The 45,363-nt window shown below is 71.9% G+C and carries 42 protein-coding genes and 1 pseudogene; 21 read left to right on the forward strand and 22 right to left on the reverse strand.

Annotated features, from left to right (window positions below):
• Nucleotides 1–55: 55 nt before the first annotated feature.
• Complete coding sequence (locus tag ACWCQ6_RS23040) at nt 56–1,381, reverse strand: ribonuclease catalytic domain-containing protein (protein ID WP_451091994.1); 1,326 nt, start codon at nt 1,379–1,381, stop codon at nt 56–58.
• A 129-nt stretch (nt 1,382–1,510) separates the two neighbouring features.
• Here ACWCQ6_RS23040 and yaaA point away from each other — a divergent pair, with 129 nt between their 5' ends.
• Both yaaA and eda read left to right on the forward strand, forming a co-directional pair.
• Complete coding sequence (yaaA, locus tag ACWCQ6_RS23045; protein WP_451091996.1) at nt 1,511–2,311, forward strand: peroxide stress protein YaaA; 801 nt, start codon at nt 1,511–1,513, stop codon at nt 2,309–2,311.
• A gap of 96 nt (nt 2,312–2,407) precedes the next feature.
• Entirely contained in the window at nt 2,408–3,028 is a 621-nt protein-coding gene (gene eda / locus ACWCQ6_RS23050) for a bifunctional 4-hydroxy-2-oxoglutarate aldolase/2-dehydro-3-deoxy-phosphogluconate aldolase (protein ID WP_451091998.1), read from the forward strand.
• 123 nt (nt 3,029–3,151) lie between these two features.
• On the opposite strand, the gene ACWCQ6_RS23055 is transcribed toward eda, so the two are convergent.
• From ACWCQ6_RS23055 to ACWCQ6_RS23070, 4 genes are all read right to left on the reverse strand, one after another.
• The gene (locus tag ACWCQ6_RS23055) at nt 3,152–4,411 is read right to left on the reverse strand and encodes a bifunctional RNase H/acid phosphatase (RefSeq protein WP_451092000.1); all 1,260 of its coding nucleotides are present in this window, start codon (nt 4,409–4,411) and stop codon (nt 3,152–3,154) included.
• A complete protein-coding gene (locus ACWCQ6_RS23060; RefSeq protein ID WP_451092074.1) occupies nt 4,411–5,154 on the reverse strand; it encodes a zinc ribbon domain-containing protein in 744 nt (247 codons plus the stop codon). The genes ACWCQ6_RS23055 and ACWCQ6_RS23060 overlap by 1 nt, the downstream gene beginning before the upstream one ends.
• Nucleotides 5,151–5,993, reverse strand: coding sequence for a Nif3-like dinuclear metal center hexameric protein (locus tag ACWCQ6_RS23065; protein WP_451092002.1), 843 nt, complete (start codon nt 5,991–5,993; stop codon nt 5,151–5,153). The genes ACWCQ6_RS23060 and ACWCQ6_RS23065 overlap by 4 nt, the downstream gene beginning before the upstream one ends.
• Before the next feature lie 83 nt (nt 5,994–6,076).
• The gene (locus ACWCQ6_RS23070; RefSeq protein WP_451092004.1) at nt 6,077–7,117 is read right to left on the reverse strand and encodes an ABC transporter substrate-binding protein; all 1,041 of its coding nucleotides are present in this window, start codon (nt 7,115–7,117) and stop codon (nt 6,077–6,079) included.
• Between the two features lie 199 nt (nt 7,118–7,316).
• Here ACWCQ6_RS23070 and ACWCQ6_RS23075 point away from each other — a divergent pair, with 199 nt between their 5' ends.
• Both ACWCQ6_RS23075 and ACWCQ6_RS23080 read left to right on the forward strand, forming a co-directional pair.
• Nucleotides 7,317–8,621 carry a hypothetical protein gene (locus tag ACWCQ6_RS23075; protein WP_451092006.1) on the forward strand — a complete coding sequence of 435 codons (1,305 nt, stop codon included), beginning with the start codon at nt 7,317–7,319 and terminating at the stop codon, nt 8,619–8,621.
• Nucleotides 8,622–8,743: 122 nt separating this feature from the next.
• Nucleotides 8,744–8,911 carry a hypothetical protein gene (locus tag ACWCQ6_RS23080; RefSeq protein ID WP_451092008.1) on the forward strand — a complete coding sequence of 56 codons (168 nt, stop codon included), beginning with the start codon at nt 8,744–8,746 and terminating at the stop codon, nt 8,909–8,911.
• A gap of 94 nt (nt 8,912–9,005) precedes the next feature.
• Here ACWCQ6_RS23080 and ACWCQ6_RS23085 read toward each other — a convergent pair whose 3' ends face one another.
• The 3 genes from ACWCQ6_RS23085 to ACWCQ6_RS23095 all read right to left on the reverse strand — a co-directional run bounded on the left by ACWCQ6_RS23085 (nt 9,006) and on the right by ACWCQ6_RS23095 (nt 12,022).
• Nucleotides 9,006–9,947, reverse strand: coding sequence for a 3-oxoacyl-ACP reductase (locus tag ACWCQ6_RS23085; RefSeq protein ID WP_451092010.1), 942 nt, complete (start codon nt 9,945–9,947; stop codon nt 9,006–9,008).
• 39 nt (nt 9,948–9,986) lie between these two features.
• The gene (locus ACWCQ6_RS23090; RefSeq protein ID WP_451092012.1) at nt 9,987–11,063 is read right to left on the reverse strand and encodes a Zn-dependent alcohol dehydrogenase; all 1,077 of its coding nucleotides are present in this window, start codon (nt 11,061–11,063) and stop codon (nt 9,987–9,989) included.
• An 86-nt stretch (nt 11,064–11,149) separates the two neighbouring features.
• Nucleotides 11,150–12,022: a MaoC/PaaZ C-terminal domain-containing protein gene (locus ACWCQ6_RS23095; RefSeq protein WP_451092014.1), complete on the reverse strand. Its 873-nt coding sequence runs from the start codon at nt 12,020–12,022 to the stop codon at nt 11,150–11,152.
• A 231-nt stretch (nt 12,023–12,253) separates the two neighbouring features.
• Here ACWCQ6_RS23095 and ACWCQ6_RS23100 point away from each other — a divergent pair.
• Nucleotides 12,254–12,367: pseudogene (locus tag ACWCQ6_RS23100) on the forward strand (DNA-binding response regulator); the annotation flags it as partial.
• A gap of 27 nt (nt 12,368–12,394) precedes the next feature.
• Here ACWCQ6_RS23100 and ACWCQ6_RS23105 read toward each other — a convergent pair.
• From ACWCQ6_RS23105 to ACWCQ6_RS23115, 3 genes are all read right to left on the reverse strand, one after another.
• Nucleotides 12,395–13,816 (reverse strand): MFS transporter, encoded by a 1,422-nt coding sequence (locus ACWCQ6_RS23105; RefSeq protein ID WP_451092016.1) that lies wholly within the window; start codon nt 13,814–13,816, stop codon nt 12,395–12,397.
• 170 nt (nt 13,817–13,986) lie between these two features.
• Nucleotides 13,987–15,207 (reverse strand): thiolase C-terminal domain-containing protein, encoded by a 1,221-nt coding sequence (locus tag ACWCQ6_RS23110; RefSeq protein ID WP_451092076.1) that lies wholly within the window; start codon nt 15,205–15,207, stop codon nt 13,987–13,989.
• A 47-nt stretch (nt 15,208–15,254) separates the two neighbouring features.
• Nucleotides 15,255–17,435 carry an acyl-CoA dehydrogenase gene (locus ACWCQ6_RS23115; protein ID WP_451092018.1) on the reverse strand — a complete coding sequence of 727 codons (2,181 nt, stop codon included), beginning with the start codon at nt 17,433–17,435 and terminating at the stop codon, nt 15,255–15,257.
• A 259-nt stretch (nt 17,436–17,694) separates the two neighbouring features.
• Between ACWCQ6_RS23115 and ACWCQ6_RS23120 the strand changes: the two genes are divergently transcribed.
• The gene (locus ACWCQ6_RS23120) at nt 17,695–19,485 is read left to right on the forward strand and encodes an MFS transporter (protein WP_451092020.1); all 1,791 of its coding nucleotides are present in this window, start codon (nt 17,695–17,697) and stop codon (nt 19,483–19,485) included.
• On the opposite strand, the gene pepE is transcribed toward ACWCQ6_RS23120, so the two are convergent.
• Together pepE and ACWCQ6_RS23130 are read right to left on the reverse strand one after the other, a co-directional pair.
• Entirely contained in the window at nt 19,448–20,176 is a 729-nt protein-coding gene (gene pepE, locus ACWCQ6_RS23125) for a dipeptidase PepE (RefSeq protein ID WP_451092022.1), read from the reverse strand. The genes ACWCQ6_RS23120 and pepE overlap by 38 nt on opposite strands.
• Before the next feature lie 26 nt (nt 20,177–20,202).
• The gene (locus ACWCQ6_RS23130; protein ID WP_451092024.1) at nt 20,203–21,033 is read right to left on the reverse strand and encodes an IclR family transcriptional regulator; all 831 of its coding nucleotides are present in this window, start codon (nt 21,031–21,033) and stop codon (nt 20,203–20,205) included.
• A 150-nt stretch (nt 21,034–21,183) separates the two neighbouring features.
• On the opposite strand from ACWCQ6_RS23130, the gene ACWCQ6_RS23135 reads away from it, so the two are divergent.
• Genes ACWCQ6_RS23135 through ACWCQ6_RS23145 form a run of 3 tightly spaced genes read left to right on the forward strand, consistent with a single transcriptional unit; the run spans nt 21,184 to nt 24,850 of the window.
• Nucleotides 21,184–22,137, forward strand: coding sequence for a DUF1177 domain-containing protein (locus ACWCQ6_RS23135; protein ID WP_451092026.1), 954 nt, complete (start codon nt 21,184–21,186; stop codon nt 22,135–22,137).
• Nucleotides 22,137–23,525, forward strand: a complete 1,389-nt coding sequence (locus ACWCQ6_RS23140) for a cytosine permease (RefSeq protein WP_451092028.1) — start codon at nt 22,137–22,139, stop codon at nt 23,523–23,525. Before ACWCQ6_RS23135 ends, ACWCQ6_RS23140 begins: the two co-directional genes overlap by 1 nt.
• Nucleotides 23,522–24,850 carry a M20/M25/M40 family metallo-hydrolase gene (locus ACWCQ6_RS23145; RefSeq protein ID WP_451092030.1) on the forward strand — a complete coding sequence of 443 codons (1,329 nt, stop codon included), beginning with the start codon at nt 23,522–23,524 and terminating at the stop codon, nt 24,848–24,850. Before ACWCQ6_RS23140 ends, ACWCQ6_RS23145 begins: the two co-directional genes overlap by 4 nt.
• 165 nt (nt 24,851–25,015) lie before the next feature.
• Here the strand turns inward: ACWCQ6_RS23145 and ACWCQ6_RS23150 are convergent, their stop codons facing one another.
• Together ACWCQ6_RS23150 and ACWCQ6_RS23155 are read right to left on the reverse strand one after the other, a co-directional pair.
• Nucleotides 25,016–26,263, reverse strand: coding sequence for an MFS transporter (locus tag ACWCQ6_RS23150; protein ID WP_451092032.1), 1,248 nt, complete (start codon nt 26,261–26,263; stop codon nt 25,016–25,018).
• 50 nt (nt 26,264–26,313) lie between these two features.
• Nucleotides 26,314–27,066 carry a GntR family transcriptional regulator gene (locus tag ACWCQ6_RS23155; protein ID WP_451092034.1) on the reverse strand — a complete coding sequence of 251 codons (753 nt, stop codon included), beginning with the start codon at nt 27,064–27,066 and terminating at the stop codon, nt 26,314–26,316.
• 435 nt (nt 27,067–27,501) lie between these two features.
• Here ACWCQ6_RS23155 and ACWCQ6_RS23160 point away from each other — a divergent pair, with 435 nt between their 5' ends.
• The 4 genes from ACWCQ6_RS23160 (at nt 27,502) to ACWCQ6_RS23175 (ending at nt 31,275) form a co-directional block, all read left to right on the forward strand.
• Nucleotides 27,502–28,164: a class I SAM-dependent methyltransferase gene (locus ACWCQ6_RS23160; RefSeq protein WP_451092036.1), complete on the forward strand. Its 663-nt coding sequence runs from the start codon at nt 27,502–27,504 to the stop codon at nt 28,162–28,164.
• 34 nt (nt 28,165–28,198) lie between these two features.
• A complete protein-coding gene (locus tag ACWCQ6_RS23165) occupies nt 28,199–29,137 on the forward strand; it encodes an N-acetylmuramoyl-L-alanine amidase (protein ID WP_451092038.1) in 939 nt (312 codons plus the stop codon).
• Between the two features lie 183 nt (nt 29,138–29,320).
• Nucleotides 29,321–30,145, forward strand: coding sequence for a DUF5336 domain-containing protein (locus tag ACWCQ6_RS23170; RefSeq protein ID WP_451092040.1), 825 nt, complete (start codon nt 29,321–29,323; stop codon nt 30,143–30,145).
• A 122-nt stretch (nt 30,146–30,267) separates the two neighbouring features.
• Nucleotides 30,268–31,275: an LLM class F420-dependent oxidoreductase gene (locus ACWCQ6_RS23175; protein ID WP_451092042.1), complete on the forward strand. Its 1,008-nt coding sequence runs from the start codon at nt 30,268–30,270 to the stop codon at nt 31,273–31,275.
• A gap of 44 nt (nt 31,276–31,319) precedes the next feature.
• Here ACWCQ6_RS23175 and ACWCQ6_RS23180 read toward each other — a convergent pair whose 3' ends face one another.
• The 7 genes from ACWCQ6_RS23180 to ACWCQ6_RS23210 form a co-directional block, all read right to left on the reverse strand.
• Nucleotides 31,320–31,913, reverse strand: a complete 594-nt coding sequence (locus ACWCQ6_RS23180; protein WP_451092044.1) for a VOC family protein — start codon at nt 31,911–31,913, stop codon at nt 31,320–31,322.
• A 4-nt stretch (nt 31,914–31,917) separates the two neighbouring features.
• Complete coding sequence (locus ACWCQ6_RS23185; RefSeq protein WP_451092046.1) at nt 31,918–32,994, reverse strand: PHP domain-containing protein; 1,077 nt, start codon at nt 32,992–32,994, stop codon at nt 31,918–31,920.
• Nucleotides 32,995–33,082: 88 nt separating this feature from the next.
• The gene (locus tag ACWCQ6_RS23190) at nt 33,083–33,859 is read right to left on the reverse strand and encodes a maleylpyruvate isomerase family mycothiol-dependent enzyme (RefSeq protein ID WP_451092048.1); all 777 of its coding nucleotides are present in this window, start codon (nt 33,857–33,859) and stop codon (nt 33,083–33,085) included.
• Nucleotides 33,860–33,899: 40 nt separating this feature from the next.
• A complete protein-coding gene (locus ACWCQ6_RS23195; RefSeq protein WP_451092050.1) occupies nt 33,900–34,466 on the reverse strand; it encodes a hypothetical protein in 567 nt (188 codons plus the stop codon).
• 311 nt (nt 34,467–34,777) lie between these two features.
• The gene (locus ACWCQ6_RS23200) at nt 34,778–35,851 is read right to left on the reverse strand and encodes a prenyltransferase (protein ID WP_451092052.1); all 1,074 of its coding nucleotides are present in this window, start codon (nt 35,849–35,851) and stop codon (nt 34,778–34,780) included.
• Complete coding sequence (locus tag ACWCQ6_RS23205) at nt 35,848–36,612, reverse strand: class I SAM-dependent methyltransferase (protein WP_451092054.1); 765 nt, start codon at nt 36,610–36,612, stop codon at nt 35,848–35,850. Before ACWCQ6_RS23205 ends, ACWCQ6_RS23200 begins: the two co-directional genes overlap by 4 nt.
• A 60-nt stretch (nt 36,613–36,672) precedes the next feature.
• Nucleotides 36,673–38,001 carry a glycosyltransferase family 4 protein gene (locus tag ACWCQ6_RS23210; protein WP_451092056.1) on the reverse strand — a complete coding sequence of 443 codons (1,329 nt, stop codon included), beginning with the start codon at nt 37,999–38,001 and terminating at the stop codon, nt 36,673–36,675.
• A gap of 230 nt (nt 38,002–38,231) precedes the next feature.
• On the opposite strand from ACWCQ6_RS23210, the gene ACWCQ6_RS23215 reads away from it, so the two are divergent.
• The 8 genes from ACWCQ6_RS23215 to ACWCQ6_RS23250 all read left to right on the forward strand — a co-directional run bounded on the left by ACWCQ6_RS23215 (nt 38,232) and on the right by ACWCQ6_RS23250 (nt 45,310).
• Nucleotides 38,232–38,855: a TetR family transcriptional regulator gene (locus ACWCQ6_RS23215; RefSeq protein WP_451092058.1), complete on the forward strand. Its 624-nt coding sequence runs from the start codon at nt 38,232–38,234 to the stop codon at nt 38,853–38,855.
• Nucleotides 38,856–38,969: 114 nt separating this feature from the next.
• Complete coding sequence (locus ACWCQ6_RS23220; RefSeq protein ID WP_451092060.1) at nt 38,970–39,317, forward strand: DUF4190 domain-containing protein; 348 nt, start codon at nt 38,970–38,972, stop codon at nt 39,315–39,317.
• 222 nt (nt 39,318–39,539) lie between these two features.
• The gene (locus ACWCQ6_RS23225) at nt 39,540–40,787 is read left to right on the forward strand and encodes a substrate-binding domain-containing protein (protein WP_451092062.1); all 1,248 of its coding nucleotides are present in this window, start codon (nt 39,540–39,542) and stop codon (nt 40,785–40,787) included.
• Nucleotides 40,788–40,790: 3 nt separating this feature from the next.
• On the forward strand, nt 40,791–41,582 hold the full coding sequence (locus tag ACWCQ6_RS23230) for an ABC transporter ATP-binding protein (RefSeq protein ID WP_451092064.1): 792 nt from the start codon (nt 40,791–40,793) through the stop codon (nt 41,580–41,582).
• Complete coding sequence (locus ACWCQ6_RS23235) at nt 41,579–42,325, forward strand: ABC transporter ATP-binding protein (protein ID WP_451092066.1); 747 nt, start codon at nt 41,579–41,581, stop codon at nt 42,323–42,325. The genes ACWCQ6_RS23230 and ACWCQ6_RS23235 overlap by 4 nt, the downstream gene beginning before the upstream one ends.
• Nucleotides 42,325–43,212: a branched-chain amino acid ABC transporter permease gene (locus tag ACWCQ6_RS23240; RefSeq protein WP_451092068.1), complete on the forward strand. Its 888-nt coding sequence runs from the start codon at nt 42,325–42,327 to the stop codon at nt 43,210–43,212. Before ACWCQ6_RS23235 ends, ACWCQ6_RS23240 begins: the two co-directional genes overlap by 1 nt.
• Nucleotides 43,209–44,321 carry a branched-chain amino acid ABC transporter permease gene (locus tag ACWCQ6_RS23245; RefSeq protein WP_451092070.1) on the forward strand — a complete coding sequence of 371 codons (1,113 nt, stop codon included), beginning with the start codon at nt 43,209–43,211 and terminating at the stop codon, nt 44,319–44,321. Before ACWCQ6_RS23240 ends, ACWCQ6_RS23245 begins: the two co-directional genes overlap by 4 nt.
• Before the next feature lie 104 nt (nt 44,322–44,425).
• Nucleotides 44,426–45,310: an alpha/beta hydrolase gene (locus tag ACWCQ6_RS23250; RefSeq protein ID WP_451092072.1), complete on the forward strand. Its 885-nt coding sequence runs from the start codon at nt 44,426–44,428 to the stop codon at nt 45,308–45,310.
• Nucleotides 45,311–45,363 lie beyond the last annotated feature (53 nt).

A 45,363-nucleotide genomic window follows, 5' to 3' on the forward strand; every position in this document is an offset into this window, starting at 1 on the left:
GGGTTGCGCAGGTCGACCTTGGCGTGCAGCCAGATCTGGGCGCCGAGGAGGCCGATCATGCCGTAGAGGATGACGGTCCGGTGGTGGGTTCCTGCTCCGACACGTCGACCACGTACGCGTCGAAGACCTCGCCGATCCGGTCCTTGAGCAGCGCGGCCTCGGCCAGGTCGACGCACTCGCGCTCGACGGTGTTGGCACGCCTGGCCCCGTCCGCCATCTCCTTCGGCAGGCCGGGCAGCGCGGCGCCGACCCACTCGGGCGGGTCCTGTTCCGCGACGGCGGCCAGGCACAGCTCGGCCGCGTACCGGTCGACGAGGCGGCGCAGCGGGGCGGTGCAGTGCGTGTAGAGGTCGGCAACGGCGGCGTGGACGGCAGGGGTGGGGAGTTCGCCGTGTTCGAAGACGGTGTAGCCGGCACCGCGCAGCAGGGTGGTGCACTCCTGGAGGAACGCGGCGTGGTTGGCCCTGCGCGGGTCGAGGGAGCGGACGACCTGGGCGTACGGGACGTGGTGCGGCCAGTCGATGTGCAGCGCCTCGGCGAAGCGGCGGAGCCGGGCCACGGCGCCGTCCGGGGCGACCGGCAGGGTGCGCAGGATGCCGGTGCCGGTCTCGGTCATGAGGTGGGCGGCGGCCATGCCGGTCAGCAGGGAGATCTGGGCGTTCCAGCCGTCGGCGGGCAGCGGGGCGCGGTATGCGAGGCCGTAGCCGCCGTCGCGCTCGACGATCTCCTGCTCGGGCACGTTGAGGGAGATGCCGCCGCGGGCGACCTCCTGCTCCTCGCGGAGCCGTCCGATGTCGCGGAGCAGGGCGAGGGGTTCCTCGGCGGTGCCGGTGTCGATCTGCCGCTGGACGCCCGCGTAGTCGAGCTTGGCGCGGCTGCGGACGAGGGCCCGGCGCACCGAGGTGGCGACGGTGCCGCCCTCGGTGTCGAGGTCGATCCGCCAGAGCACGGCGGGGCGGGTCTGCCCCGGCAGGAGGCTGGCGGCGCCTTCGGAGAGCAGGGCCGGGTGGAGCGGCACCGTGCCGTCGGGGAAGTAGAGGGTCGTCACCCGGCGGTGGGCCTCGGTGTCGAGTGCGCCGCCGGGGCGTACGAAGGCGGCGACATCGGCGACGGCGTAGTGCACCCGGTAGCCGCGTCGGCGGCGTTCGAGGTACATGGCCTGGTCGAGGTCGGTGGAGGCGGGCGGGTCGACGGTGAGGAACGGCAGGTCCGTCGCGTCCTCGTGAGCCAGGACCACCGGGTCCTTCACCGCCTGTTCCGCTTCGGCGAGGACCTCGGACGGGAAGTCGTCGGGGAGGCCGAGCCCGGTACGCAGGGTGCGCAGGGACGCCCCCAGCGGGGTGTCGGCCGGCCCGGTCATGCGGAGATGGCGGCGGGGCATGGACCGAGCGTATGGCGGGGCGGGGCGGGCGGCATCCCGGGCGGCGGCCCGGCCGGTCCCGCGGTGCCCGTACGCTGGCGCGGGGGCCTGGTTCCGTCGCCCCGACTGTGCGTACGAAGGAGAACCGCCGTGCTCGTGCTGTTGCCGCCCTCCGAAGGAAAGGCCGCGTCGGGGCGCGGGGTGCCCCTGAAGCCGGAGTCGCTTTCGCTTCCGGGCCTGGCCGGGGCGCGGGCGGCGGTTCTCGACGAGCTGGTCGAGCTGTGCGCGGCGGATCAGGAGAAGGCCCGTGAGGTGCTCGGGCTGAGCGAGGGGCTGCGCGGCGAGATCGCGAAGAACGTGGAGCTGCGGACGGCCGGGACGCGTCCGGCCGGGGAGATCTACACGGGCGTGCTGTACGACGCGCTGGACCTGGCCTCCCTGGACGCGTCGGCCAAGCGGCGGGCCGGGAAGTCTCTGCTGGTCTTCTCCGGGCTGTGGGGCGCGGTGCGGGTGGGCGACCGGATTCCCTCGTACCGCTGCTCGATGGGCGTGAAGCTGCCGGGCCTGGGCGCGCTCGGGGCGTACTGGCGTGACCCGATGGGGCAGGTGATGCCGGAGGCGGCCGGGGACGGGCTCGTCCTGGACCTGCGGTCCTCCGCCTACACCGCGGCATGGAAACCGAAGGGCGAGGTGGCACAGCGCACGGCGAGCGTGCGGGTGCTGCACTCCCAGCTGGTGGACGGGGTCGAGAAGCGGTCGGTGGTCAGCCACTTCAACAAGGCCACGAAGGGGCGGATGGTCCGCGATCTACTGGTCTCCGGTGCGCGGCCGAAGGGGCCCGCGGAGCTGGTGGAGACCTTGCGCGGGCTCGGGTACGTCGTGGAGGCCGAGGCTCCGGCGCGGGCCGGGCGGGCGTGGTCGCTCGATGTCGTGGTGACGGAGATTCACTGAGCCACCGGCCGCATGCGGGTGGACCCCGAGCCTGCGGGTTGCATCATGCGCAACGCTCGTTGCGTACGGTGCGACCTTCGCTGCAAGATGGGCCCCATGACCTCCTCTGTGCTGGATCTCGCCCCCGTCGTGCCCGTAGTCGTCCTGGAGGACGCCGCCGACGCGGTGCCGCTCGCGCGGGCCCTGGTCGCGGGCGGACTCCCGGCCATCGAGGTGACGCTGCGCACCGCCGCGGCGCCGGCCGCGATCGAGGCGATCGCGGCCGAGGTGCCGGACGCGGTGGTCGGGGCCGGCACGGTGATCTCCGTACGGAATGTCGCCGACACCGTCGCCGCGGGGGCCCGGTTCCTGGTCAGCCCCGGCTGGACGGACCGGCTGCTGGACGCGATGAAGGCGTCGGGGGTGCCGTTCCTGCCGGGTGTCTCCACGACGTCCGAGGTGGTCGCGCTGCTGGAGCGCGGGGTCACGGAGATGAAGTTCTTCCCGGCCGAGGCGGCCGGCGGCACGGCATATCTGAAGGCGCTCTCCGCACCGCTGCCGCAGGCCCGCTTCTGCCCGACGGGCGGCATCTCCCTCGAATCCGCGCCGTCCTATCTGGCACTGCCCAACGTCGGCTGCGTGGGCGGCAGTTGGATGGTTCCGGCGGACGCCGTCGCGGCGAAGGACTGGGCGCGGGTGGAGCGGCTGGCGAGCGAGGCGTCGGCGCTGCGCGGCTGATTTTCCCCTGCCCACCCCTTCCCGGAACCGGGGCTCCGCCCCGGACCCCGGCTGGTGCGGGCGGGGTGCGAGGCACCCCGGGCCCCAGGGCGAACACCAGGGCGACGCCCCACCGCCCCCGGCTCAGCGCAGGTGCGACGTGTCGTTCAGCAACCGGACCGACGCGTTCCCGTCCGCGTAGTACGCCACTGCCGAAACGGAGGCCGCCGAGAGTTCCATCCGGAACATGGCCTCCGGCGGGGCGCCGAGTGCCAGTCGGATCAGGGTCTTGATCGGGGTCACATGGGTGACCAGGAGGACCGTGCGACCCGCGTAGCGGGTGGTGAGGCGGTCGCGGGTGGCCGACACCCGGCGGGCAACCTCGGCGAAGCTCTCGCCGCCGCCGGTGGGGGCCGCCTTCGCGGAGGCCAGCCAGGCGTCCAGGTCGGGGCCGTAGCGCTCACGTACCTCGGCGAAGGTCAGGCCCTCCCAGGCGCCGAAGTCCGTCTCGCGCAGGCCGTCCTCGATCCGGACCTCCAGGCCGAGCCGGGCCGCCACCGCGGCCGCCGTTTCGCGGCAGCGGCGCAGCGGGGAGCTGACGATCTCCTCGATCGTGCCGCGGGCGGCCAGCGACCGGGCGATGCGTTCGGCCTGGTGGCGGCCGGCCGCCGAGAGTTCGGGATCGCTGCCGCCGCTGCCCGAGAACCGCTTCTCGGGGGTGAGGGCCGTCTCGCCGTGCCGGAGCAGTACGAAGGTGGCGGGCGCCCCGAGATCGGGCGCCGCGCCCCAGCCGACCTGGGGGGCCGCCGGGGAGGCCGCTCCCGGCCGGGAGGCCAGGGCCGCGCGGGCCCTGGCGGCGCCCGCCGCAGCGTCGCCGGGCGGACCGGACACCGGGGGGAGGTCCGCGGTGGTCGAGGGCCGGGGGGTGTCGAGGGCGGCCGTGGACGCGGACGGCTCCCACTGCTTGCCGCGCCTGCCCGCGTCCATCGCCTCGTTGGCGAGCCGGTCGGCGTGCTTGTTCTTCTCGCGCGGGATCCACTCGTACGTGACGGCGGAGGCAGGCAGGATCCTGGCGGCCTCCGCCGCGAGCGGCTTCATGTCGGGGTGCTTGATCTTCCAGCGGCCCGACATCTGTTCCACGACCAGCTTGGAGTCCATCCGGACCCGCACCTGGACCGCGCCGTCCGCCGAGGCGTCCGGTGCCAGCGCCCTCGCCGCCTTCAGGCCCGCGATGAGGCCCTTGTACTCGGCGACGTTGTTCGTCGCGACGCCGATGTACTCGGCGGCCTCGGCGAGGGTCTCCCCCGTCACCGGGTCGATGACGACCGCCCCGTAACCGGCGGGTCCGGGGTTGCCCCGGGATCCGCCGTCGGCCTCGATGACGAACTGGCGCGGCGGGGTCATTACAGGCCCGACTCCGCCGTACGGACCAGGATGCGGCGGCAGTTCTCGCAGCGCAGGACGGTGTCCGGGGACGCCGCCTTCACGTCGTTGACCTCGGTGATGTTCAGTTCGAGGCGGCAGCCCTCGCAGCGGCGCTGGTAGAGGCGCGCGGCGCCGACCCCGCCCTGCTGGACGCGGAGCTTGTCGTACAGCTTCATCAGGTCCGCGGGGACGGAAGCGGCGACCAGCTCGCGCTCCTTGGTGACGCTCGCGGCCTCCTCGTCGAGCTCCTTGGTAGCGGCGTCGCGGCGGGCGGTCGCGCCGTCGGCCTTGGCCCGGACGGCGGAGACCCGGTCGGACAGCTCGGTGACGCGCTCCTGGGCGGACTCGCGGCGCTCCATCACTTCGAGGACGACGTCCTCCAGGTCGCCCTGGCGCTTGGCCAGCGAGGTGATCTCGCGCTGGAGGCTCTCCAGGTCCTTCGGCGAGGTGACCGCGCCGGAGTCGAGGCGCTGCTGGTCGCGGGCGGCACGCTGGCGCACCTGGTCGACGTCCTGCTCCGCCTTGGTCTGCTCGCGGGCGGTGTCGCTCTCCTCGGTCTGCGAGGCGACCAGCAGGTCGCGCAGTTGCGCGAGGTCGCTGGTGAGCGCCTCGATCTCGGCGTGCTCGGGCAGCGACTTGCGCCGGTGGGCGAGCTGCGACAGGCGTACGTCGAGGGCCTGGACGTCGAGAAGTCGGATCTGGTCGGCGGGCGCGGCGTTCAGTTGGGGGCTCCAGAAGAGTGGTGGGTGGTGGTGGTCCAGGGGTCGGTGACCTGCTTCGAGACATGGACCCGCAGGTCCCATCCGTGGCGGTCGGAAATCGCGTCGAGCTGCGCCGCGGCCTGTTCGCACCAGGGCCACTCGGTGGCCCAGTGCGCGGCGTCGATCAGGCCGAGCGGGGAGTGCTGGACGGCTTCGGAGGCCGGGTGGTGGCGCAGGTCGGCGGTGAGGAAGGCGTCGACGCCCGCGGCTCGTACCGCGTCGAAGAGGCTGTCGCCCGAGCCGCCGCTGACGGCGACGGTGCGCACGGTCGCCGACGGGTCGCCGGCGAGCCGGATGCCCTGCGCGGTGGCGGGCAGCCGGGCGGCCGCGCGGGCGGCGAACTCCGCCAGGGTCTCGGGGTGGTCGAGCACACAGATCCGGCCCAGGCCACGGCGCCCCTCGGGGTCGGCCGGGTCCGGTACGAGCGGACCCTCGACGCGCAGGTCGAGCGCGCCGGCCAGCGCGTCGGAGACGCCCGGGTCGGCGGTGTCGGCGTTGGTGTGGGCGACGTGCAGCGCGATGTCGTGCTTGATGAGGGTGTGCACGACCCGGCCCTTGAAGGTGTCGGCCGCGACCGTCGTCGTACCCCGCAGATAGAGCGGGTGGTGGGTGACGATCAGCTGGGCACCGAGCCGGATCGCCTCGTCGGCGATCTCGTGGACGGGGTCGACGGCGAAGAGCACACGGTCGACGGCGGCACCGGGGTCTCCGCAGACGGTACCGACCGCGTCCCAGCCTTCGGCCCGCTCGGGCGGCCAGAGAGCGTCGAGCTCGGCGAGAACATCAGACAGACGGGGCACAAGCAAAGGCTACCTGCCCTGCGTGCCCCGTCGCCCATGGCTGTGGCGGTCCGCGCGGACCGCCACAGCCCGCTCAAGGACCGTTACTTCACGAGGTCGGCGCGGAGGTCGTCGAGGACCAGGTCGGCGGCCGTGACACCGAGGCCGAGGTACCAGGTCTCGTCGGAGACGTCCTTGGCCCGGCCCTCCTTGACGGCGTCGAGGTTCTTCCACAGCGGGTTGGCCTGGGTGGTGTCCCGGTCGGTGGCCTTCACGTCGCCGTAGACGCCGGTGAAGATCCAGTCGGCGTCGGCCTCGTCGATCTTCTCCGGGCTGATCTCCACGGCGAGGTCGTTGATCTGCTGGTTCTCGGGCCGCGGAAGACCGACGTCGTCGAGGATGGTGCCGATGAAGGACGCCTTGGCGTAGAGGCGGATCCGGTCCGGCATGTAGCGGACCATCGAGATGGTCGGCTTGTCCGGGCCGATGTCCTCGCCGAGCTTCTTCGCCTTGGCCTCGTAGGCGTCGAGCTCGCTCTCGGCCTTGGCCGTCTTGTCCAGCGCCGCGGCGTTGAGGAGGTAGTTCTCCTTCCAGGTGAAGCCCGGACGGATGGAGAACACGGTCGGCGCAATCTTGGAGAGCGCGTCGTACTTGTCGGCCGCGCGCAGCTGGCTGCCGAGGATCAGGTCGGGCTCGAGACCTGCGATGGCCTCCAGGTTGAGGTTGTTGATGGTGCCGATGTTCTTCGGGTTGCCCGCCTCCTTCTTCAGGTACGAGGGCATGGCCGCGCCACCCTCGGAGGGGGCGTAGCCGACCGGCTTCACACCCAGCGAGACGACGTTGTCGAGCTCACCGACGTCCAGCACGACGACGCGCTTGGGAGCGGACTTGATCTCGGTCTTGCCCATCGCGTGGGTGACGGTCCGGGGGAACTCCCCGGCCTCGGCGTCGGTCCCGTACTCCGCCGTCTTCTTCGCGGCGTCGGCGAAGTCCTTGCCGCCCGTGGCGACGGCCGCCTTCTTGTCGCCGCCATCGGACTTGGCCGAGCCGCCCGACCCCCCGTCGTCACTCCCGCAGGACGAGAGGGTGAGGGCGGCAGCCACCGCCAGGCCGACTGCGGCGGTGCCGCGGCGACGAAGGGACATCACTTGCTCCAGTTGTAACGAACAGACCGATAATGCTTAGGGCTGCCTAACCTTACTCATTCACCTCACGCCCAGCACAGCCACCCCCTCGCTCTCAGCCGAATACCGACATCGCCACCCTTATGTGTGAAGTGACGGGGCTCGCGTTGTTCGGCAGGAAGTGCGAAAACTAGCTTCGGTTGCCGGAGGTGACCAGCCCATGACTGTCTGTGCCATCGGGAAGAGGTCCGTAGGCGCGACCGGGGCCGCCGGAGACCACGGGGATGCGGCCTTGAAGGACAGCGAGCCGGAGGCGACCGGTGCGCCGGACGACCCGCCGGACGAAGCGGACGGAGCGGGTGGAGGGAGCGCGCCGCCCGGGGCGGCCCCCGCCACGCCCACGTTCACGATCGCCGCGGACGGTTCGTACGCGGCCCGGCTCGCGCTCGCGGAAGTGGCGGCGGAGGCGTCCGGCGAGGCCGGCGGGGGGTGGTTCGTTGAGCGCTGGACGCTCGGCGGGCCCGAGCCGTACGCCGTACCGCTCCCCCTCGACCAGCCGGAGGAGCCGGACTCCGAGGTGCTGCCGCTGGCCGACGGGCGGGTGCTGATCCGGCGCCGGGTCGCGGACCGGCACGCGGTGTCGCTGCTCTATCCGACCGGCCCCGGGACCGGTGAACTCCCGCTCGGCTCCGTCGAATGTGCGGAGCTGACCCTGCTGCCGCCCACGCCGGACGGGGTGAGCGCGTACGCGTTGTCGGCCGGTGCGCGCTCCACCTCCGTCTGGCTGGTGGTGGGCGGCGCCCGCGGTCCCGAGCTGGTCGCGGAGGTTCCGGGGCGCTGCTCCGGCGGTGTCTGGCTGGACCGGGCGGGCCGGATGCTGGCCCTGGACCGGGAGATGCCGGGCGGCGGCCCGGTCAAGGCGGTCGCCGTGGACCTGGAGCGGGGTGGCGAGGTGACGCCGCTGCTGCAGTTCGCCCCGGACAGCAACGACCGGCTGCTGCTCGCCGACCCGGACAGCGGACTGCTGCTGATCCGCTCGGACGCGCCGGGGCACGACCGGCTGGGGTGGGGCGTGCTCGGCAGCAGTCTGCCGGTGCGCTTCCCGGAGTGCCTGCGCCCGGCCGATGTGGCGGTGACGCCGTTCGCCGTGCAGCCGGGCCAGATGCTGATGCCGGAGAGCTGCGCGGTGGCGCTGCGGATCGACGGGGCGGCGGGCAGCTGGGTCGGGGTGTGGCGCCCGGCCGGGCGCCGTCTGCATCAATTCGCCGCCCCGCAGGGGTGGCAGGCCGGGCGCGGGGTGTGGACCCGGGACGGCGTGCTCGGACTTCCGTACGCCGACGGGAACGTGGCGTGCGGTGTGGCCCTGCTGGAGGCACCGGCGGACGAGGAGCGCGGCGTACGGCCGCCCGTGGAACCCGGCGCGGAAAGCGGTATGCAACCGTCCGCCGCCGCTGTGCCTCTACCCGTGTGTAAGCCGATTCCACTGGGGCAGGCGCCTCTCACGGGGCGCATGGTGCCTGGTTAAGATCTGGGCCCGGGCTACGCAGCCGTATCCGGTGGTCGCCCACGGTGACCGCGTCGTGTTGCGGTTGGCGTGATCGGCCCGGTGACACACACGTAAGCGATCACAACGGGGTGACTTCCCACATGTCTGAAGCCCGAACCGACACGACCCAGACGCGTCCGGCGGACGCGGACCGGGCCGAAGCCGGCGGCTCCGGAAAGCACCGAGGGGGCGAGTCGACGGACGACACGTCCGCGCAGCCGCACGGCCGCCATCGCCGTCCCTCCGAGGGGGACAGCCGGGCGGCCTGACCGCACGGAACAGCAACGAGGGACGGGTGGGCCCCGGCAGCCGGAGACGGCTGCCGGGGCCCACCCGTGTCCGCGGTGTCCCGGCCTTTGCCGGTCAGCCCCGTTTCAGGCCGAGCACCTCCGCCGCGGCGAAGGTCTCGTTCGGCGGGCGGTCCTCGTAGTACGGCGAGATCAGCTCGTCCAGCTCGCCGAAGGAGAACGTCTCCTTCGAGGAGTCGAACTTGGCCGCGACCCTGGGGCGTTCGACGATCGCGACCATCCCGCCGTGCACGACGAGCAGTTGCCCGTTGACCTTGGCGGCGGCCGGGGAGGCCAGATAGCCGACCAGTGGTGCGACGTGTTCGGGGGCGAGCGCGTCGAGCCCGCCGTCCGTCGGTTCCTGGAAGCCCGCGAAGACGTCCTCGGTCATCCGGGTGCGGGCCCGCGGGCAGATGACGTTGGCGGTGACCCCGTACCGGGCCAGGGCCAGGGCCGTGGAGGTGGTGAGGCCGACGATGCCGCCCTTGGCCGCCGCGTAGTTCGGCTGGCCCGCCGAACCGGCCAGGAACGCCTCCGACGAGGTGTTGACGATCCGGCCGTGGACCGGCCCGCCGGACTCCTTGGAGCGGGTGCGCCAGTGCGCGGCGGCGAAGTGCGTGGTGTTGAAGTGGCCCTTGAGATGAACCCTGATGACCGAGTCCCACTCGTCCTCGGTCATCGAGAAGATCATCCGGTCGCGCAGGATGCCCGCGTTGTTGACCAGGATGTCGAGCTTTCCGTAGGTGTCGACGGCCAGTTCCACCAGGGCGCGGGCCTGCTCGTGGTCGGAGACGTCGCCGAGGTGCGCGACCGCCCGGCCGCCCGCGGCCCGGATCTCCTCGGCGACCTCCTCGGCGGGCGTCGCGGACGCCTCGCCGGAGCCGTCGCGGCCCGGCTGCCCGTAGTCGTTGACGACCACGGACGCGCCCAGCCCCGCCAGTTCCAGCGCTTCGGCGCGTCCGAGGCCGCGGCCCGCGCCCGTGACGATCGCGGACATGCCGTCCAGGGGAAGTGACATCGGAATCTCTCCAGTCCTCTCGGGAGGGGCGGGCGGTGGTCAGAGCTCGACGCAGGTGCGCAGCGACTCGCCGGTCCGCATCTGGTCGAGCGCGTCATTGATCCCTTCGAGCCGCACCCGGTGGGTGATCATCGATTCGAGGTCGATCCGGCCGGCCCGCCAGAGCGCGATGGCCCGTTCGTACGAGCGGAGCACATCTCCTCCCCCGTACATGGAGGGCAGGATCCGCTTCTCGTCGAAGAACAGCTCGAACATGTTGACCTGGAAGTTGTCGTCCATCGCGCCCGCGCCGACGACGCACAGGGTGCCGCCGCGCCGGGTGTTGTCGTACGCGGTGCGCGCGGTGGCCGACTTGCCGACGACCTCGAATACGTAGTCGAAGCCCTCGCCCGCGGTGATGCGCTGCTTGGCATCGGCGAACTCGTCGGGCGAAACCGCCTCGGTCGCGCCGAACCGCAGCGCCGCCTCGCGCCGGGAGGCGACCGGGTCCACGGCCACGATCTGGGCGGCACCCTGCACCCGGGCGCCCTGGATCGTGGAGATGCCGACGCCGCCGCAGCCGATCACGGCGACCGACGAACCCGCCTGAACCTGTGCGGTGTTGATGGCCGCGCCGAGTCCGGTGGTCACCCCGCAGCCGATCAGCGCGGCGATCTCGAACGGTACGTCGTCGGGGATCGGCACCGCGCAGCCGGCGCCGACGACGACCTCCTCGGTGAAGGTGCCGGTGCCCGCGAAGCCGAATACATCGCCGCCGGGGCGCTTGAAGTTGGGGGTGCCCGCGTTCATGAAGCCGGCCAGGCAGAGCTGGGTCTGGCCGCGTTTGCAGGACGGGCACGCCCCGCAGGCGGGCAGCCAGCAGACCAGCACCCGGTCCCCCGCGCTCAGCCCGGTGACGCCGTCACCGACGTCCATGACCTCGCCGGCGCCCTCGTGGCCCGGGATGAACGGGGCCGGCTGGGGCAGCACCCCGCTCATCGCCGAGACGTCGGAGTGGCACAGTCCGGTGGCCCTGATGCGGAGCCTGACCTTGCCGGGGCCGAAGCCCACCGCCTCGACGTCGTCGAGGACCTCCAGTTTGTCCTGGCCTATCTCGTGCAGTACGGCTGCGCGCATGGTGCGGCTCCCCTCATGGGCGTGTGGAACGTGGGCCTGCGGTCCTCTTGGCGTCGGTCCGGGGCGGGGCGGGGTCGGGGTCGAGGTCAGGAGTGTTCGACGAAGGTGTCGCCGAGGACCTTGGCGTTGTTTCGCTCCACGGCCGTCACCTCGACCCGTACCTGGTTCTCGGCGGTCCACATCTCGATGCGGAGGGTCTCGCCGGGGAAGACGATCCCGGTGAAACGGGTGCGGTAGGAGCGGATGCGGGTCACATCGCCGCCGAGGACCGTGTCGGTGACGGCCTTGAGCGTGATGCCGTAGGTGCACAGTCCGTGCAGGATCGGCCGCTCGAAGCCGGCGAGCGCGGCGAACTCGGGGTCGGCGTGCAGCGGATTCCAGTCCCCGGAGAGGCGGTACAACAGCGCCTGGTCCGGGCGGACGGGCCGCCGCACGATGTGGTCCGGGGCGGTCTCGGGATACGGGACCCGCTCGGAGGGGCCGCGTTCACCGCCGAAGCCGCCCTCGCCCCGGACGTAGATCTGGGCGTCGTTGGTCCACAGCGGGCCCTCCTCGTCGGCGGCCTCGGTGCGCAGCACCAGCACGGCGGCCTTGCCCTTGTCGTACACCGCGGCAACCTTCGAGGTCTGTACGGCGCTGCCCCGGACCGGGATCGGCCGGTGCACCCGTACGCTCTGCCCGCCGTGCAGGACGGCGGCGAGGTCGATGTCGATGCCGGGCGAGGAGAGTCCGCCGACGACACCCATGCCCGCTCCCGCGACGGTGGCGAAGGAGGGCAGCACATGGAGCCGGGACTCCAGTGTGTAGCGCAGCTCGTCGGGGTCCACGGCGGCGTCGGTACGGTCGGGGTCGAAGCCGGCTCCGATCCCGAGGTGGTAGAGCTGTACGTCCTTGTGGTCCCACCCGATCCGGGCGGAACGGGGTTCGGCGGCGAGAGCCTTTTCGGCATCAATGGGCATGGGAGAGCTGCTCCTTGATGGTGGGAAGACCTCGGCGCGGCCGTCCGCACCGTCGGCCGCACCGAGGTCGCGCGGGACCGGCCGCCACGCCCTTTCTAGAACGCGTTCTAGCCGATGAACTCATGTATAACGCAGTGCCCAGCACTTGTGAAGACTGCTGCTGACGTGGCGTCAGATTCATTCGCGGGCCGGCGCCCGGCCATGACATATGTCATCGCGAAGTCCGTACACACACTGCATCTGTCCGAGCCGACGGTGCGGAACCGTCTGTCGTCGGCGATCGGCAGGACCGGCACCCGCAACCGGATGGAGGCGGTGCGGGCGGCACGGGAGCAGGGGTGGCTGCAGGCGGCCGGGACGGCGCCGTCCGGGTCAGTGCTGAGCCGAGCGGTGGCGCGGCAGCCAGAGCGCCATCAGCAGCAATCCGCCCAGCAGCACCGTGCCGGCCGTCCGGAAGGCGAGTGCGTAACCGGCCGTGAGCTCCTCCGGTCCGGTGCCGCCCGCGGTGCGTGCCGCGGCGACGGTGGAGAGCACGGCGAGACCCAGTGCGCCGCCCATCGTGCGGGAGGTGCCGATGAGGCCGGAGACGAGCCCGGCCTCCCCGGGGCCCGCACCCGTGATGGCGAGCGAGGCGAGCGGGGTGGCCGCCAGGCCCGTACCGCCCATCATCAGGATTCCGGGCAGGCAGACCGAGGTGAGGTACGAGCCGTCCGGGCCCATCGTGGACTGCCAGCCGAAGCCCGCGGCGGCGACGGCCGTACCGATGAGCGCCAGGTTCTTCGCGCCGACCCCGGTCATGATGCGGGGTGCGCACTTCGAGCCGAGGACGACGGCCAACGACGTGGGTATCAGGGCGAGTCCGGCCTCCAGCGGGGTGTAGCCCAGCACCGTCTGGGCGTACACCGTCATGAAGTACCACATCGCGAACGACGCCGAGCCGATGACGAACGTCGCCGCGTTCGCCGAGGTCACCGCGCGGGTCGCGAGGACCCTGAGCGGCATCAGCGGCTCCACCGCCCTGGCCTCCACCACGACGAAGACGATGAGCACGGCCACCCCGCCGAGCAGCGGCAGCAGGGTCGCCGCCGCGGTCCAGCCCGCCGCCTCGATCTGCACGATGCCGTAGGCGACGGAGGCGAGGCCCGCCGTGACCAGGACCGCGCCGAGGAAGTCGATGCGCCGCCGCTCGCCCGCCCGGCTCTCGGCGAGCCGGAGTGCGGCGCCGGCCAGGACGCAGACACCGATCGGCACATTGATCAGCAGGACCCACCGCCAGGAGAGCAGATCGGTCAGCACCCCGCCGATCAGCCCGCCCGCCGCGCCGCCGCCCGCGCCGACGGCCATCCAGGTGCCGATCGCCCGGGTCCTGGCCGGCCCCTCGGGGAACACGGTGGTGAGCAGGGTGAGGGTCGCCGGGGAGAGAACGGCGGCGCCGAGCCCCTGGACGGCGCGGGCGGCCAGCAGCTGCCAGCCCTCCTGGGCGAGCCCACCGGCCAGGGAAGCCGCGGTGAACAGGGCGAGTCCGGTGAGGAACATCCGCTTGCGGCCGTAGATGTCGGCGGCGCGTCCGCCGAGCAGCATGAATCCCGCGAACGCGATGGAGTAGGCGTTGAGCACCCATTGCAGTCCGGCGGCGCTCATGTCCAGGTCGGAACGCATCGACGGCAGGGCCACGTTGACGACGGACACATCGAGTACGACGAGGAACTGTCCGACGAATGCGGCGAGCATCACGGCCCAGGTACGGGTGCCGGGGCGCTTGCGCAAGGGCACGGGCGTCGTGATGTTCACCATGCCGGTCATACTCGCAGCCGCCGCGCGCCCCGTACACCGGTATATGAGCCGACTCCGGCTCGGCCCAGGGACCCGGCGGGGACCTGCGCCGCTCGCCCCGCGGGCCACCACCCGTCACGCGTCGCCCGGCACGCGGGCACACCTGCGCCGCTCACCCGCCGGCCGCCTCGCTACCGCCGCAGCAGCGTGACCACCGCCGCCCCGCCGAGCCCGATGTTGTGCGCCAGGCCGACCCGGGCTCCGGGCACCTGCCGGTCGCTGGCCTCTCCCCTCAACTGCCAGGTGAGCTCCGCCGCCTGGGCGATTCCGGTGGCGCCGAGCGGGTGCCCCTTGGAGATCAGCCCGCCGGACGGGTTGACCACCCAGCGGCCGCCGTACGTGGTGGCGCCGGACTCGACGAGCTTCCCGGACTCGCCCTCGCCGCACAGCCCGAGCGCCTCGTAGGTGAGGAGTTCGTTGATGGAGAAGCAGTCGTGCAGTTCGATGACGTCCAGGTCGGCGGCCGAGAGCCCGGAGGCCTCGTAGACCTGCCGGGCGGCGGCCCGCGACACCGGCAGGCCGACCGCGTCGATACAGGTCCCCGAGGCGAAGGAGTCGCCGGTGTCGGTGGTCATGGCCTGCGCGACGATCTCCACCGCCCGGTCGCCCAGGCCGTGGCTCTCGACGAAGCGCTCCGACACGACGACGGCGGCGGCCGCGCCGTCGGAGGTGGGTGAGCACTGGAGCTTGGTCAGCGGGCTGTGGATGGTCTTCGCGGCGAGTATCTCCTCGACCGTGTACGGGTCCTGGAACTGGGCGTACGGGTTGTTCACCGAGTGGCGGTGGTTCTTGGCGCCGACGGCGGCGAGTTGCGCCTCGGTCGTCCCGTACCGCGCCATGTGCTCGCGGGCCGCGTTGCCGAAGATCTGGGCGGTGGGCGGGCTCATCTCGAAGCCGTGGGCTGCGGCCATGATTCCGTAGTGCCGGGCCACGGGTGACGTCTTGCCCCAGGCATCAGCGGCTCCGCCGCGGGCCGCGGCACCCCCGTCCGCGCCACCGCCGCCGAGGGCGCCGCGCGTCATCTTCTCGAAGCCGAGCGCGAGGACGCAGTCGCTGCCGCCGCCCTCGACGAACTGCCGGGCCGCCATCAGCGCGGTGGAGCCGGTGGCGCAGTTGTTGTTGACGTTGTAGACGGGGATCCCGGTCAGGCCGAGCTCGTACACCGCGCGCTGGCCGGCGGTGGAGGGCTGGAAGCAGTAGCCGACGACGGCCTGCTGGATCTGCTCGTAGGCGAGGGAGGCATCGGCGAGCGCGGCCGCGCCGGCCTCCTTCGCCATGTCCCAGTACTGCCAGTCGCGTGTCTCGGGCTTCTCGAACTTCGTCATTCCGACACCGACGACGTACGCCTTCATGAGCTTCATGGGCTTCGCGTGCTGTGCGGGCTTCATGGCAAGTCCCTTCAATCGCGCGGGAGGCCGAGGATGCGCTCGGCGACGACATTGAGCTGAACCTGGGTGGTGCCGCCCGCGATGGTCAGACAGCGGGACATCAGGAAGCCGTGCAGGGCCCGCTCCGCCGGCCCCTCGCCGGCCGCGCCCGCCGGGCCGAGGAGTTCGAGGGCGAGTTCGGCGACCTTCTGCTGGTGGGTGGTCTGGACGAGCTTGCGGACGGAGGCTCCCGCTCCGGGTTCCAGACCGGAGACCTGCCGCATCGTGGTCCGCAGTCCGATGCAGCCCAGTGCGTGGGCCTCGGCGGCGAGCGCTCCGATGCGGGCCCGGCAGGCGCCGTCGAGTTCGCCGGAGCGTGCGATCAGCGACTCCAGGCCGGTGTCGAAGGTCATCTGGTCGGCCATGTGGACGCGTTCGTTGCCCAGGGTGTTGCGGGCGACCTTCCAGCCGCCGTCGGGCTCGCCCACGACGGCGTCGGCGGGCAGCAGGACGTCGTCGAAATACACCTCGTTGAAGAGGGCGTCGCCGGTGATCTCCTTCAGCGGCCGGATGTCGATGCCCGGGGTGTTCTTCATGTCGACGAGGAAGTAGCCGATGCCCTGGTGCTTGGGGGCGTCCGGGTCGGTCCTGGCGAGCAGGATCCCGTGGTCGGCCCACTGGGCGGCGCTCGTCCACACCTTCTGGCCGTTGATCCGCCAGCCCTCCTCGGTCCGCTCCGCCTTCGTGCGCAGCGAGGCGAGGTCGGACCCCGCACCGGGCTCCGAGAACAGCTGGCACCACAGGAGTTCGCCGCGCAGGGTGGGCAGCAGATAGCGCTCCTGCTGCTCGGCCGTGCCGTGGGCGATGAGCGAGGGCACCACCCAGGTGGCGATCCCGAGGTCGCTCAGCTTCACTCCTTGTTCCGCCAACTCCTGCTGGATGGCGAGTTGTTGCACGGGGCCCGCACCCAGGCCGTAGGGGGCGGGGAGGTACGGGGCGGCGTAGCCGGTCGGTGCGAGGGCGCGGCGGGCGGCCTTCGGGTCGAGGCCGCGGGCGGCGGCGACGGCCTCGCGCGCGGCAGCCCGGTGGGCGGCGGCCCCGGCGGGGAGTTCGAGGGCGAGCCCGCGGCGCGCCCCGCCCTCGGCCAACCGGACGGCCCGCAGCCGGTGGCTGTCGCCGGTCCCCAGCAACTGCCGGGCCACCAGGGCCCGGCGCAGATACAGATGGGCGTCGTGCTCCCAGGTGAAGCCGATGCCGCCGAGGATCTGGATGCAGTCCTTGGCACAGCCGTACGCGGCGTCGAGGGCGTCCGACGCCGCGAGGGCGGCGACCATGGACCGTACGTCCGGGTCCGTCTCCTCGTCGGCGGCGCGGGCCGCGTCCCAGGCCAGCGCACGGGCCCGCTCGACGCGTACGAGCATGTCGGCGCAGAGGTGCTTGACGCCCTGGAACTGCCCGATGGGGCGGCCGAACTGTTCGCGGACCTTGGCGTGTTCGGCGGCGGTGTGCAGCGCCCTGGCGGCGGTTCCGCAGGCTTCCGCGGCGAGGAGGACGGCGGCGAGGTCACGGACGCGCGTGGTGTCGGTCCGGACGAGCCGGGTGGTGGGGACGAGCACCCCCTCGGCGTGGATCCGGGCGGTGGGCCGGGTCGGGTCGGCGCCGTCGTGCGGGCGGGCGGTCAGCCCCTCGGTGGCGGCGTCGACGGCGAACCAGAGGGTGCCGGTGGCCGATTCGGCGGGCAGGAGGAGCAGATCGGCGTCGGCGCCGGAGAGGACGGGCGGCGCGGTGCCGTCGAGCAGATGGCCGTCCTCGCTCTCGACGGCGGTGAGGGTGCCGGGGCCGAGGGCGACGGCGCCGATGCGCGTACCGTCCGCGAGCCCGCGCACCGGCTCGTGCGACCCCGCCGTGTGCAGTACGGCGGAAGCGAGGGAGCTCGACAGATACGGGCCGGGGAGCGCGGCCCGGCCCGCCTCTTCGAGGACCACGGCCAGATCGAGGAGCCGGCCGCCGCCGCCCCCGTACTTCTCGGGCAGATGGACAGCGAGCAGACCCTGTTCCGCGAGCCCGTCCCAGTACCCGGGGCGCACGCCGGGGGCGTGGGGAGCGTCCGCGTCGAGCAGCTTGCGGATCTCCTGCGGCGGTACGGCGCGCGCCAGCCAGCCTCGTACGGCCTGCGCCAACTCCCTGTGTTCTTCGGTGATTCCGATGCCCATGCGGATCCTCGCCGGTCGCAGCCACTGGAACGGCGCAAGAGTAGAACACGTTCCATTCTGACGGAAGGTCAGATGCCGGCCGGATCTTCGCGCGCGCCGATGCGAGTGCGCCGTCGTGCCCCCGTTCGCACCTCGATCAACGGAATACCGCGGACACCAGGAAGGTTTCAGCGTGCACTCAGTTGGCGGTCGGCGCTGCCCGCCCGCCGCACCCGCATGCTCTTCAGACCCTCGATCACGCCGCCTGGAGGCCGCACGCATGCCAGAGACGACGAACGGACAGCACACCGGGGAACTCTCCGATCCGCAGCCGCGCAGGGCGGGCGGCGGTGTCGTCCCCGTACTCGCCTTCGCGGGCATCACCGTCGCGGTGATGCAGACCCTGCTGGTCCCCGTCATCAAGGACCTGCCCGCCCTGCTGCACACCGATCCGTCGAACGCCACCTGGGTGATGACCGCGACGCTGCTCGCGGGGGCCGTCGCCACCCCGATCATGGGGCGGCTCGGCGACCTCTACGGCAAGCGGAAGATGCTGCTCGCCAGCCTCGCCGTGATGGTGATCGGCTCCTTGATATGCGCTTTCACCGACCAACTCGTGGTCATGATCACGGGCCGTGCGCTCCAGGGCTTCGCCATGGGCGCCATCCCGCTGGGCATCGGCATCATGCGTGACGAACTGCCGCGCGAGCGGCTCGGCTCGGCGATGGCGCTGATGAGCTCCTCGATCGGGGTCGGCGGCGGACTGGCGCTGCCCGCCGCCGCGCTGGTCGCCCAGCACTCCGACTGGCACACCCTGTTCTTCGGCGCGGCCGGGCTCGGTGTGCTGTCGATGGCGCTCACCGTCCTGGTCGTGCCGGAGCCCACGCTGCGCGCCCCCGGCCGGTTCGACCTGGCCGGTGCGCTGGGGCTCTCGCTCGGCCTGGTCTGCCTGCTGCTGCCGATCACCAAGGGCAGCGACTGGGGCTGGACCTCGGGCAGCACGCTCGGGCTGATCGCCGCCGCGCTGGTGATCCTCGTCCTGTGGGGCCTGTTCGAGCTGCGCAGCCCGGCCCCGCTGGTCGATCTGCGGACCACGGCCCGGCGCGAGGTGCTGCTCGCCAACCTCGCCTCGATCATGCTCGGGGTCGCCTTCTACGCCATCTCGCTGGTCCTGCCGCAGCTGCTCCAGCTGCCGGCCTCGACGGGGTACGGCCTCGGGCAGTCGATGGTGGTCGCGGGGCTGTGCGTGGCGCCGCTCGGTCTGACGATGATGCTCGTCGCCCCGCTGTACGCCCGGCTCTCCGCCCGCCGGGGCCCCAAGGTCTCGCTGATGCTCGGCCTGCTGGTCATGGCGATCGGCTACGGGGCGGGGCTGGGGCTGATGAGCGCCGCCTGGCAGACCGTGGTGATCGCGGTGGTGCTCGGGGCCGGCATCGGGCTCGCGTACTCCTCGCTGCCCACGCTGATCACCGGGGCCGTCGACCCGTCGGAGACCGGCGCGGCCAACGGCCTGAACACCCTGATGCGGTCGATCGGCACCTCGGTGTCGAGCGCCGTGATCGGCATGGTGCTGGCGAACACCTCGGTGCGCACAGGCGGGGTGCCGCTGCCCTCGATGGAGGGGTTCCGCATCTCGTTCCTGATCGCGATGGGTGCGGTGGTGATCGGGCTGGTGCTGGCCTCGTTCCTGCCGTCGCGGCGCCAGGCGATGCGCCCGGCGCTGCCGGCGAGCGGCGACGAGGACGCCCCGGCGCCCGTCGCCTCCCGCCCGGTCGCCGGCTCCGACGGCTTCCGCGGCCGGGTGACGGACGGGGACGGCGCCCCGGTGGACCGCGCCAATGTCACGCTGATCGACCACCGGGGCCGGCAGGCCGGTCTCACCGTGGCGGACGAGGAGGGCCACTACACGCTGGCCGTCCCGCACGGCGGCAACTTCGTGCTGGCCGGGTCGGCCACCGGGTACGCGCCGGTCGCCCGCCCGGCCGTCCACCCGGGCGACGGCCGGGCGGTCGATGCCGATCTGGTGCTGGGCGTCAGCGCACCGGAGCGTCGAACCGCGGTGTCGTCGTGAGCAGATGAGAGACGTCCGAGCCCGCCGGGAGCTCCTGCGGCTGCGCACCGCGGGTGAACAGCCGGGCGGGCCGGGCGCCCTGCACCCGGGCCTGGCGTCCGTCGACCCGCAGCCATGAGCCCTCGCGCAGGCCTAGCACCGGCACGTCGTTCTCCTCCAGGAACTCGGTGAGCCGCTCCTCGCGGGTCTCGCCCTTGTGGGTGCTGGCCGGGTCCGGGTCCAGATAGTGCGGGTTGATCTGGAACGGGACGAGCCCCAGCGTCTCGAAGGACGGCGGCTGCACGATGGGCATGTCGTTGGTGGTGCGCAGGGTGGGCGCCGCCATGTTCGTCCCGGCGCTGGCCCCCATGTACGGCAGCCCGCCCCGCACCGCCTCGGTCACGGCGTCCCGCAGACCGGTCCGGTACAGGGCGCTCAGCAGCCGGAAGGAGTTGCCACCGCCTATGAACACGGCGTCGGACGCGGCGAGTTCGGCGACCGGGTCGGCGTTCTCATGGACCCCGCGCACAGCGATCCCGGACGGTGCGAGGGCTTCGCGGACGCGTGCGGTGTACGCGGTGTAGTCGGCGAGCGCGTAGGGGACGAAGGCGAGGCGGGCGCCGGAGGGCAGGAACGCGGTGACGGTGTCGAGGGCGTGTTCCAGGTAACCCCGGCCGTACTGGGTGGAGTTGGAGAGCAGCAGCAGATTCATGGGGTTCCTCTTGGTTCTCTTCCGGGTCATCGGTCGGTTCGGGGGCGTCGGGTGCGGGGTTTCGGGCGCTGCGGAGGGTGGGTGAGCCGCTTCTCCAGCAGTTGGGCCGCGTGGCGCAGCGCGTCGAGCCGGTCGTGCGGCGCGCCCGGGAAGAGTTCCTCGGCGCCGCCGAGGCTGAGGCTGCCGTACGGCTCGCGGCCGAGGAAGACCGGTACGGCGACGGTCGCGATGCCGGTGTCGTACTCGCCGACCGTCCAGGCGTACCCCTGGGCGCGGATCTTGAGGAACTCCTCCTCCAGCCGGTCCGGGTCGGTGACCGTCCGGTCGGTGAACCGGGCCATCGGGCGGCCCCGGAAGAGCCGGTGGCGCTGCTCGTCGGGGAGGTACGCGTAGTACGACTTGCTGGTCGCCCCGGCGTGCGCCGGGTAGAGCTCGCCGACCAGGGGGTAGTAGCGCAGCGGCCCGGCCACCCCCTCCTCGGCGGCGACGCACCGCATGTGGAAGCTGTCCGGCAGGCAGAAGAGCACGGTGTCACCGGTGGCCCGGCGCAGCTCCTCCAGGACCGGACCGGCCAGCAGCTCCAGCGATCCGGAGCGCTCCCAGAGCCTGCCCAGGCGCAGCACGGCGGGGCCGATGCGGTACCGGCGGGTGACCGGGTCGGAGACCAGGAAGCCGCGTCCGGCGAGGGTGGCGAGCAGCCGCTGGGCCACCGAGGTGTCCCAGCCGAACTCCTCGGCGACCTCGGTGACGCCCCAGTCGGGCCTGGTCCGCTCGAAGGCGAGCAGTACGAGGAGCGCCCGGTCGACGGTTTGCAGGGATCCGGCGGGGGTGCGCCGGTCCAGATCGAAGTCCGCCATCGTCATCTCACCATTCAGACCTGAATTGCAAATAACGGGAAACAGTTGCGTTCAACGCTATCCGATCCCGAATGTGGCCTCAGCACCCCGCCCCGCGCTTCCCCCGTCGAGCGCCGGCCCGGGTGCCCGGATGAGCGAGAAAGGCCCCCCATGTTGAAGTACGTGCTGGACATCGTCGATCTGTTGGACGATCCCCAGGTCAATGGCAAGACGGTCGTCGAGTACCTCGACTCCGTGAGCGGGACCGAGGGCTCGTCCGCGAAGGTCACCACGGTCGCCGGTGAGCAGGGTTCGACGGACTTCGTGATGGTCCGTATCCCCGGCTCCCACGGACGTACGTCCGGTGGCAGCGCCCGCACGCTGGGCGTGGTGGGCCGGCTCGGCGGCATCGGCGCCCGGCCCGAGGTGACCGGCCTGGTCTCCGACGCCGACGGCGCCGTCTCGGCGATCGCCACCGCCGCCAAGCTGCTCGACATGCGCCGCCGCGGCGACGTGCTGCCCGGCGATGTGATCGTCGCCACCCACATCTGCCCGGACGCGCCGACCGAGCCGCACGACCCGGTTCCGTTCATGGGCTCGCCCGTGGACATCGCCACCATGAACCGCCACGAGGTGACCGGCGAGATGGAGGCCGTGCTCTCCATCGACACCACCAAGGGCAACCGGATCATCAACCACAAGGGCCTCGCCCTGTCGCCCACCGTCAAGGAGGGCTGGGTGCTCCGGGTCAGCGAACCGCTGGGCGAACTGCTGGCCGTGGTGACCGGTGAGCCGTTGGTCACGTACCCCGTGACCACGCAGGACATCACCCCGTACGGTAACGGTGCACACCACATCAATTCGATCCTGCAGCCCTCCACCGCGACGGCCGCCCCGGTCGTCGGCCTGGCCATCACCTCGGCCGCCGCGGTGCCGGGCTGCGGTACGGGCGCGAGCCACGAGGCGGACATCGCGTCCGCCGCCCGCTACGCCGTGGAGGTCGCCAAGGCCTACGGCAGCGGTCAACTGGACTTCCACGACGCGGTGGAGTTCGACAACCTCGTCAACCGCTACGGGTCGCTTGCACACCTGCAGACCTTCGGCCGTACACCCCAGGAGTCCTGATGGCAGCCAACCCACAGGCCGGGGCCGTGGCCCACGAGGCCAAGGCCATCGGCAGCGACGACTACTCGCTGTCCCGCGTCCCGCGCGACAAGCGGTTCGGCTTCTGGTCGATGCTGCTCCAGTGGCTGGCCCAGTCCGGCTCGATCTCGCAGTTCACCCTCGGCGCCACCATCGGTGTCGGCATGACCTTCGGGGATGCCTTCCTCGCCTTCACGCTCGGCGCGGTGATCCTGGAGGTCGTGATCTTCGCGATCGGTCTGGCCGGTATGCGCGAGGGCCTGGCGACCCCGATGCTGACCCGCTGGGTCGGTTTCGGCCGCAACGGCTCGGCGCTGGTCAGCTTCGTCATCGCGGTCAGCCTGGTCGGCTGGTTCGGCGTCCAGAACACGATCTTCGGCAACAGCGTCTCGGCGCTGGTCGGCGGCCCGTCCTGGCTGTGGTGCGTCCTGGCCGGCATCGCCATCACCGCGCTGGTGATCTTCGGCTTCAAGTACATGGCCGTCTTCGCCAAGATCGTGACGCCGCTCTTCTTCGCGATGGTCGCCTGGTCGGTCGTCTCGACGCTGAAGGACCACTCGATCAGCGATCTGATCCACTCGCCGCCCCCCGGTGAGGCGATCCCGCTCGCCGTCGCGGCCACCGCCATCGCGGGCGGCTTCATGACCGGTGCGATCGTGGCCCCGGAGATGACCCGGTACAACAAGAAGGGCTCGCACGTCTTCGTGCAGAGCGCCTCGTCGATGATCCTCTCCGAGTACATCGTCGGCATGACCGGTGTGCTCCTGGGCCACCTGGTGAAGAGCAGCGAGGTCTCGCACATCGTGCTCTCCACCTCCGGCGTCTTCGGCGTCATCGTGGTCCTGATGTCCACCGCCAAGATCAACGACTGGAACCTGTACGGCTCCTCGCTCGGCGTCGTCAACTTCTTCCAGGTCGTCTTCGGCAAGCGGCTGCACCGCGGTGCGGTCACGATCGTCCTCGGCATCGCGGGCACGGTCCTGTCCGCGGTCGGGATCATGACCCACTTCACCGAGTTCCTCTCCGTCCTCGGCGTCGCGATCCCGCCCATCGGCGGCATCATCGTGGCCGAGTACTGGGTCGTGAAGCGGATGCGCAAGCCGCTGGACGACACCCGTGAGTCCGAGACCCTGCCGAGCTCCTCGCCCACCTGGGTGCCGATGTCCATCGCCATCTGGATCGTGGCGTTCTGCGTCGGCAAGTTCTACGACGGCGGCATTCCGGCCCTGAACTCCCTGGCCACCGCCTTCATCCTGTACAGCGTCCTCGGCCTGCTGGGCTGGGTGAAGCCGTACGGCACCTCCACCCTGGACGACGAGGACGCCGCCGCCCCCGCCGCCCGCGCGACAACCCCTGTGGGAGCAGCATGACCACCGCCGACCCCTCCGCCTCCTTCGTTCCGGCCTCCGCCGAGGCCCAGGAGGAAGTCATCGGACTCTGCGCCGAACTGATCAGGTTCGACACCTCCAACCCCACCAGCAACGAGCGGGCGAGCGCCGACTGGGTGGTGGGCCGCCTCGCCGAGGTGGGCATCGAGTCCGAGCTGGTCGAGTCCGCCCCGGGCCGCGCCAATGTCATCGCCCGGATCGCCGGCGCCGCCCCGGAGCGCGGTGCCCTGCTGGTCCACGGCCATCTGGACGTGGTCCCCGCCGACGCCTCCGAGTGGCAGGTCCCGCCGTTCTCCGGCGAGATCCGCGACGGCTACCTCTGGGGCCGCGGCGCGATCGACATGAAGGACACGGTGGCCGTCATGCTGGCCACCGCCCGCCACTTCGCCCGCACCGGCACCCGGCCCTCGCGCGACCTGGTCCTCGCCTTCCTCGCCGACGAGGAGGCGGGCGGGAAGTTCGGCGCCCACTGGCTGGTCGAGCACCGCCCGGAGCTGTTCGCCGGGGTCACCGAGGCGATCGGCGAGGGCGGCGGCTTCTCCTTCGCCATCGACGACACCCGCCGCCTCTACCCGATCGAGAACGCCCAGCGCGGCATGGCCTGGATGGAGCTCACCGCGACCGGCCGGGCCGGCCACGGCTCGTCCCCCAACGACGAGAACGCGGTCACCGACCTCGCCGAGTCGCTCACCCGCATCGGCCGCGAGACCTTCCCGATCCGGCTGATCGAACCGGTCCGCGCCCTGCTGGAGGAGGCGGCCCGCCTCTACGGTGTCGAGTTCGACGAGAACGACGTCGAGGGCAGCCTCGCGAAGCTGGGCCCGGTCTCCGACTTCATGCAGGTGGTGCTCCGCAACTCCGCGAACCCCACCATGTTCGACGCCGGCTACCAGACCAACGTCATCCCCGGGAAGGCGACCGCCCGGGTGGACGGCCGCTTCCTGCCCGGCCACGAGCAGGAGCTGATCGACACGATCGACAGGCTGCTGCTCCCCTCGGTCAGCCGCGAGTGGGTCAACCACGACATCGCGCTGGAGACCACGTTCGACGGCCCGCTGGTCGACGCCATGTGCGAGGCCGTGCGCGCCGAGGACCCGGACGGCCACCCCGTCCCGTACTGCAACCCGGGCGGCACCGACGCCAAGGCCTTCACCCACCTCGGTATCCGCTGCTTCGGCTTCAAGGGCCTCAAGCTCCCGCACGACCTGGACTACGGCCGGCTGTTCCACGGCGTGGACGAGCGCGTCCCGCTGGAGGGCCTGCGCTTCGGCGTCCGCGTCATGACCCGACTCTGGCAGAGCTGCTGACCACCACATCGCAGCCCCGCCGGGGGCGCCCCGACCCGGGCTCACCCCTCGTACGCCCCCGCCGAGCACGTTCCGCGTTCGGCGGGGGCGTACGTCGTCGCGCCCGGAGCCGGCACTGTCCCGTTGTCCGCGTCGAGGACTCGGGGGCCTGTCCGTGTCGGCCCCTCACGCAGAGACTGTGGTGGGCAATGTGCGCATGGTCCGAAGCGGTGACAGGAAGGTGGGGAGGACGCTCAAAGTCATACCGGCCGCACCGACCCACAAGGTGCCCGTTGCTCCGAAGACAGAGCCCGAGGCTCCGCCCAGAAGCCCACCGAGGGGAATGCCGCCCCAGGACACGAAGCGAGTCGTTGCGCTCATCCGGCCCAGCAGCCGATCCGGTGTCATGGCCTGTTGGAAGCTCGACTGGGACACGACGCGGACCACTCCGCCCAGCGAAAGAGCCGCGAGTCCGATCGCAGCCGCACAGACGCTCCAACCCGGTCGCGCCAATGGCATGAGGACGGTCAACGGACAAGTGACCAGTGATGCCAGCCAGATGACCCGACCTTGCCCGACCCTCTTGGAGACCGTGGTCGCCAGCAGTGCGCCCAGCAAGGCACCACACCCCATTCCCGACAGGATGAGGCCGCTGCCGAAGGGCTGGAGACCCAACTCCCGCTCCAAAAAGATCAGCAACATGCTTTGATACATGACCAGAAAAAGGTTGAACACCGCATCCCCGAGCATGATCGCCCGCAGGGTGGGGTGTTTCAGAACGAACTTCAATCCCTCCTTGATCTCTCGACCCAGTTGATGACGCTCACTTGGTTCCGGCTTCTGCTCGCGCTTTTGGACAGTGACCGCGAGCATCCCCGACATGGCCATCCCTGCCGAACTCACCAAGAGCGTCGCAGGGGCTCCGACCAGACCGATCAGCGGCCCTGCCATCGTCGGTCCACCGATACTGGTCACCGAGCGCATTGCCGACAGCTTCGAGTTTCCTTCCATGAGATTGTCGCGTCCCACCAAGTGCGGAAGATAGCTGACGTACGCGACATCGAAGAAGACAGTCAGCACGCCATGAAGCAGGGCGACTGTGCAGAGCCACCAGATGGTGAGCCGGTCGGCCCACCATGCGACCGGTATCGTCAGGAGGACCAGCGCGCGAACGAAATCAGTGCTGATCATCACCGATCGCTTCCGCATGCGGTCCACCCACGCGCCTGCCGGCAGTCCGACCAGGAGCGAGCCTGCGGTGGTCATCGCGGCCAGTAACCCGACCTGGAACTCATCGGCGTTCAATGCCCTGATGGCGACCAGAGGCAGCGCCAGAAAGATGACGCGGTCGCCCAGCTGGCCGAGCGCGGTGGCAGCGAACAAGCGCCCGAAGTCCCGGTCCCCCAGAAGTCCGAGCCGGGAAGTTTTCGACATGCGTCTCTCCTGCCGCCGGAAGTGAGAAATTGCTCTGATCGCTTCGACAGCTACGGACGGTCGGCTCCGAACTCGTAGACCACTTCCCGACGCGCGTCGGGAATGACCATGTCGGCGGTTTCCACCGGGCGTCCGTCGCTGTCGTAGATGGTGCGCTCGATCTGGAGCACGAGGTCCCCCGTGCTGATTCCCAGCAGGTTCGCCTGTGCCGGGGTGGCACGAGCCGGGCGCGGAACCTCGACCACGGTCGAGATGACCACACCGATGGAGTGCATGCGCTCGACCACCCCCTTTCCCGCCAGGGGCCCCTTCTCGGGCAGCACGATCGGCGTTCCGTCCGTGATGGCCATCGGCTCCCAGGAGTCGGAGAGCTGGACGGGTTGCCCGTCGGCGAGAAATTCGTAATGCGTGTTGACGCAGAGGTCTCCGGGGCTGATGCCGAGCCGCTCGGCGACTTCTTCAGGAGCGGGGACACGCACCTGGCTGTGTGAATCCCAGGCGTCGGCCCGGCCCCGCTCCTCCTCCGAGCAGGAGGAGCCGTACCCGCGGTCCCGGTGCCGCGAGCGCACCAGCCGCAGGCGCTCGCGCGGGACGCGGACGTAGGTGCCTGAGCCGGCGCGTCCTTCGAGGAGACCCTCGGCGATCAATCGGTCCATGGCCCTCTGCACCACGTTGCGCCCGACCCCGTACCCCTCGGCGAGCCGTACCCGGGACGGCAGGCGCTCCCCGATCCCCCACTCTCCCGCGAGAATCCGTGCACGCAGCACATCGGCCACCGCGAGGTACGGAGCTTCTCGGGGCATGCGTGATCCTCCGGTTGTTCTGCTCTGCGGCAACTGGCCCTTCCTGAGGGTTGTCCCGTGGTCCCCGGTGGATCAGCGCGCGGCGTCGATCACGGGACAGCCCTCAGGGGGCGTTGGCAAGTTACCGCTCCCGGGGAAAGCTACTGGAGCAGAAATACGCTCGGCACTCATGCGCCTGCGGAGGTTCGCAGCATCGTGCCGGTGCTCCTCGTCTCGTCGCGAGGCCCGGCGCCACGTCGCGCCGGGCCTCCATCACCAGGTGATCGTTTCGGTCCGGTTTGCCGTGAGTTCGCTCATCCTCTGACTCCGGTCAGAGAATTTCGCCGGGGCCAGGCGTCGGCCGCGCCCCCGCCGAGACCACCGGCGGGCGCGTACGGCACGATGGGGCGCCGTCGAACGCGTACCGCTCATCACCGTCCCCACCAGGAGGAACCCGTGCCTGCCGAGTCCGCCGTCGAGCCCGAGCCCGCGATTCTCGCCTCCTTCCAGGCCGCCAAGGGCTTCATGCCGGTGGCCGAAGGACTCGCGCTGTACGCGGCCGCCACCGAGGCCGCCGCGCTGGGGCTGCCGATCCTGGAGGTCGGCACGTACTGCGGGCGCTCCACGATCCTGCTCGCCGATGTGGCGCGGGCGGCCGGTGTGACGGCCCTCACCGTCGACCATCACCGCGGCAGCGAGGAGCAGCAGCCCGGCTGGGAGTACCACGACCCGACCGTGGTGGACCCGGAGGTCGGCCGGATGGACACCCTGCCGACCTTCCGCCGGACCCTGCATGCGGCGGGCCTGGAGGAGCACGTCGTGGCGCTGGTGGGACGGTCCCCGCAGATCGCGGCGGTCTGGGGCGGGAAGCTCGGCTTCGTCTTCATCGACGGGGGGCACACCGACGAGCACGCGAACGGCGACTACGAGGGCTGGGCGCCGCATGTCGCCGAGGGCGGGCTGCTGGTGATCCACGACGTCTTCCCGGACCCCGCGCACGGCGGCCAGGCGCCGTACCGCGTCTATCTGCGGGCACTGGAATCCGGTGCGTTCACCGAGGTCTCGGTGACGGACTCGCTGCGGGTGCTGCGGCGGACGGGCGCGGGGACGGCGATCTGAGGCGGGCCGCCCGAGGCCCGGATAGCATCGCGTGGTGCCGTACGACGAGAGTGTTCCCCCCACCCGGCGCCGCCGGTCCCTGCTCGCCGCCACCGCGCTCGCGACCGTGTGCCTGAGTGCCGCGGGCTGCGGCGCGGGCGACGTCGGCGGCGGGACGCGGGCCGAGCCCCGGCAGGGCGGCAGCGGTACCTCCGCGCCGCCGCCGTCGAAGAGCGCCCCGGTGCCGGAGAAGACGAAGACATCCGCATCCCACGCACCCTCCGAGAAGCCGTCGAAGCCCGCGGGCGGCGGGGCCACCGGGCCGCTGTCCGGCAAGACCGTCGTCATCGACCCCGGGCACAACCCGAACAACCATCTGCACACCGGCGAGATCAACCGCCAGGTGGACATCGGCACCACGCACAAGGAGTGCGACACCACCGGGACGTCCACCAACTCCGGTTACGCGGAGGCCCGGTTCACCCTCGATGTGTCGCACCGGCTGCGCGCCCTGCTCCAGGCGCAGGGCGCGAAGGTCGTGCTGACGTACGACAACGACCGCCCGTACGGGCCGTGTGTGGACGAGCGGGCCCGGATCGGCAACCAGGCGCGGGCCGACGCGGTGGTGTCGGTGCACGCGGACGGCTCCGCGGTCGGCAACCGCGGATTCCATGTGATCCTCCCCGGGCCGGTGCGGGGCGGGGCGGCGGACACCTCGAAGATCGTCGAGCCCTCGCGCGACCTCGGCACCCGGATCGCGGGGCTATTCGTCCGGGCTACCGGAAGTGCGCCTTCCAATTACGTCGGCGGCAATACCGGATTGGACGTTCGTAAGGACCTGGGCGGACTTAATTTGTCGACCGTGCCCAAAGTGTTCATCGAATGCGGCAATATGCGTGATCCGAAGGACGCCGCCCTGCTCACCAGCGCGGCCTGGCGTCAGAAGGCGGCACAGGGCATTGCCGACGGCATCAGCAGCTACCTCAAGGGGTAGTTCTGAGGCGAAATTGGGGGGATGTGCGTCCGGCGTCCCGGCGGGGACACAACCCGACCGGGCAGACGATAGATTCATCCGTACGATGGGGGGCCGCCCCCCGAGCTTCGTGCCGTGCCCGCCGCACCCGTGCAGGCGGCAGCGACGACCGCCCCGACGAGACGACCGACTAAGGACCTTCACGTGAATATCCGCTCCCTCACTCGAGGCGACGGCGTGGTGATCGGAGCAGCGGTCGTGCTGTTCATCGCCTCTTTCCTCGACCTCTCCGGTTTCGACTGCCCTGCGGGCATCAACTGCTCCGACTTCAACGCCCCGAACGCCTGGGACTCGCTCGCGCTCCTGATGAGCGTCTACCTGGCCGGAATCATCGGAGCGGCGCTGATCATCGTCGGCCGCGCCACCCCGGGCCGCAAGGTCGTCGGCTTCGACCTCGGTCAATTCGGTGCCGCTTTCAGTGTCTTCGCGGTGTGGACGTCCTTCTGGACGACCATCGACGCCGGCGACGCGGGCGCCGGAATGATCCTCGGCCTGCTGGCCACGATCGTGCTCGCGGGCGGCGCGGTCGCCACCCCGCTGGTCCCCGCACTGAAGGCCCCGCTGGTGAGCCCCTCGGGCCCGAGGGGCGTGCAGCAGCCGTACGGCGGTCAGCCGCAGCCCGGCCAGGGGTACGGCTACCCCGGCGCCCAGCAGCCTTCGTACGGGGGCCAGCCGGGTCAGCAGCAGCCCTACGGCGGCCAGCCGCAGCCCGGTCGGCCGGAGCCGCAGGCCGGGGCCCAGCAGGCTCCCGCCACGGGTGCGCCGACCGGCGACTTCACGCCGTTCTGGTTCGCGGTGCCGGTGGCCCGCCCGCTGTACGGGGAGGACGGTTCGCCGTCGCCGATCGCCGAGCTGGCGCCCGGTACCTGGTACCTCGCGGTGGAGCAGCGCGGTCCGGGTCTGATCGCCCAGACCCAGGACGGCCGTCGCGGTGTGCTCCAGGACACCACGGGCATCCAGCGCGGCTGACCCCGCACCCCACGGCAGTACGACAGCGGCCCTCCGCCCTTCCGGGCGGGGGGCCGCTGTCGTACCCTCCGTCATGCGTCACGTAACTGACGCTACGTCAGAAATACTGGGAGGTGGCGGAGATGCGACTCGGACTCGCGCTCGGGTACTGGGGCCGCGGCCCGGACCCCGCCCATCTGGAGCTCGCCAGGCAGGCCGAGGCGCTGGGGTACGCGTCGGTGTGGACGGCGGAGGCCTGGGGCTCGGACGCGTTCACCCCGCTGACCTGGATCGCCGCCCAGACCTCCCGGATCCGGCTGGGCACCGGCATCGCGCAGATGGCGGCGCGCACCCCGACCGCGACCGCCATGCACGCCCTCACCCTGGACCATCTCTCGGGCGGCCGGATGATGCTCGGCCTCGGGCTGTCCGGGCCGCAGGTGGTGGAGGGCTGGTACGGGCGGCCGTTCCCCGGCAGCCCGCTGACGGCGACCCGGGAGTACGTCGACGTCATCCGCCAGGTGCTCCGCCGCGAGGCCCCCGTCGAGCTGGACGGCCGGTTCCACTCCCATCCGTACCACGGTCCGGACGCCACCGGCCTGGGCAAGCCGCTGAAGCCGATCACCCACCCGCTGCGGTCGCGGCTGCCGGTGCTGCTCGGGGCGGAGGGGCCGAAGAACATCGCGCAGACGACGAGGATCGCCGACGGCTGGCTGCCGCTGTACTGGTCACCGATGCGCACCGATGTGTACGAGGCCTCGCTCACCGACCTCCCCGACGGGTTCATGATCGCGCCGATGGCCCGTGCGCGGGTCTGCGACGACGTCGCCGAGGGGCTGCTGCCGGTGAAGGCGATGCTCGGCTTCTACATCGGGGGGATGGGCCACGCGGCCCGCAATTTCCATGCCGATCTGATGGCGCGGATGGGTTTCGAGGAGGAGGCCCGGCGGATCCAGCGGCTCTTCCTCGAAGGGCGCAAACAGGAGGCGGTGCTCGCGGTGCCCGACGCGTTCGCGGACGAGATCTCGCTCGTCGGCCCACGCGAACGGATCGCGGAGCGGCTGGAGTTGTGGCGCAAGGGGCCGGTCACCGATCTGCTGGTGACAGCACCGGACCCGCACACCCTGCGGGTGCTCGCGGAGCTCAACTGAGAACGACCGGCAAGGGGAAGGCGGCACAAGGCCTCTCGTCTGGATCACACCGGGCCCGCATGCCCCGGCACCGCGCCCGGGCGGGCCGGGTCGATGGGCCAGGTGCCGGTGCCGGCCGACCGGGTGCTCCGTCGTGATGTGGTGCGCTGCCAGGGCTGGGGGTCGGGGTACGTCAGAAGTTGCAGGGTGCTGCCCCACGGGGTGCGCAGATACGCGAAGCGGTTGTGCTCCCCCGCCTCGGGGCCCGGCAGCGGCTGCGCCTCGGCGAGCAGCGAGGCGCCCGCGGCCACGCAGTCCCGTACGGCCGCGTCCAAGTCGTCGGCGTACAGCGCCACATGCTGCCAGCCGAAGTCGCAGGGCCGCGCCGGGGGTTCGCGGCGGGGGCCCTCGAACTCGCACAGCTCGATGCCCGGGCCGCCGCCGGGGAGCGCCAGCATCCTGATCGCCAGCTGCTGGGTGCCCGCCGGGACGCCGAGCCGCTGCTCGACATCGCGTCCGCCGTTCGGTCCGTCCTGGCGGCGCAGGGTGTCGTAGAGCACCTCGGCGCCGAAGGCCCTCGCGAGGAAGAGGGTCGCGGTCTCCAGGTCGGGCACGGTGACCCCGATGTGGTCGATGCCTCGCACGCTTGTGGCCGTCATGGCTTCACCGCTCCTGTCCCGGGGCTGCGCCGACGGCCCCGTCCGCCCCGGAGCGGGCCCGCTCCGGGATCGTGCCCTGCTGCGACCAGGTCAGGAGCCGGTCGGCCGGCCACGTGGTGACGACGCGTTCCGCCGGGACCCGGCACTCCTCGGCGCGGGCGCAGCCGTGGATCTGCCAGTCCAGCTGTCCGGGTGCGTGGGCGTCGGTGTCGATGGCGAAGAGGGTGCCCGCCGCGACGGCGCGGCTGAGCAGGCGCCGGGGCGGGTCGAGCCGTTCCGGGCGGCTGTTGATCTCCACCGCGGTGCCGGCCTCCGCGCATGCCGCGAAGACCTCGTCCGCGTCGAAGCGGGACTCCGGGCGCCTGCGATCCGCGAGCAGCCGCCCCGTGCAGTGCCCGAGGATGTCGGCCCGCGGGTGGCGGACGGCCGCGACCAGGCGTCTCGTCATCGGGGCCGGGTCCATCCGCAGCTCGGAGTGGGCGGAGACCACCACGATGTCCAGCCGCTCCAGCAGCTCGTCCTCCTGGTCGAGGGAGCCGTCGGGGAGGATGTCGCACTCGATGCCGGTGAGCAGCCGGAACGGCGCCCACCGCTCGTTGAGCTCGGCGACCGCGTCCAGCTGGCGGCGCAGCCGGTCCGGGGAGAGGCCGTTCGCCACGGTCAGCCGGGGCGAGTGGTCGGTGAGGGCCGCCCACTCGTGGCCCAGCTCCGCGGCGGTGCGGCCCATCGCCTCGACGGGGCTGCCGCCGTCCGACCAGTCGGAGTGCAGATGGCAGTCGCCGCGCTGGAGGGCGAGGAGGCGCTCGCCGCCCTCGGCGGGGCGGGCGGCGGCCTCCTCCTCCAGGCGTTCCAGATAGCCGGGCACTTCCCCGGCCACCGCCTCCCGGACGACCTGCGCGGTCTTCGGCCCGATGCCCTTGACCGCCTCCAGCGAACCGGCCGCCGCGCGCCGGGCGGCCTCGCCGTCCGGCATCGCGGCCACCGCGTCGGCGGCGGTGCGGAACGCGTGCACACGGTAGGTGTCGGCCCCGCCGCGTTCGAGCAGGAAGGCGATTCGTTCCAGGGCGCGGACGGGCTCCATCGGCACCTCCACGGGGCCGCCGGACAGTGCTCTCCTCTCCAGCTTCGCTCAGCCCGGCCCCGCCCGCACAACGGCACCGGGTGACCGGTCAGCCGAACACGGCGCGCTCCAGCCAGAAGTCCAGCAGCTCCGCGTCCCCGAGCACCTCGACCCGGTCGCTGTCCGGTGCCAGGCGCCGGTTGAAGACCAGCATGACGTCGGTGAGCGGGCCGCGCAGCGCCACGGATGCCTTCTCGTGGGCGTTGCGCCAGGCGAAGCCGTCCTCGCCGAACTCGATCAGCCACTCGGCGTCCGGTGCGTCCGTGGCGTGCAGATGGATGGAGCGCCCGGCCCCGGTCAGCCCGGCGGCACGCTCGTCGCCCACGGCCCGGACGAAGGCGACGATCTCCAGCCACTCCTCGATGGTGTCGGCGGCCAGCTCCGGCGCCACCTCGTACCCGGTGCCCGCGGTGAGCGCCGCGTCGGCGTGGTGGACGATCGTCTCGTGTGCCATCCGGCGCGCCCAGAAGCCCGTGCTCCGCTCCCAGGCCCAGGACCACACCTCCTCGTCCGGCCCCGGGGCCCGCAGCGCCTCGACGGTCCGCGCCGCGCCCTCCTTCAGCCAGGCGTCGAGCGCGGCCGGGTCGTCGCTCCCGGGGGCGTTCTGCGGTACCTGCTCCGGCGGGACCATCTCCGTGGCGCGGGTCCGAACGATCTCGCCGACCCAGCGGTGGGCCCTGCCGACGTGGAGGGCGAGCTCGCGCAGGGTCCAGTCGGGGCAGGTCGGGACGGTGGCATCGAGGTCCGCGCCACGGATCGCGGCCCGCAACGCGTCGGTGCGGGCGATGATCTCGTCGCAGTAGCGGTCGTGCGTGAGTCGGCTCATGCTACGCACCCTAGTTCGATCACGGGCCGAACCCCACTGACTACCCGCCGAGTTGGGAGGCGCTGGGCACCTTCTCCTTCACCTCGGCGCCGGCGCTGCTGCCGGCCGACTTGATGCCGTTGATCACGCTCTCGAAGAGACCGATGTCGCCCGCGCTCACTTCGCCTTTGCGGAGCTTCTCGCCGAGCCCCTTGAGCGCTTCGATGCCCGCCGCGAGCGGCGCCACCGCCTTGGACAACAGCGGATCGCCCTTGGCGTTGGCGACCGCCGCCTTCAGCCGGTTGTAGGTGAAGGCGCCCGCGAGCCCGGCCTTGACGAGGGCGAGTGTCCGCCCGTCCGCGCCCTTCTTGAACTTGCCCTCCCGGTACGGCTTCACGATCCACTGGTAGGTCGCACCTGCGGCGAGCCCGGCGTTGGCGACGAACCGCGCCTTGGCGAACTTCTGCGCCTCGACCGACGACGTACCGCTCGGCGACGCGGTGCTGCTCGCGCTGTTGCCGTCGCCCCCGCCGCACCCGGTAGCACCCACGACCAGGGCGCAGCACAGCAGCAGCGGGACGAGCAGACGGCGGAGCGGTCCGGAACCGGTCACGGCGGATCTGGGCACGGCGGGCCTCCCTGGCCGGGAAGATCGAGGCGATCTCTACGACGAGTGACGATTGCGGCCACTCTCGGTAAGGTTCGCCCGGCCCTGGACGGCGTGCCACTCGGGAAACGCCGTCCGGGGCTATCGCTGCCGGTCAGCCGCGGGGGCGTGTTTCGAAAGCAGCGTCGCCCGCCCGGAGGGCGGGGTCGGGGGCGTCCGGTGCGTGCGATCGCTAGGCGGAGGGAGGAGAACGCAGCGGGCAGCGCCGACGACCGACAACGCGAGCGTGCGTGCCGGACGCCCCCGACCAGGCGGGGCTTTCGGAACACGGCCTAACGGCAGCAGTCCGGCTCCAGCCCGCGCGGCAGGTGTTCGCCGCCGAAGACCGCCGTGGTCGCCTCGTCGCCGCCGAGTGCGGCCACGGCGAGCAGCAGCGACCCGGCCGTCCAGGTGGTGAGCTCCTGGGGCCAGAAGGCCCGGTCGCCCTCGAAGACGTACCCGGTCCAGTACAAGCCGCCCTCGGCGCGCAGGTGCTGGATGGACTGGAGGATCTCCAGCGCCCGGTCGGACTCGCCCATCACCCAGAGTGCCAGGGCGAGTTCGCAGCTCTCGCCACCGGTCACCCACGGGTTGGGCAGCACGCAGCGCACCCCGAGGCCGGGTACCACGAAGCGGTCCCAGCCCTCCTCGATCCGCTCCTTGGCGGCCGTGCCGGTGAGCGCGCCGCCGAGGACCGGGTAGTACCAGTCCATCGAGTAGCGGCTCTTGTCCAGGAAGCGTTCCGGGTGCTTGCGGATCGCGTGGCTCAGTGCGCCCGTCGCCAACTCCCAGTCGGGCTGCGGCTCCTCACGCCGTTCGGCGATGGCGAGCGCGCAGCGCAGCGCCTGGTGGATGGAGGAGCAGCCGGTCAGCAGCGCGTCGTCGACGGGGGTTCTGTCGGCCTCGCGCTTCCAGCCGATCTGGCCACCGGGCCGCTGGAGCCGCAGCACGAATTCGACGGCGGCGAAGACGGTCGGCCACATCCGGTCGACGAAGGCGTCGTCGCCGGTGGCGAGGTAGTGGTGCCAGACGCCGACGGCCACGTACGCGCAGAAGTTGGTCTCCAGCGAGCGGTCGGTCGGCCGGTCCGGGTCTCCGTCGTGGTACGCGGCGTACCAGGAGCCGTCCTCGTTCTGGTGGCGGGCCAGCCAGTCGTACGCGCGTTCCGCGGCGGCGTGCTCGCCCGCCGCGTCGAGTGCCATGGCGGCCTCGGTGTGGTCCCACGGGTCGAGGTGGTGACCGCGGAACCAGGGCAGGGCGCCGTCCTCGCGCTGCACGGCGAGGAGGGCGGCGACGGTCTCGGCGGCCTGCTCGGCGGTGAGGACTCCGGGCAGTACGAGGTGTTCGGTCTGCTCGGGAACGGTCACGCCTCGGCCTCGGCGAGGTCCTCGGCCGCGGCCACGGGCAGGTGCGGCTTGGTCGCGTACGCCACGAAGCTCTTGCCGACGACCGGGTTGAGCAGCTGCTCGGCGACCCGGGTGGCCATCGGCTTCTTCATGATGTCCCAGACCAGCAGCTTGTGGTACGCGCGGACCGGCAGCGCTGCGTCCTTGCCGTCGCGGCCCACTCCGAAGGCGCACTTGAGCCACCAGTAGGGCGAGTGCAGGGCGTGGGCGTGGTGGGTGCCGTACGGCTTGAGGCCGGCGCCGCGGATCTTGGCGAGCAGTTCGTCGGCCTTGTAGATGCGGATGTGGCCGCCCTCGACCTCGTGGTAGGCGTCGGAGAGCGTCCAGCAGACCTTCTCGGGGCCGTAGCGCGGCACGGTGATCGCGATCCGGCCGCCGGGCTTGAGGACCCGGACCATCTCGGCGAGGACGCCCTTGTCGTCGGGGATGTGCTCCATGACCTCGGAGATGATCACGACGTCGAAGGACCCGTCGGGGAACGGCAGGTTGAGCGCGTCGCCCTCCATCGCGGTGGCGGTGGCGCCCTCGGGGGCCTCGCCGGCCTCCTTCATCGCGGCGAACCACTTCGCGACCTCGCGGATCTCCTCGCCGTTCTGGTCGAGGGCCACGACCTGGGCGCCGCGCCGGTAGCACTCGAAGGCGTGGCGTCCGGCGCCGCAGCCCAGGTCGAGCACTCGGTCACCTGCGGCGAGCGGGAAGCGGGTGAAGTCCACGGTCAGCACGAATGCCTGCTTTCGCGGTCGAGGGTCAGGGGGCGGGAACGACGGGGACGGGCGGCGGGGTCAACGACGCCGGCCCGGCGTGACACCGGACCGGGCGGCGATCGCCTCGCGGTAGAGGGCGGCGGTGCCGATGGCGGCCTGCTTCCAGGTGAAGCGGGAGAGCACCCGCTCGCGGCCCGCGGCGCCGAGCCGGGCGCGCAGCTCCGGGTCGCCGAGCAGCCGGGCGAGGGCGTCGGCCAGGGCCCCGGCGTCGGCGGGCGGGACGGCCAGGCAGGTCTCGCCGTCCGGGCCCGCGACCTCGGGGATCGCGCCGCCGGTGGTGGCGACGAGGGGGGTGCCGGTGGCCATGGCCTCGGCTGCGGGCAGCGAGAAGCCCTCGTACAGCGAGGGGACGCAGGCGATCTGGGCGCCGCGCACCAGGTCGACGAGTTCGGCGTCGCTGATGCCCTTGACGAACTCGACGGCGCCTTGGAGGCCGTGGCGCTCGATGGCCTGGGCGACCGGTCCGTCCTCGGCCCGCTTGCCGACGACCACGAGGTGCGCGTCGGGGTTTCCGGCGCGGAGCTTGGCGAGCGCGTCGACGAGGTGGACGAGGCCCTTCAGCGGTACGTCGGCGCTGGAGGTGGTGACGATCCTGCCGGGCACCTCGGCGACCGACGGGTCCGGCGACCAGAGATCGGTGTCCGCGCCGATGTGCACGACGTGGATGCGGTCCTGGCGTACCCCGAGGTGGTCGACGATCTCCTGCTTGGAGGAGCCGGAGACGGTCAGCACCGAGGGCAGCCGGCGCGCGACCCGCTTCTGCATGCGGGTGAAGCCGTACCAGCGGCGTACGGAGGCGCGCCGACGGCGGGTCTCGGCGGCGTCCAGGTCCAACTGCCGGTCGACGGTGATGGGGTGGTGGATCGTGGTGACGAGCGGGGCGCCGAGGTCCGCCAACAGGCCGTAGCCGAGGGTCTGGTTGTCGTGGATGACGTCGAACTCGCCGCGCCGGGCGGCGAGATGGCGCCGGGCGCGCAGGCTGAAGGTGAGCGGTTCCGGGAAGCCGCCGGTCCACATGGTGGCGACCTCGGCGGCGTCGATCCAGTCCCGGTACTCGCCGCGCTTCGGGGTGCGGAACGGGTCGGGCTGGCGGTAGAGGTCCAGGCTCGGCAGTTCGGTGAGCGGGACGCCCTCGTCGAGCACCGGATAGGGCTGGGCACCGATCACCTCGACGCTGTGGCCGAGCCGGGCGAGCTCGCGGGCGAGGTGGCGTACGTAGACGCCCTGGCCGCCGCAGAAAGGATTGCCCTTGTAGGTGAGGAGTGCGATGCGCAACGGTCGGTCGTCGGCGCTGCCGGACGGGTCGCCGCCCGTACGGGGGCCCGATTCTATGGCCTCAGCGGTCACACTCGGCCCCCTTCTCGCTGCGTGTTCGCCGGAGCGTAACCGCTCACGCTAATCTAGAACAAGTTTCAGACTGGATCGTTCAATGAGCTACGAATCTACCGGCAGGTAGCGTCGGTGCAACGGCCGGATCAGGTGATTCGCGCCACCACCGGGCACGCTGGCATGCTGTGCGCCCCCGGGAGACCGAGCGCCTCCCGCCGGTCGCGGACAGAAGCCATGGATGGGGACACATGACAGCGGAAGCCAAGCCGGCATCGCCGCCCCTGACCGAACGGCAGGAGGCCCGTCGCCGCCGCATCCTGCACGCCAGCGCCCAGCTCGCCGGCCGGGGCGGCTTCGAGGCGGTGCAGATGCGTGAGGTCGCGGAGGAGGCCGGGGTCGCCCTGGGCACGCTGTACCGCTACTTCCCGTCCAAGATCCATCTGCTGGTCGCCACCATGCAGGACCAGCTCCAGCACATGCACACGACCCTGCACAAGCGCCCGCCGGCCGGCCAGGACCCGGCGCAGCGCGTCGCCGACACCCTGATGCGGGCGTTCCGCGCGCTCCAGCGCGAGCCGCACCTGGCGGACGCGATGGTGCGGGCACTGACCTTCGCGGACCGCAGCGTCAACCCGGAGGTGGACACCGTCTCGCGGATCACGACGGCGATCATCCTGGACGCGATGGGGCTGGAGCATCCGACGCCGGAGCAGCTGTCCGCGGTCCGGGTCATCGAACACACCTGGCACTCGGCGCTGATCACCTGGCTGTCGGGGCGGGCGTCGATCGCCCAGGTGAAGATCGACATCGACACGGTGTGCCGGCTGATCGCCGTACCGAAACCGGACGCGGCGAGGCAGAACGCGTCTTAACACGGCGGACCCCGCTCCGTGGCGTGTTCATCACATTCCCCTCACCGTTCTGACCGAAAGAGCCACAAGCCGCTCCTTATCATGGCCATGACCAGCATCGACGGAGAGGAAGACATGGCTGACCAATCAGGCATCGCAGGCGGCGCGAACGGGACGCAGGCCCCGGACGGACCGGGCTACGGCGCCCAGCCGCCGGCCGGCTACGGGTACCCCGGTGGCGCCCCGCTGCCCAGCGGCAAGGCGACCGCCTCGATGGTTCTCGGCATCCTCGGCCTGGTGCTCATCCCGATCATCCTGCCGATCATCGCGCTGTGCCTCGGCATCTCGGCCAAGCGCATGGCCGACCGCGGCGAGGGCGGCGGTCGCGGCCAGGCGGTCGCCGGCATCGTGATGGGCTGGGTCGGCATCGCGTTCGCCGTGCTCGGCATGACCGTGGCCACGGTCCAGGCCATCGGCGGCTGACGGGCCACCGCCCACGACGCACGCACCCAGTGCCGGGCCGCGCCGGAGGAACCGTACGATCCGGTTCCCCGGCGCGGCCTTCTGCTCCGGACAGGTCCAGGCCCCATGTGCGGCCCCCACATGCGCACCGCGCCAGGTGGGGTGTCCTGCACCATGTCGACGGCGGCACGGTGTTCATACGGTTCGGCGACATCACATGAACACGCCGAGGAGCCTGTCACCATGCGTCTCAGAGCCACGGGCACCGCCCGTCACCGCAGATCCCTCTCCACCACCGCCGCCGCCGCGCTGGCCGCCGCCGGTCTCGTGCTGGCCGGGTGCACCGCCGCCGGGAAGGCGGGCGAGAGCGACTCCGGCGGGGACTCGAAGGACGGCACCGTCAAGGTGGGTCTGGTGTACTCCCGGACCGGGCTCCTCGCGGACTACGGGAAGCAGTACCGCGACGGATTCATGGCGGGCCTGGACTACGCCACGAAGGGCACCCGCAAGGTGGCCGGGCACCGCATCGAGGTCACCGAGCAGGACGACGCGGGCGACCCGGGCAAGGCGGTCTCCGCGGCCAAGAACCTGATCGGCAAGGGCTACAAGGTGCTGGCCGGCACCACCGATTCCGGCGTGGCCCTCCAGATGGCGCCGCTCGCCGCCCAGAACAAGGTGCTCTACATCAGCGGCCCGGCCGCCACCGACGCCGTGACCGGCATCAACGACTACACCTTCCGTTCCGGCCGGCAGTCCTACCAGGACATCCTCACCGCCGGGACGATGCTCGGCGAGGCCAAGGGCAAGAAGGTCACGGTGCTGGCCCAGGACTCCACCTTCGGCCAGGCCAATGTCGCGGCCGTGAAGGCCGTCCTCGGTGCCGGGGGCGCGAAGGTCGGCTCCGTACTGGCTCCGCCCAGCGCCACGGACCTGACCCCGTTCGCCCGGCAGGTGAAGGCGGGCGGGCCCGATCTGGTCTTCGTCGCCTGGGCCGGCTCGACCGCGCCGGCGCTGTGGACCGCGCTGGACCAGCAGGGCGTCATGGAGGGGGGCAAGGTCGTCACGGGCCTCGCCGGAACGGCCTCGTACCCGGTCTTCGGCAACGCCGGTTCCAAGGTGTCGTTCCTGGCGCACTACTTCCCGGGTGCGGGCGGCGGCAACGCCGTGGAGAAGTCCATGCTCGACTCGGTCACCAAGGCCGGCGGCACCCCGGACCTGTTCACCCCCGACGGCTTCACCGCCGCGCAGATGGTGGTGCGCGCGATCGAGAAGGGCGGCGCCACCGACACCGCCGCCATGGTGAAGGCCCTGGAGGGCTGGAGCTTCGACGGGGTGAAGGGCAAGGAGCAGATCCGCGCCGAGGACCACGCCCTGGTGCAGCCGATGTTCGTCGCGAAGCTCAAGGGGAAGGGCGCCGGCGCCCGGCCGGAGCTGGTGACCACCGCGCCGATGGACAAGGTGGCGCCGCCCGCGAAGCCCTCGGCGGGCTGACCGGTGGCTGCAGCGGACATCACCGCACGGCGCACGGCCGGGGCACAGAGCACCGCCCCGGTGCTCCAACTGACCGGTCTCGGCTGGGGCGTCGGCGGGGCAACGATCGTCGAGGACGTCACACTCGGCGTCCACGAAGGCGAGTTCCTGGCCTTCATCGGCCCCAACGGGGCGGGCAAGACCTCCCTGTTCAACCTGATCAGCGGGCTGACCACGGCCACGTCCGGCACCATCGCACTGGACGGCACGGACATGACGGCCGACCCCGCACACGCACGGGCGCGGCGCGGCATCGGCCGCACGTTCCAGACGTCCAGCCTCTGGCCGGCGATGAGCGTGGCCGATCACGTCCGGCTGGCCGCCCAGGCGACCCGGGGCGGCTCCTACCGGCTGTGGCGGCGGGCCTCCCGGTACACCGCCGAGGTGGACGGCGTGCTGGAGCGCACCGGTCTCGCCCACCGGGCGCGGGCGACCGCGGCCGAGCTGTCGCACGGCGAGAAGCGGAAGCTGGAGCTCGCGGTGCTGCTGGTGGGCGAGCCGCGGTTGATGCTGCTCGACGAGCCGATGGCCGGGGTCAGTGCGGAGGAGGTCCCCGCGCTGACCGAGCTGATCCGCACCCTGCACCGGGACGAGGGCCGCACCGTCCTGATGGTCGAGCACCACATGGACGTACTGCTGGGGCTGGCCGACCGCCTCGCCGTGATGCACCACGGAAGGCTGCTGGCGCTGGACACCCCCGAGGCAGTGACCGCCGACCCGACCGTCCAGCAGGCCTATCTCGGGGAGGGACTGTGACCACCGGGCCCCTGCTCGCCGTACGGGACCTGCGGGTCCTGATCGGCGGCCGGCACATCCTGCACGGCGTCGACCTGGATGTCGCCCGGCACGGAGTGACCGCGCTCCTCGGCCGCAACGGCGCCGGGAAGACAACGACCGTGCGCGGCGTGCTCGGCCTCGTTCCGCGCACCGGCAGCGTACGGCTGGACGGCGAGGAGACCGTGTCGCTGCCCACCCACACCGTGGTGCGCCTCGGCATCGGTTACGCGCCCGAGGACCGCGGCATCTTCGCCGGGCTGACCGTCGCGGAGAACCTGCGGCTGGCCGAGCGGCGCGGCGCGGACGGGCCCGCCTACGGACTCGTCCATGAACTGTTCCCCGAACTGAAGCGCCGCGAGCGGCAGTTGGCGGGGACGCTGTCCGGCGGGCAGCAGCAGATGGTGGCGATCGGCCGCACCCTGCTCAATGGCAACCGGCTGATCATCGCCGACGAACCCACCAAGGGCCTGGCGCCCAAGGTGGTCACCGAGGTCGCCCAGGTGCTGGAGCGGGCCGCCGAGGCGGTGCCGGTGCTGCTCGTGGAGCAGAACCTCGCCGTCGTACGGCGCCTGGCCGAGCACTGTGCGGTGCTCGCCGACGGCCGGACGGCCCACCAGGGACCGGCCGCCGAGCTGCTGGGCGACGCGGAGACGGCACGGCGGCTGCTGGGTGTCGGACACGGCCCGGCCACCCAAGCACCTTCCGTGGAGGCGGATTCCTGATGTCCACCGTCGTTCTGCTCACCATGACCGGACTCGGTCTGGGAGCCCTCTACTTCCTGATCGCGTCGGGACTCTCACTGATCTTCGGCCTGATGGACGTGCTGAACTTCGCGCACGGGGCGCTGCTGTCCATCGGCGCGTACGGCACCTGGTGGGCGGCGTCCGGCCATCTGCCCGGCGCCGGTCCGGACGGGGCCGGCTTCGTCCTCGCGGTCCTGTTCGGTACGGCGGTGGGCACCGCGGCCGCCGTGCTGCTGGAACTCGCCGTCGTCCGCCCGCTCTACACCCGGCCGCGCGAGCAGGTGCTCGCCACGGTCGGGGTGGGGCTCGCCGTCCCGGCCCTGCTGTCGGGCATCTGGGGTTCGGACGCCCTGACCTTCCCGGGCCCGAAGGCGCTGTCCGGCACCTTCGGCCTGTTCGGCGCCCAGGTGCCGGTCAACCGGCTGGTCCTGGTCGCGGCGGCCCTCGTCGTGCTCGTGGCGCTGCGGCTCTTCCTGGGCCGTACCCGGCACGGTCTGGTCGTACGGGCCGGGGTCGAGGACCGGGCGATGGTCACCGCGCTCGGCATCGACGTACGGAAGGCCTTCACGCTCGTCTTCGCGATCGGCGGCTGCGTGGCCGCTCTCGGCGGGGCGCTCAGCGGCCTGTACTTCGGCTCGGTCGACCCCCGTCAGGGCACCTCGCTGCTGATCTTCGCGTTCGTCGTGGTGGTCACCGGGGGCATGGGATCGGTGACCGGCGCCGCCGTGGCGTCCGTCGTCATCGGCCTCGTCCAGCAGTTCGCCAACTACTACACCGCAGCGGGCCTCGGCGACCTGGCCGTCGTCGTCCTGCTCGCCGCGCTGCTGCTCGTACGGCCGCGCGGACTGACCGGGAGGCTCGCGTGAGCACCGCCACCGAGACACACCACCGCACCGGCGAGGACCGCACGGCGGCACGGCCCCCCGGGAACACCGCCCGGCTGCTGCGCCGCTGGTGGCCCGCCGCCGCACTGCTGGTCCTGGCCCTCGCCCCCTTCAGCGCACTGCCGCTGCCGGGACTCCTGGACGGCCCGCTGGGCAGCCCGGGAAGCCTGCAACTGCTCGCCACCTGCCTGCTGTTCGGCGCGCTGGCGACCGGCTACGACCTGCTGGTGGGGCGCACCGGGCTGCTCTCCTTCGGGCACGCGCTCTACTTCGCGGCGGGCAACTACGCCACGAACACCCTCCTGCTGGAGGCGGGGCTCCCGTTCGCCGTGTCCGCGCTGCTCGGCGTCGGCTGCGGGATCGTGCTCGCACTGGTCCTGGGCTCGGTGAGCCTGCGGGTCACCGGCATCGGCTTCTCCATGGTGACGCTCGCGTTCGCCCAGGCGGGATCGATCCTGGTCTCCCGCAACCCCGGCGGTCTGACCGGCGGCGAGGAGGGCCGGGCCGCCCCCGCCGAGCTGCTGCCGTCCTGGCTCGTGGGCATCGAGCACACCGCGAACCTCTACTGGCTGGCGCTCGCCTATCTGGTCCTCACCCTCGCCGTCGTCCACCGGGCGGTCAACTCCCCCACCGGACGCGTCTGGGAGGGCATCAAGGAGAACGAGCGCCGGGTGGAGGTGCTGGGGCTGAAGCCGTACGGATTCAAGCTCACCGCCTTCGTCCTGGCGGGCGCCCTGGCCGCGCTGGGCGGTCTGGTGCATCTGCTGCTCACCGGTGGCTCGACCCCGCAGACGACCACCTCCGACTTCACCCTGTCCCTGCTGGTGATGGTGGTGCTGGGCGGATCCGGCACCCGGTGGGGGCCGATGGCCGGCGGCATCCTCTACACCTGGGCCGATCACCGGCTCGGCGATCTGGCCGGATCGGGCGCGGTCGCCGACCTGCCCGCGGTACTGCGGGTGCCGCTCTCCCAGCCGCTGTTCCTGCTCGGTGTGCTGTTCGTGGCCGTGGTGCACCTGCTGCCCGGCGGCCTGGCCCGGCTGCCGTCCCGGCTGGCCGCGGCACGCCGCGGACCGGCCCCCGGCAGCTGACGACAACGCGGCGGGCGTGCACCGGCCCCCGCGAACCCGGCATGATCCGAACGAGAGACCCAGATGCCCGTGGACCTCGTGTCCCGGAAGGAGAACGGACGCCCGTGATCGCTTACGAAGAGGTACGAGTCCCGGTGGCCGGCGGTGAGCTGGCGGTATTGCGGTGGCCCGCCCGGGAGCCCGGGGCGCCGGTCGTCGTCGCCCTGCACGGCATCACCGCCAACGCGCTGTCCTGGGGGCCGGTGGCGAGGCTGCTGGACGGACGCGTCACGCTGGTCGCGCCGGATCTGCGCGGCCGGGCCGGGAGTTCGGCGCTGCCCGGTCCCTACGGGATCGCGGCCCACGCCGACGACGTGGCCGCCGTGGCCGCGGCGCTCGGCTCGGGCCGGGTGGTGCTGGCGGGCCATTCGATGGGCGCGTTCGTGGCGGCGCTGGCCGCCGTGCGGCACCCGGAGCGGTTCGGGCCGCTGCTGCTGGTCGACGGCGGCATCGGCTTCCCCGCTCCCACGCACCTGTCCCCGGACGAGCTGATGACCGCCGTGATCGGCCCGGCGATGGACCGGCTGTCGATGACCTTCGCCGACCGGGCCGCGTACCGCTCGTTCTGGCAGGCGCACCCCGCCTTCCAGGATTCCTGGTCGGACGAGGTGGACGCGTACATCCAGCGCGATCTGACCGGGGACGAACCCGCCATGCGCTCCACCTGCCGGATCGAGGCGGTGCGCACCGACGGCATCGGCCTCTTCGACGAGGAGGTGCTGACCGCGGTACGGAAGCTGCCCGTTCCGGCGACGCTGCTGTGGGCGCAGCGCGGACTGATGGACGAGGAGCAGGGCCTGTACGACGAGGCCCGGCTGGCGGCGGCGGATCTCGGGGACACCCGGGTGACGCCGGTGGAGGTCCGGGACGTCAACCACTACACGGTGCTGACGGGGGACGCGGGCGGCAAGGAGATCGCACGCCGGCTGGTGGACCTGTCCGGAGCCTGAGAACTCGCTGCCGCGGCAGGCGACGTTCGCCCCGTCGTCGTCGCGACGGGGCG

The organism is Streptomyces sp. NPDC001880, assembly GCF_053594575.1.

Bases quoted from the DNA above. Each gene is read 5' to 3' on its own strand.
- ACWCQ6_RS23135 (WP_451092026.1), top strand. From the start codon at position 21,184: ATGTTGAAGTACGTGCTGGACATCGTCGATCTGTTGGACGATCCCCAG.
- ACWCQ6_RS23240 (WP_451092068.1), top strand. From the start codon at position 42,325: ATGTCCACCGTCGTTCTGCTCACCATGACCGGACTCGGTCTGGGAGCC.
- ACWCQ6_RS23180 (WP_451092044.1), bottom strand. From the start codon at position 31,913: ATGACGGCCACAAGCGTGCGAGGCATCGACCACATCGGGGTCACCGTG.
- ACWCQ6_RS23080 (WP_451092008.1), top strand. From the start codon at position 8,744: ATGTCTGAAGCCCGAACCGACACGACCCAGACGCGTCCGGCGGACGCG.
- ACWCQ6_RS23070 (WP_451092004.1), bottom strand. From the start codon at position 7,117: ATGTCCCTTCGTCGCCGCGGCACCGCCGCAGTCGGCCTGGCGGTGGCT.
- ACWCQ6_RS23115 (WP_451092018.1), bottom strand. From the start codon at position 17,435: ATGGGCATCGGAATCACCGAAGAACACAGGGAGTTGGCGCAGGCCGTA.
- ACWCQ6_RS23130 (WP_451092024.1), bottom strand. From the start codon at position 21,033: ATGGCGGACTTCGATCTGGACCGGCGCACCCCCGCCGGATCCCTGCAA.
- ACWCQ6_RS23225 (WP_451092062.1), top strand. From the start codon at position 39,540: ATGCGTCTCAGAGCCACGGGCACCGCCCGTCACCGCAGATCCCTCTCC.
- ACWCQ6_RS23085 (WP_451092010.1), bottom strand. From the start codon at position 9,947: ATGTCACTTCCCCTGGACGGCATGTCCGCGATCGTCACGGGCGCGGGC.
- ACWCQ6_RS23055 (WP_451092000.1), bottom strand. From the start codon at position 4,411: ATGACCCCGCCGCGCCAGTTCGTCATCGAGGCCGACGGCGGATCCCGG.
- ACWCQ6_RS23175 (WP_451092042.1), top strand. From the start codon at position 30,268: ATGCGACTCGGACTCGCGCTCGGGTACTGGGGCCGCGGCCCGGACCCC.
- ACWCQ6_RS23185 (WP_451092046.1), bottom strand. From the start codon at position 32,994: ATGGAGCCCGTCCGCGCCCTGGAACGAATCGCCTTCCTGCTCGAACGC.
- eda (WP_451091998.1), top strand. From the start codon at position 2,408: ATGACCTCCTCTGTGCTGGATCTCGCCCCCGTCGTGCCCGTAGTCGTC.
- ACWCQ6_RS23075 (WP_451092006.1), top strand. From the start codon at position 7,317: ATGACTGTCTGTGCCATCGGGAAGAGGTCCGTAGGCGCGACCGGGGCC.
- ACWCQ6_RS23095 (WP_451092014.1), bottom strand. From the start codon at position 12,022: ATGCCCATTGATGCCGAAAAGGCTCTCGCCGCCGAACCCCGTTCCGCC.
- ACWCQ6_RS23220 (WP_451092060.1), top strand. From the start codon at position 38,970: ATGGCTGACCAATCAGGCATCGCAGGCGGCGCGAACGGGACGCAGGCC.
- pepE (WP_451092022.1), bottom strand. From the start codon at position 20,176: ATGAATCTGCTGCTGCTCTCCAACTCCACCCAGTACGGCCGGGGTTAC.
- ACWCQ6_RS23140 (WP_451092028.1), top strand. From the start codon at position 22,137: ATGGCAGCCAACCCACAGGCCGGGGCCGTGGCCCACGAGGCCAAGGCC.
- ACWCQ6_RS23215 (WP_451092058.1), top strand. From the start codon at position 38,232: ATGACAGCGGAAGCCAAGCCGGCATCGCCGCCCCTGACCGAACGGCAG.
- ACWCQ6_RS23145 (WP_451092030.1), top strand. From the start codon at position 23,522: ATGACCACCGCCGACCCCTCCGCCTCCTTCGTTCCGGCCTCCGCCGAG.
- ACWCQ6_RS23105 (WP_451092016.1), bottom strand. From the start codon at position 13,816: ATGGTGAACATCACGACGCCCGTGCCCTTGCGCAAGCGCCCCGGCACC.
- ACWCQ6_RS23155 (WP_451092034.1), bottom strand. From the start codon at position 27,066: ATGCCCCGAGAAGCTCCGTACCTCGCGGTGGCCGATGTGCTGCGTGCA.
- ACWCQ6_RS23190 (WP_451092048.1), bottom strand. From the start codon at position 33,859: ATGAGCCGACTCACGCACGACCGCTACTGCGACGAGATCATCGCCCGC.
- ACWCQ6_RS23150 (WP_451092032.1), bottom strand. From the start codon at position 26,263: ATGTCGAAAACTTCCCGGCTCGGACTTCTGGGGGACCGGGACTTCGGG.
- ACWCQ6_RS23120 (WP_451092020.1), top strand. From the start codon at position 17,695: ATGCCAGAGACGACGAACGGACAGCACACCGGGGAACTCTCCGATCCG.
- ACWCQ6_RS23040 (WP_451091994.1), bottom strand. From the start codon at position 1,381: ATGCCCCGCCGCCATCTCCGCATGACCGGGCCGGCCGACACCCCGCTG.
- ACWCQ6_RS23110 (WP_451092076.1), bottom strand. From the start codon at position 15,207: ATGAAGGCGTACGTCGTCGGTGTCGGAATGACGAAGTTCGAGAAGCCC.
- ACWCQ6_RS23090 (WP_451092012.1), bottom strand. From the start codon at position 11,063: ATGCGCGCAGCCGTACTGCACGAGATAGGCCAGGACAAACTGGAGGTC.